Raw genomic sequence first — 56,669 nt, forward strand, 5'->3', positions numbered from 1 at the left:
TGTGTCTGCGCTGGATCGCGCGCCAAGGCAGCCCGGCCGTATTGGGCCGGGTGCTGGACTATGGCTGCGGCTCGGGCATTCTGGCCATTGGTGCGGCCAAGTTCGGCGCCACGGACATCGATGCGGTGGACATCGACCCGGCGGCCGTGGAGTCTGCGGCACTCAATGCGCAGGCCAATGGCGTGCAGTTGCGTACGGGCTTGCCCGAACTCGCCCAGGGCAGCTACCAGACCGTGCTGGCCAATATTCTTGCCACGCCCCTGCGCGTGCTGGCGCCGCTGCTGTGCAGCCATGTGGCCGAAGGCGGGCACCTGGTGCTGGCGGGCATTCTGGAGCGGCAGGCCGACGAATTGATGCAGGCCTACGCCCCCTGGGTTCAGCTCACGGTGGCCGACCAGGAAGACGGCTGGATCCTGATGACGGCCCGGCGCTGACGCGCCACAGTGCCGAAGGCGGTGAGCCGGCCCTACAATCCACAGCCCATGAGCCAGACCACCCGCTGCCCATCCTGTGGAACCCTGTTCAAGGTGGTGGCAGACCAGTTGCGCATCTCGGACGGGTGGGTGCGCTGTGGAAGCTGCCAGCAGGTGTTCGATGCCTCGGCCCATCTGCAGGCGACCGCTCCTGCTCCCTTGCTGCCAGACATGGCGCTCGATCGCCTGCGCCCGCCGCCTGCGCCCGTGCGGCGCGCGGAGCCTGTAGAGCGGCTCTGGGGTGCCCCGGAGTCAGCGCCCGCTCGCGTGGCGGAAGCTGCTTCTCGGCCGGAGCGCCCGGCATCGGCTTCCACCACTGCGCCCAGCGATCTGGCGGCTGCCGTGGTCGCCATCGAGCCTCCGGTGCAGTCGCCACCGCCTCCAGCCGCGCCGCCACCCGTTCCCTCGGTTTTGCATGTGCCCGAGCCGGTGGTGCCTGCTTTTTTGGTGGAAGGGGCGCAGCCTGTTGGTGCAGCAGAGGTGTTGCCTTCGCTGCTCGCCGTCGGCGCGTCCACACGTCCACCCCAGGAAGTGCCTGCCGCGCAGTCCCAGGCGGCCGCGCCTGTCATGCAGCCTCGGGCAGAAGAGGATGGCGGCGTGATCGAGTGGCCCTCCATCGAATTGCCTGCCCCATCCTCGGCGGGGTATGAATTGCCAGTGCCAGACACGGGCTCCGATGGGGCGCAAGCGGCATTTGCGCCGCTGCCGGAGGTGCCGCCACTGGAGTTGTTGCCCAAGGCCTCAGACCGGGCCTTCGCGCCTTTGCGCTCGACGCCGCGCCCCCCCTCTTTGCCCGTGGCTGAGGCCGAAGAAACGGTGGTGCCACCCACCGAGCCCAAGAAGGGCGCCACACAGGAGCCACCACTAACCAAGGTGCCGGACCCCGACGCCCGCGCTGCGGTGCCAACCGAAATCCCTGCGCCGTCCCCGATGGCTGTGGAGCAGGCCACGGCGGAAGATTCCCGGCCAGAGGGCCTCGACCACGACGCCGATGCTGCCGAACCAGGGGTGCAAGAGTTGTCGTTCATGCGCGCGGCCCGGCGCAAGGCCTTCTGGCGCAAACCCTGGGTGAGGGCAGCGTTGTCCGTGGTGCTTCTGGTGTCCGTGGCCTTGCTCGCTGCGCAGGTGGCGGTGCGGGAGCGGGATGATCTGGCAGCGCGTGTGCCTGCGCTGCGGCCGGGCTTGGAGGCCTTGTGCAACCAGTGGGGCTGCGTGTTGGCGCCGCGGCGTGACATTGCTGCGGTCGAAGTGGACAGTTCCTCGTTTCAGAAACTGCGCGGTGACGAATACCAGTTTTCGCTCGTGCTCAAGAACCGTTCGGCCATCGCGGTAGCGATGCCTGCCGTGGAGCTGACCCTGACGGATGCCGCAGACCAGCCGGTGCTGCGCCGTGTGCTCTTGCCAGCGCATTGGAACGCACCGCAGGAATTGGCGGCCCATGGTGAATGGAGTGTTTCGCGCACCCTGGTGCTCAGCGCCACAGGGGTCCGCATCACAGGCTACCGGGTGGTGGCTTTTTATCCCTGATTTCCAGGTCGCCACTGGGGTGGCGCAAACAACGAAAGAGACTATGGCTGTTCTGATTTGTGGCTCGCTGGCCTTTGACACCATCATGGGCTTTGAGGGGCGGTTTGCCGAACAGATCCTGCCCGACCAGTTGCACATCCTCAATGTGTCGTTCCTGGTGCCTGCGCTGCGCCGCGATTTCGGGGGCTGTGCGGGGAACATCGCCTACAGCCTGCGCTTGCTGGGCGGAGAGGCGGTGCCCATGGCCATGCTGGGCAGCGACGGCGAGTCCTACCTGCAGCGCTTGCAGGCGCTGGGCATCACCACCCGTTGCGTGGGGCAGGTGCAGGACACCTACACCGCCCAGGCCATGATCATGACCGACCGTGACAACAACCAGATCACGGCCTTTCATCCTGGCGCCATGATGCAGGCCCACACACAAACCATCGGCGCCGGGAACGCGCAGGGCATTCGCCTCGGGATCATTGCGCCCGACGGGCGTGACGCCATGCTGCAGCACGCGCAGCAGATGCATGCGGCCGGCATTCCATTCGTGTTCGATCCGGGACAGGGGCTGCCCATGTTCTCTGGGGACGAGCTGCTGCGCTTCGTGGAGCAGGCCACTTGGGTCACTGTCAATGATTACGAGGGCAAGATGCTGTGTGAGCGCACCGGCCTGGATCTGGCCGGCTTGTCTCGCAAGGTGCAGGGCTTGGTTGTGACCCTGGGCGGCAAGGGCTGTGAGGTCTGGGAGCGGGGGCAATGCACCCTGGTTGCTCCCGTGGCTCCTGCGGCTGTGGTGGATCCCACGGGTTGTGGCGATGCATGGCGAGGCGCCCTGTTGTTTGGACTGGAGCGTGGCTGGCCCTTGGCGCGCTGCGCCGAGCTGGGCAATCGGATGGGGGCGCTCAAGATTGCCGCCCGCGGGCCGCAAAACTACGTGCTGGACTTTGATCCAGCGATTGTGGCCGCCTGATTTGCCATAAAAAAACCCGGTGCTGGGCACCGGGTTGGAGACAGGGCCAGGGGCCCTGAATCTCAGGGCTTTGCGCCCGTAGGGAAGGGCCAGGCCGCCTGGGGATTGAGCGTGGTCTGTGCGGCAGGGGCTGCAGGCTTTTCTGCAGCGGCCTTCTTGGCGGGTGCGGCTTTCTTCGCAGGGGCTGCGGCCTTCTTTGCAGGAGCTGCGGCCTTCTTTGCAGGAGCAGCGGCCTTCTTGGCGTGTGCAGCCTTCTTCGCAGGAGCAGCGGCTTTCTTCGCAGGAGCAGCGGCCTTCTTGGCGGGTGCAGCGGCCTTCTTTGCAGGAGCAGCAGCCTTCTTCGCAGGAGCGGCAGCCTTCTTCGCAGGAGCAGCGGCCTTCTTCGCAGGAGCGGCAGCCTTCTTCGCAGGAGCAGCGGCCTTCTTCGCAGGAGCAGCGGCCTTCTTCGCAGGAGCAGCAGCCTTCTTCGCAGGAGCGGCAGCTTTCTTGGCGGGAGCAGCGGCCTTCTTCGCAGGAGGGGCAGCCTTCTTGGCGGGTGCAGCGGCCTTCTTCGCAGGAGCAGCGGCCTTCTTGGCGGGTGCAGCGGCCTTCTTCGCTGGGGCAGCAGCCTTCTTGGCCGGTGCAGCTTTCTTCGCAGGGGCGGCGGCCTTCTTGGCGGCCGGTTTCTTCGCAGTTGCCATCATTTTCTCCTTGGGTCATTGGATTGAGAGCACTTCAGGTCTGCGCAAGACCCGAAGCGATCCATGGCGTTGGGGACCCTCCCATCTCCATGAATGCAGTAACGCTCCGCAGTACGGCCTGGGGTGGGCCGTGGTGTGCGGGGCGTGGTGTGTTGTGGCATGGCGCTGTGTCAATCCCAGGAGAGTGCGCCGCCCGATTGGTACTCGATCACGCGGGTTTCGAAGAAGTTGCGTTCCTTCTTCAGGTCGATCATTTCGCTCATCCACGGGAACGGGTTTTCCTCGTGGGGGAAGAGTGCCTCCAGTCCGATCTGCTGGGCACGGCGATTGGCGATGTAACGCAGGTAGCCTTTGAACATCGATGCGTTCATGCCGAGCACGCCCCGGGGCATGGTGTCCTCGGCGTATCGGTATTCCAGATCGACGGCCTGCGCGAACAAGGCCTTGATCTCTTCCTTGAAATGCGCTGTCCACAGGTGTGGGTTCTCCAGCTTGATCTGGTTGATCAGATCGATGCCGAAGTTGCAGTGCATGGACTCGTCGCGCAGGATGTATTGGTACTGCTCGGCGGCCCCGGTCATCTTGTTCTGACGGCCCAGGGCGAGGATCTGGGTGAAGCCGACGTAGAAGAACAGCCCTTCCATCAGGCAGGCAAAGACGATCAGGCTCTTGAGCAGCTTCTGGTCGTTGTCGGGTGTGCCGGTGTGGAAGGCCGGGTCCATGATGGTGTCGATGAACGGCACCAGGAATTCGTCCTTGTCGCGGATGGACGGGACCTCATGGTAGGCATTGAAGATCTCGCCCTCGTCCAGCCCCAGAGACTCGACGATGTACTGATAGGCATGCGTGTGGATGGCTTCTTCGAAGGCCTGGCGCAACAGGAACTGGCGGCACTCCGGAGCTGTGATGTGGCGGTAGGTGCCGAGCACGATGTTGTTGGCCGCCAGCGAGTCTGCTGTGACGAAGAAACCGAGGTTGCGCTTGACGATGCGCCGCTCATCTTCGGTCAGGCCCTGGGGGTTCTTCCACAGCGCGATATCGCGCGACATGTTGACCTCTTGCGGCATCCAGTGATTGGCGCAAGTGGCGAGGTACTTCTCCCAGGCCCACTGGTACTTGAAGGGCACCAACTGGTTGACATCGGTCTTGCCGTTGATGATGCGCTTGTCGGCGGCCTGGATGCGGTGTGTGCCCGATGCTCTGGATTCGGGAGCGGTGCGGGCAGGGGCCACGGTGCTTGCAGCGGTGCGGTCGGTTTGTGCTGCAGTGGCGGATGGAGGCGGTGGCGTGTCCACCACGCGGTGTTGTTGCAGACCAGCGTATGCGGTTTTTGCCAATGCGGAGGTGACTTCTTCGTCCCAGGTCAACATGGTTTTTCCAGTGCGTGAATTATGGAAGCAGCGCTGCAAAAAGAAAAGCACGCTTGCGTTGCGCTGCGCGGATTTGTTGCGTCAAAACACACGCAAGGCGATGCAGAGATCGCGTCTTGCGTGTGTGCGATCACTGACAGGCTTCGCAGGAGGGATCGTCGATGGCGCACATGCGCACATCACTGGCAGGCAGGTCGCCATGGCCCGTGCTCGTGGAAGATGCACTGGCCGTCAGGGCCTGCGCATCCATATCGGTGGAGACGGCGTTGAGCTGTCGCTTGTTCACGGTGCTCATCTCCACATGGCTGGCACTCTGCGTGCGCAGGTAGTAGGTGGTCTTGAGCCCACGCAGCCACGCCAGTCGGTACAGCGCATCGAGCTTCTTGCCGGAGGCGCCGGCCATGTAGATGTTCAGGCTCTGAGCCTGATCGATCCATTTCTGGCGCCGCGCGGCGGCTTCCACCAACCAGCTTGGATCGATCTCGAAGGCCGTTGCATAGAGCCCCTTGATCTCCTGCGGAACGCGGTCGATCGGCAGCAAGGAACCATTGAAATGCTTGAGGTCCATGAGCATCACCTCGTCCCACAAACCCAGTGCCTTGAGCTCGCTCACCAGCGCTTGGTTGACCACGGTGAACTCGCCCGACAGGTTGGATTTCACCGACAGGTTGCCGAAGCAGGGTTCGATGGACGCATCCACGCCCACGATGTTGGAGATGGTGGCGGTCGGTGCAATCGCCACACAGTTGGAGTTGCGCATGCCGTCATGCCTGATCTTTTGGCGCAGTGCATCCCAGTTCAGTGTGGTGCTGCGGTCCACTTCCACATGGCCGCCACGTTCGCGTGCGAGCAGGTCGATGCTGTCGAGCGGGAGGATCCCCTGGTCCCACAGGGAGCCTTGGTAGCTGGAATAGCGCCCGCGCTCTGCTGCCAGGTCGGATGATGCCCAGTAGGCGTAGTAGCACAGCGCCTCCGTGGAATGGTCTGCGAAAACCACCGCCGCCTCGCTGGCGTAGGGGATGCGCAGTGCGTACAGCGCATCCTGAAACCCCATCAGGCCCAGCCCCACCGGGCGGTGGCGCAGGTTGGCATCGCGTGCTTTCTTCACGGCGTAGTAGTTGATGTCGATCACGTTGTCGAGCATGCGCATGGCCGTGCCCACCGTGCGCCGCAGCTTGTCATGGTCTATGCCGCCGTCCTTGATGTGGCGTGCCAGGTTGATGGAGCCCAGGTTGCACACAGCGGTTTCTTGGTCGCTGGTGTTGAGGGTGATTTCCGTGCACAGGTTGGACGAGTGCACCACCCCTGCGTGTTGCTGAGGCGAGCGCACGTTGCAGGCGTCCTTGAATGTGATCCATGGATGGCCTGTTTCGAACAGCATGGTCAGCATCTTGCGCCACAGGTCCGTGGCCTGCACGGTCTTGGTGGGGTGAATGTCGCCGCGCTGCGCCTTGTCTTCGTAGGCCAGATAGGCCGCCTCAAAATCGGTGCCATAGCGCTCGTGCAGGTCGGGCACGTCGGCAGGCGAAAACAGGGTCCAGGGGCCGTTTTCCAGCACACGTTTCATGAACAGATCCGGAATCCAGTGGGCCGTGTTCATGTCGTGCGTGCGGCGCCTGTCATCGCCCGTGTTTTTGCGCAGCTCCAGGAACTCTTCGATGTCCAGGTGCCAGGTCTCCAGGTAGGCGCACACCGCGCCCTTGCGTTTGCCGCCTTGGTTCACGGCCACGGCGGTGTCGTTGACGACCTTGAGGAAAGGCACCACGCCCTGGGACTGGCCGTTGGTTCCCTGGATATGGCTGCCCAGTGCGCGCACGCGCGTCCAGTCGTTGCCCAGACCACCTGCGTACTTGGACAGCAGGGCGTTCTCCTTGAGCGATTCGTAGATGCCGTCGAGCGTGTCGGGTACGGTGGTGAGATAGCAGCTCGACAGTTGCGAGCGCGGCGTACCGCTGTTGAACAGCGTGGGCGTGCTCGACATGAAGTCAAACGACGACAGCAGCTCATAGAACTCGATGGCGCGGGCCTCGCGGTCGATCTCGTTCAGTGCCAGTCCCATGGCCACGCGCATGAAGAAGGCCTGGGGCAGTTCAAAGCGCCGTTGCTGTACGTGCAGAAAGTAGCGGTCGTACAGGGTTTGCAGCCCCAGGTAGTCGAACTGCAGGTCGCGCGAGGGCACCAGTGCGGCCCCCAGGCGCTGCACATCGAACTGCAGCAGCCTTTCGTCCAACAGGCGGTGCTCTACACCCTTGCGCAGACCCTCGACAAACTGCTCGCCATAGTGGGGGGTGAGCTCGGCATGTGTTTGCTCATGTCCCAGAACTTCCCGGACGATGGAGTGCAGCAGCAGGCGTGCTGTCGCATAGGTGTAGCCGGGCTCCTTCTCGATCAGGGTGCGTGCGGCCAGGATGGCGGCCTTGTGCACGTCCTGCACGGCAATGCCGTCGTACAGATTGCGCAGCGTTTCCTGCACGATGGGCGCGGCCTGCACCGTCGCATCCAGGCCGGTACATGCCGACTCCACCAGCGCTCGCAGGCTGTGCACGTCCAGCGCGCGCCTTTGGGAGCCATCGGTCACATGCAGCACCGGCGTGGCGTCCTGAGGGGGCTGTGCCGTTCGCTGCCGCTCCTGTGCCCGTTGCTCGCGGTACAGCACATAGGCACGCGCCACTTCGTGGTGGCCGCCGCGCATCAGTCCCAGTTCCACCTGGTCCTGCACGTCCTCGATGTGGAAGGTGCCGCCATGGGGGCGCGAGCGCAGCAGGGCGCGGACCACGGTGTGGGTCAATGCCTCCACCGCATCACGCACACTGGCCGATACGGCGCCTTGGGTACCGTGCACTGCCAGGAAGGCTTTCATCATGGCCACAGCGATCTTGGGAGGCTCGAAAGGAACCACCGCACCATTGCGGCGAATGATCTGGTAGTGGGCCAGGCTCGACGTCCCGGGAACGGGTGGGGGCAAGGCGTGGGATGGCGGGGTCGCCATGGGCAGCGTGTGGGGTGCTGGTGCGGGGCTGGGCTGGGTGGTGGGCACGGTGTCCTCCAAAGGGTGGTCGAAACACGGACAAAGGGCAGCGCTGCTTGCGCTGCATGGTGTTTTGATAGCAGTCAATCAAACACCATAGGTAATGTTTTATTTGAAACAAAACACTATATGTAGTGTATCGGCGATCCGAAAAACGTGCAGCACCGTGCCTGGCTTGCCGGTGGCAGGCCAGGGGTCAAGGGGTGGGGGAGGTTACGGACTAAGCGTGGTGGCCGGGAAGCGTTCGGGCGCCCAGCCGAGCAGGCCTTGCAGGCGGGGCCAGTCAAAACCAGCGCCCGGGTCGGCCTTGCGGCCTGGGGCGATGTGCTCGTGGCCCGCCACATGGGCAATGGGGTAGCGCAGTGCCAGGTCCTTGCAAAGCTGCGCCAGGGCTGTGTACTGTGCAGGCTCGAAGTGCAGGCCTTCCAGGCCTTCGAGCTCAATGCCGACCGAGTCGTCGTTGCACTCCATACGGCCTCGGTAGCTGGAGCGCCCGGCGTGCCAGGCGCGCTGGTCGCAATCCACAAACTGCCACAGTGCGCCTTTACGGGTGATAAAGAAATGGGCCGATACCTGCAGGCCTCGGATGCCTTGGAAGTAGGGGTGCGCATCCCAGTCCAGGCGGCCCACGAACAGGTCGTGCACGGCGCGCCCGCCATACTCACCGGGCGGCAGGCTGATGGAATGCACCACAATCAGATCGATCAGGGCGCCCTCGGGCCGTGGGCCGCAATGGGGCGAAGACAGGGCCTTGGCGCCAGTGTGCCAGCCACCCTGCCAGGGCTGCGTATTGGGCTCAGTGCTCGCTGTCGGCATGCAGATCGTCCTGCGGGCCCTGGATGTTCAACCGTGCAATGCGGTAGCGGATCTGGCGCAGGCTGATGCCCAACTGGGCCGCAGTGGCCGTGCGGTTGAAATGGTTGGCGTGCAGTGCGCGCACCAGGATGTCCCGTTCCTGCTGGTCCAGCCAGGCCTGCAAGTCCTTGGGTAAGGGAAGGGCATGGGCAGCGTCGCTGCCGTTGGGTGCAGAGACTGCGGCCGCCGTGCTGTGGGGCGTGGATGCAGCAGAGGCCACTGCGTCTGCCGGGGCACTGGTGCAAGTGAAGGGCTCGACATGCAGTTCGTCACCTTCGCTCAGGGCCACCGCACGGTGCAGCAGGTTTTCCAGTTCACGCACGTTGCCTGGCAACGGGTAGCTGGCAATGGCGTCCAAGGCGGTGGATGTCAGCCTGGCCACAGGGCTGTGGGATTCGCGCGCAATGCGCTCCAACAGGGCCTGGCACAGCGCGGGCAGGTCTTCCTTGCGCTCGCGCAGCGGGGGAATGAAGATTTCGATGACGTTGAGCCGATAGTACAAGTCCTGCCGGAAACGCCCGGCCTGCACGGCGGCTGCCAGGTCGTGGTGCGTGGCGCTGAGGATGCGCACGTCCACCGTCTCCTCTTGTGTGGAGCCCAGCGGCCGCACGCTGCGCTCCTGGATGGCGCGCAGCAGCTTGGATTGCATGGACAGCGGCAGGTCGCCAATCTCGTCCAGGAACAGGGTGCCGCCCTGCGCTGCCTGGAAGTAGCCCACACGGTCGGCGGTTGCGCCAGTGTATGAACCCTTGCGGGCGCCAAAGAACTCGGCTTCCAGCAAATTTTCCGGAATGGCGCCGCAATTGACGGCCACCAGTGGCCCTGCAGCGCGTTGGCTGCTGGCGTGCAGGGCGCGCGCCACCAGCTCCTTGCCGGTGCCGGATTCGCCGCGGATGAGCACGGGGGCCATGCCACGGGCCACCTTGGCCACGCGTTGTTTGACGGTGCGCATGGCCTCGGATTCGCCTACCAGGCGGTCCAATGCCGGATTGCTGCCGGCAGCACACGCAAGGGCCTCGCTGCGTGCCACGGTCGCTCGCTGGCTGCGCGGTGCGGGCACGCCCTCGCCCCCCTGCACGGCAGAGGCCACGACGGAGCGGAACTGCTTCAGATCGACCGGCTTGGTGAGGTAGTCGAACGCGCCCGAGCGCAATGCCTCGACAGCGTTCTCTGCCGAGCCATAGGCTGTCATCACCACGCAGCGCTCAGGGCGCTGCTGGTCGCGCAAGGCGTGCAGCAGCTCCATGCCAAAACCGTCGGGCAGGCGCATGTCCGTGATGACCACGTCAAAGCGCTGGGTCTGCAGTTGCTCGTGGGCTTCCTGCAGCGTGGCTGCCGTGCTCACGTGGTAGCCCTCGCGCAGCAGGGTCAGCTCGTAGAGCGTGCGCAGGTCGGGCTCGTCATCGACCACAAGAATGGATGCGGCAGGGGCGTTCATGGGAATCAAACAACAACGGTGTCAAACAGCGACGCAGGCTCCTTCAGCCGCCCGGTCTTGCGGAAGCTTACCGTGAAGGCATTGCCCTGCATATCGCCACGCTGGGTGGTGCGCCCTGTCCGCTGGTAATCGATGGTGGCGCCATGGCGCTCGCACAGCTCTCTGCAGATGTACAGGCCCAGCCCGCTGGAGCGGCTCTCGGACGAGAAGAAGGGTTCGAACAGGTGGCGCTCGATCGACTGGTCCAGTGGCGCGCCATCGCTCCAGACCTGCACGCTGGCGCGGCCAGAGGCCGTCACGCGGGTGGACAATTGCAGGGAGTCTTCCTCGGGGCCCATGTAGCGCAGCGCGTTGTCCAGCAGGTTGAACAGCACGCGCCGCAGGTGCTCGGGATCGAACTCCACATGGATGTCTTGCGCACCCAGATGGAGTTGACCGCGCCGTCGCGCGGGGTCCTGGTCGCGCCAGTCATGCCAGACCTGCGCTACGGTGCCGTCCAGCGCAATGGTGGATGAGTTTGCGTGGCTGATCTGGTGCTTGACGCGTGCGATGTCCAGAATCTCCTCGGCAATGCGCGCCAGTCGGTCGGCGTTTTGCTGCACCATCTGGGTCAGGCGCTGATGCGTCGGATCTTTGAGGTCTTCCTCCAGGAGGGCGGTGGCCTGCACGATGGCGGCCAGCGGGTTGCGGATTTCATGGGCCACGGCAGCCGACATGCGCCCCATGGCGGCCAGCTTCTCGGTGCGCAGGCGGGCCTGCATCTCCCGCAGGTCGTGCAGAAACACCACGCACAGGCGCTCTTCTTCGGCGGTGGGGTGTTCCTGGTCGCTCGATGTCAGCCAGGTCTGCGCGTGCAGGCCCACGGGGCTCTGGCCCTCGGCCAGCAGGTTGACGTCGGCCACTTGCGATTGTCCCTGGCGGAAGCACCTGCGCGCCAGCAGCATCAGGGGGTGCCAGTAGCGGTTCTCCAGGAGGCTGAACGGCGGTTGCATATGGGCGGCACAGCCGAGAAGTGCCAGTGCGGCCGGGTTGGCCATGCGCACCGTGAACGCCTCGTCCACGACGAGCACGCCGTCGTTCAGGTTCTTGATCACCAGGCTGCTGACCTGTCCTTGCACCTGTGCCGCCATGCGGTTGGTGTGGGCCAGGCGCTGCTCGCGCACCAGGCGCGTGGCCAGCTGGTGCGTGAGAAAGGCCACGATGAAGTAGCCTGTTCCAGTGAGTGCCGCCTGGAGATAGTGTGGTGCAGCGTCGCCCCCGGCGGGGGTGGTGCTCATCCAGGTCGCCCAGCCCAGCAGCAGCAGCGTGGCCGCGGCCGTGGTGCCCAGCGCCAGGGTCAGGGTGCCCAGGACTGCCGCCATCAGGATGGGCATTCCGAACAGCGGCGTGAAATTCATGCCGCCGCTGTGCAATGTCTGCAAGGCTGCAACCACCGCCAGATCCACGCCGATGGTGGGCAACCAGTGCAAGCCCGCCTGGGGGCGCGGTGCCTGGCGCCGGGACATGACGCGCACCGCGATCGAGGACACCAGATAAGCCAGGCACAGTGCCACCATCCAGGACTCGGTGTTCTGGTTCAGCACCAGGCCTGTTGCCATGAACAGCAGCAGCGTCAGCGCCACCATCACCCGGCCGGTCAGAAATCCATGCCAGAGCCGCAGAAACGGGGCGTCTTCGGCACCTGGGGCCATGAGAGGCACCATGGCGGGCTGGGGCTCAGCGTGCATCGCGTTGCTGGTGCTCCGCGCAGCAATAGTGGCGCGCATCGATGGTGATCGCCTCGTCGCGGGGCAGGTGCACACCGCAATGGGCGCAGGCCACCATATCCTGCGGGGCGGCTGGAGGCGGGGGACTTGCTCTGTGTGTGGGGGGTGGGCTGCGCCTCTGCTGGCGCCACAAGGCATAGGCCAGCGCCAGCACACCCAGCAGTACCAGGTACTTCATGCGGCGCGCCCCAGGACTACTTCCAGCGCAAAGCGCGATCCCACATATGCCAGCAGCAGCAGCAGCGCACCCGCATACAGCACGCGCACGGCGCTGCGACCGCGCCAGCCAAAGCGTTTTCGACCAATCAGCAGCGCCGCAAAAGTCAGCCAGGACAGCACAGAGAACACGGCCTTGTGATCCCAGCGCCAGGCGCGGCCGTACAGTGCTTCGCTGAACAGCATGCCAGCGGCCAGGGTGGCGGTCAGCAGCACAAAACCCGCAGTGACGAAGCGAAACGTCAGGCGCTCCAGGGTGAGCAGAGGCATGCCGCTGTGGGGGTCTTCGGCCAGCCGGATGCGGCGTTCGGCGCGCGTCATCAAGGCCGCATGCACCACCGCGGCCGCCAGCAGACCATAGGCCGAGATGCCCAGTGCCAGGTGCAACGGCAGCCAGGCCGTGGCTGACAGGGGCAGCGCACTGCCCGGAAACACCAGTGCCAGCAGCACGGCCACGCTGCCCAGTGCCGCCAGCGCCCAGCGCGCCTGCAGCTGGGGAAACAACTGGCGTTCGATGGCATATACCGTGAGCACCAGCCACGCGGTGACGGACAGCGCCGACGCAAAACCGAAACGCGGGGTGGGCTCCAGCATGGCCCAGGCCAATGCGCTGCCGTGCAATACCCACGCCAGCCACAAGGCTGCACGCGCGCTGCCTGCCTGCAGCGATGCCGCCGCAAGCGCTGGCACGGCATAGGCCGCTGCCGCTGCCAGCCCGAGCCACAGACCCACGGGAGAGCTACTCGCTAAAATCATGCTGCACAGTGTACCTTTCGCCCAGGCCGTGCGGCCTGGCGCGACCTCCCCCGCCGCAACCCTTTGCGGACTATCCTGGAACCCCCGACATGGCCTCCGCCCTTACCGAAAAACTCTCGCGCCTCGTCAAGGAGATGCGCGGCCAGGCCCGCATCACCGAATCCAATGTGCAGGACATGCTGCGCGAGGTGCGCATGGCCCTGCTCGAAGCCGACGTGGCCTTGCCCGTGGTGCGCGACTTCATCGTCCGCGTGAAGGAAAAGGCGCTGGGCCAGGAGGTGCTGGGCTCGCTCAAGCCGGGCCAGGCGCTGGTGGGCATCGTCAACAAGGAGCTGGCCGCCACGATGGGCGAAGGTGTGAGCGACATCAACCTCGCCGCCCAGCCGCCCGCCGTGATCCTGATGGCCGGCCTGCAGGGTGCGGGCAAGACCACCACCACGGCAAAACTGGCCAAGCACCTGATCGAGAAGCGCAAGAAGAAGGTGCTCACCGTGTCGGGCGACGTGTACCGCCCGGCGGCCATCGAGCAGCTCAAGACCGTGACCAAGCAAGCCGGCGCCGAGTGGTTCCCGAGCACGCCCGACCAGAAACCCCACGACATCGCCGTGGCGGCGCTGGACTATGCCAAGAAGCACTACTTTGACGTGCTGTTGGTGGACACCGCCGGCCGCCTGGCCATCGACGAGGTGCTGATGCAGGAAATCAAGGACCTGCACGCCACGCTGAACCCGGTCGAGACCCTGTTCGTCGTGGACGCCATGCAGGGCCAGGACGCGGTGAACACCGCCAAGGCCTTCAAGGAGGCGCTGCCGCTCACCGGCATCGTGCTGACCAAGCTGGACGGCGACTCGCGCGGCGGTGCGGCGCTGTCGGTGCGCGCCATCACGGGCGCGCCGATCAAGTTTGCCGGGGTGTCCGAGAAGATCGACGGCCTGGAGGTGTTCGACGCCGAGCGCCACGCCGGCCGCATCCTGGGCATGGGCGACATCGTGGCCCTGGTCGAGCAGGTGGCTGCGGGCGTGGACATGGAGGCCGCGCAGAAGCTCGCTGCCAAGGTCAAGAGCGGCGACGGCTTCGACCTCAACGACTTCCTCGGTCAGCTCCAGCAGATGAAGCAGATGGGCGGCCTCTCCAGCCTCATGGACAAGCTGCCCGCGCAGCTCACGGCCAAGGCCGGGCAGGTGGACCTGGACAAGGCCGAGAAGGACATCAAGCGCAAGGAAGGCATCATCCAAAGCATGACGCCGCTGGAGCGCCGCAAGCCCGAGCTCATCAAGGCCACGCGCAAGAAGCGCATCGCCGCCGGTGCCGGGGTGCAGGTGCACGAGGTCAACCGCCTGCTCAAGGAGTTCGAGCAGATGCAGGAGATGATGAAGAAGATGAAGGGCGGCGGCCTCATGAAGCTCATGAAGAAGATGGGCGGCATGAAGGGCCTGGGCGGCGGCATGCCCAAAATGCCTTTCTAAGGTTTTTGGCCTCCGGCGCTTGCCTGGCAAGCGTTGGCAGCTATCAAAACCAAAGCAAAAACCGGCGTTTAGCCGGTTTTTTAATGGGCGCGGTACATTGAGATTGCTATATAAATGAGAGCTTCTGGCGCTTGATTTGCATGGTTTTCACATGCATTTCTACCGCAGATGACCGTCAATCAAGCGTAAGCAGCTCACTTTTTTGAAGCGTCATGCCGGATCGCGGGTCAGCACCTCGCCGCGCAGCGTGTAGGCCTTGGCTTCGGTGATGGTCACGTCCACCATCTGGCCCACCAGGCGCTGGCCGCCAGCGAAGTTTACCACGCGGTTGCATTCGGTGCGGCCCATCAGCTCGCTGCCATCGCGCTTGGAGGCGCCTTCGACCAGGATGCGCTGCACCTTGCCCACCAGGCTTTCGCTGATCGACTTGATGTTGCCGTTGATGACGGCCTGCAGCTCCTGCAGGCGGCGCAGCTTGACCTCGTGCGGCGTGTCGTCGTGCAGGTTGGCGGCGGGCGTGCCCGGGCGCGGGCTGAAGATGAAGCTGAACGAGTTGTCGAAGTGGATGTCGGCGATGAGCTTCATCATCTTGGCAAAGTCTTCTTCCGTCTCGCCAGGGAAGCCGACGATGAAGTCGCTGCTCATGGCCAGGTCGGGGCGGATGGCGCGCAGCTTGCGCACCGTGCTTTTGTATTCCATGGCCGTGTAGCCGCGCTTCATGGCCATGAGGATGCGGTCTGAGCCATGCTGCACCGGCAGGTGCAGGTGGTTGGCCAGCTTGGGAATGTTGGCGTAGGCCTCGATCAGGCGCGGCGTGAACTCGTTGGGGTGGCTGGTGGTGAAGCGCAGGCGCTCGATGCCGGGGATGTCGGCCACGTATTCGAGCAGCAGCGCCAGGTCGGCCACTTCGCTGGTGCCGCCCATGGCGCCGCGGTAGGCGTTCACGTTCTGGCCCAGCAGGGTGATCTCCTTCACGCCCTGGTCGGCCAGGCCGGCCACTTCCACGAGCACGTCGTCGAAGGGGCGGCTCATCTCGTCGCCGCGCGTGTAGGGCACCACGCAGTAGCTGCAGTACTTGCTGCAGCCTTCCATGATGGAGACGAAGGCGCTGGCGCCTTCGACGCGCGCCGGGGGCAGGTGGTCGAATTTCTCGATCTCGGGGAAGCTGATGTCCACCTGCGGGCGGTCCTGCTGCTGACGTGCATTCAGCAGCTCGGGCAGGCGGTGCAGGGTCTGCGGGCCGAAGACGATGTCCACATAGGGCGCGCGCTTGATGATCTCCTCGCCCTCCTGGCTGGCGACGCAGCCGCCCACGCCGATCTTCACGCCGCGCTCCTTGAGGTGCTTGACGCGGCCCAGGTCGGAGAACACCTTCTCCTGCGCCTTCTCGCGCACCGAGCAGGTGTTGAACAGGATCAGGTCGGCCTCCTCGGGGTCCTGCGTGGTTTCGTAGCCCTCGGCGGCGTGCATCACGTCCACCATCTTGTCCGAGTCGTACTCGTTCATCTGGCAGCCGAAGGTCTTGATGTAGATTTTTTTAGCCATGGCGTGTCTCGCAGGGGCTGGTGCAATGGCGCAGCGGGCGGTGTGCTGGAGCACCGCCTGCGGCACGGGGAACAGGGCTTACTGGCTGGCGCCGCCCGTGGTGTAGTTGACGGTGTTGGCTGCACCACCCGCACGGGCCTGCGCGGCCTCGGACTTGCTCAGAATCCAGGCGGTCAGCAGCATGCCGGTGCTGTTTTCAATGAGGTAGTTGGCCGTGAACTCCTGCCCCACCACGGTGTGCAACATCACCAGGCCGTTTTCAGGGTTGAGCAGGCGCATGCCGGGCGCCATGCGGATGGGGTTGCCATTGATGGTTGCCGTGGTGGCCGAGGTGACCACCAGGGTGCCGCGCAGGGCAGCCTCCGGGAAATTGCGTTGCCCGGTCAGTGCGGTGGGCGGGGTGTTCTGTGCCGTGGCGGGGGCTGCCGCCATCCAGGCGCTGGCGCCCAGGGCCAGGGTGGTTGCCAAGTGGCGCAGCAAAGGAGTACAGCGGAGCATGGTGTCTATCCAGGGGCTGAAAAGTGCGATTCTACGGCGCAAGAAAAAAGCCACCAGCTCTTGCGAGCCAGTGGCTTGGAGTTTGGTGGTGGTACCGGGACTTGAACCTGGGACATCAGCATTATGAATGCTGCGCTCTAACCAACTGAGCTATACCACCGAAGACCGAAATTATAGAACAAAAAATCCGGGCGACAAATCCTGCGGCCAGAGTTTTTTAGAGGTGCTGGAACTGCGCCTTGCGCTTGTTCACAAAGGCGTCCATGCCTTCCTTCTGGTCCTGGGTGGCAAACAGGGCGTGGAACAGGCGGCGCTCGAACATCAGCCCGTCGGACAGCGTGCCTTCGTAGGCGCGGTTCACGGCCTCCTTGGCGGCCATCACGGCGATCTGCGAGAAGTCGCTGATGACCAGGGCGGCGCCCAGGGCCTCGTCCATGAGCTTGTCATAAGACACCACGCGGCTGACCAGCCCGGCGCGTTCGGCCTCCTGGGCGTCCATCATGCGCGCGGTCAGGCACATGTCCATGGCCTTGGACTTGCCCACGGCGCGTGGCAGGCGCTGCGTGCCGCCAGCGCCGGGAATCACGCCCAGCTTGATCTCGGGCTGGCCGAATTTGGCATTGTCGGCGGCGATGATGAAGTCGCACATCATCGCCAGTTCGCAGCCGCCACCCAGGGCGAAGCCGCTGACGGCGGCAATCACGGGCTTGCGGATGGAGCGAATGGTTTCCCAGTTGCGTGTGATGAAGTCGCCCTTGTAGGCGTCGGCAAAGCTGAATTTGGCCATGGCGGTGATGTCGGCACCGGCGGCAAAGGCTTTTTCGCTGCCGGTCACGATGATGCAGCCGATCTTCTCGTCCGCATCAAAGGCCTTGAGCGCCTGGCCCAGCTCGTCCATGAGCTGGTCGTTGAGCGCGTTGAGCTGCTTGGGGCGGTTGAGCTGGATGATGCCGACCTTGTCGGCTTCGGTGCGGACTTCGATGCATTCGTACGTCATGGGGGTCTCCGTTCAGGTTCCTGGACAAGCCTTGGGACTATACCCAAGCACCGCGCCCTAATGCCCTCTGGGGGCTGTGCATTCCTGCGCTGCGGGTCTGCGCAATTGCAGACCCGCGGTGTGTCAGTGGCCGTCCAGCCAGCGCGCGGCACGCGCGGCGTCGGTGATGGCCAGCGTCACCGTGTCGGGCTGTTCGGGCGCGCTGGCCCTGCGCTTGCTGCCGGTGGGGCGCTGCAAGGCCAGCGGCAGGCGCAGCAGGCGGCGGTCTCGTGACACCAGGGCCGTCACCTGGGTGGCTTTGCCTGCGTACAAGGCCAAGTCGTCCAGCTGGGTGATGCGCCAGCCCTGGCCTTGCACCTCAATGCCCAGCCATTCGTCGCCCGGCGCCATGCCCGCCTGCTCGGCCAGGCCGCCGCGCAGCACGGTCTTGACCAGCACGGCGCTGCCCTCCGTCACGCGCAGGCCCAGGCGCTGGGCAGGTTGCGGGGTATCGCTTTGCAGGGCCATGCCGTGGGCCTGCAGCAGCTCGGCCAGCGGCAGCTCGGCGGTGGAATGTACCCAGGCGTCCAGCTCGGCGTCGAAGCTGCGCCCGCCCAGGTCCTGCAGCACCTCGCGCAGCAGGGCTTCGTCCATGGGGCCGCCCGCGCTGCGCTGCCACAGCGTGCGCAGCACGTCGTCCAGGGTGGTGCGGCCTTCGCGGCGCAGGCTCAGGTCCAGGCACAGGGCCACCAACGCGCCTTTGGTGTAGTAGCTCACCGTGCTGTTGGGCGTGTGGGCGTCGGGCCGGTAGTAGCGAATCCAGGCGTCAAAACTTGCTTGCGCCACCGTCTGCAGGGCGCGCCCTGGAGTCTGCAGCACCTGCTGCACCGCCTTGGTCAGCAGCTTGAGGTAGCTGGCGTGGTCGATCAGCCCGGCGCGGCGCAGCAGCAGGTCGTCGTAGTAGCTGGTGAAGCCTTCAAAGAACCACAGCATCTGGGTGTAGTTCTCTTGCGTGTAGTCGTACTGCGTGAATGCGGCCGGGCGCAGGCGCTTGACGTTCCAGGCGTGGAAGTATTCGTGGCTCACCAGGCCCAGCAGCGTGGTGTAGCCCTCGGTCAGCTTGGCTTCCCCCAGGCGCGGCAGGTCGCGCCGACCGCAGATGAGTGCGGTGCTGTTGCGGTGCTCTAGGCCGCCAAAGCCTTCGTTCACCACGTTGAGCAGGAACAGGTAGTTGTCGAAGGGCGCAGGGCCTTCGCCATGCCAGAAGCGGATGGTGGTTTCGCAGATGCGGCGCATGTCCTGCACCAGCCGCTGGCCGTCAAACGAGGCCGGCGCCCCCGCCACCACGATGCGGTGCGGAACGCCGCAGGCCGTGAAGCGCGCGCTCCAGAAGGGGCCCATTTCCACCGGGCAGTCCACCAGGTGGTCGTAGTCCTGGGCACCATAACGGCCAAAGCCACGGGCGTTGACTTTTTGAGGAAAAAGGGCTGTAGCGCAATACCAATCAGCGCTATCAGCTATCAATTCAGGAGCATCAATGTCAATGCTGCACGGCTGGGCGCTCTGGCCTTCGACCCGCAGGCACAGGCTGGTGCCGTTGAAGAAGGCGCGTGTGCTGTCCAGCCATGCGGTGCGCACCGAATCGTCGTGGGCAAGCACGGCGTAGCGCAGTTCCAGCGGCTTGCCCGGCAGGCAGTCCACGCGCCAGCGGTGCTTGTCGATCTGCGTGATCGCACAGGCCTTGCGGCCCTGGCGTGCCTGCAGCCCTTGCAGGTGGCGCGCAAACTCGCGCACCAGGTAGCTGCCCGGAATCCACACCGGCAGCACTAGTTCTTGCGCCGCCGCAGGCTGGGCCACGGTCAGCGTGACCTGGAACAGGTGGTTGCGCGGATCCGGCGCTGCGATGCGGTAGTGCACCCCGGCGGGGGCAGGGGGCTGGGCGCGTGCCATTTACTGCGCGGCCTCGGCCAGGCGCTTTTCCACGTCCTTGGCGCCAATGGCGCCGGGCACGCGCGCGCCGTCGGCGAAGATCAGCGTGGGTGTGCCGGTGATCTTGTGCTTGCGCCCGAAGGCCAGGTTGCGCTGCAGGGCGCCGGTGTCGCAGGTGGCGGCGGCCGGGGCCTTGTCGCGCACCATGTAGTCCTGCCATGCGGCCACGCGGTCGGAGGCGCACCAGATGTTGCGCGACTTTTCGGCCGAGTCGGGGCTCAGGATGGGGTAGAGGAACAGGTAGATGGTGATGTTGTCCACGTTCTGCAGATCGCGTTCAAAGCGCTTGCAGTAGCCGCAGTTGGGGTCTTCGAACACGGCCAGCTTGCGCTTGCCGTCACCGCGCACGATGGTGAAGGCATCGTTCAGGGGCAGTGCCGAAAAATCCACGGCCGTGAGCTTGTTGATGCGGTCTTCGGTCAGGTTGCGCTTGGCGCGGGTGTCAAACAGCTCGCCCTGGATCAGGTAGTTGCCCTTGGCATCGGTATAGAACAGGTCGGTGCCTACGCGCACTTCGTACAGCCCGGGCATGGCGGTGGGCTGGACTTCGTCGATGGACTTGAGCTGCGGCAGGCGCTCGCCCAGGGATTTGCGGATGGTGGCTTCCTGCGCGGCGGCGGGCAGGCCCAGGGTCAGGGCGGCGGCAGCCAGCAGGGGGAACAGTGCGTGCATGGAACAGGTCTTTCCGTGAGAAGTGGGAGGGATGCCCAGGGCGGCATGGGCATTGGAGTGTTTTGGCGTCAGCGCGTTCCCATGGCCTGGCGGGCCATCCATTCCTTGAGTGGTCCGCTGCGGTCAAAGCCCAGCATGCCCCAGTTGCGCAGCAGTTGCCACGGTGGCTGGGGCAGGGAGAACAGGCGCTGCAAGCCGTCGGTGGTCAGGCCCATGGGCAGCAGGGCGGTTTTGCGCTGGCGTTCGTAGCGCCGCAGCAAGCGCAGGTCGCCGGTGCTGCGCCAGGTTTCGCGCTGGGCCAGCACCTGGGCCAGGGCCTGCACATCGCCCAGGCCCAGGTTCAGGCCCTGGCCGGTGAGGGGGTGTACGTTGTGCGCGGCGTCTCCGGACAGGGCCCAACTGGCGCCTTGCTGGCCGGCCAGCGCGCCGCACCAATGCCGCGCCTGGGCGTACTGCAATGGCCAGGTCACACGTGCGCCACGGGTGCGCAGGGCGCCCAGCGTGCCCTGGCTGGCGGCCAGCAGGCGGTGAGCAAAGGATTCGTCGTCCAGGGCCTGCAGTTCCTGCGCCAGGGCGGGCTGCACCGACCAAACGACCGCCACGCCATGGCCCTGGGGGCCATCGAGCGGCAGGAACGCCAGAATGCTGCCGTCTGGCGCAAACCACTGGCGCGCCACCTGCCCGTGGGGGTGCTCGCATTCCAGCCGTGTGGCAATGGCGTGGTGGGGGTAGGGGGTCACGTCGAACTGAGCGCCGAACTCCTCGCGCGTGCGGCTGGCGCGGCCTTCGCAGACCACCGTCAGCGGCGCGGCCACGGGCTCGGTCACCATTTCCACCAGGGGCTGAAAGCGCACGGCGTCCTGCAGGCGCGCTTCCAGTGCGGGCACATCGACAATCCAGGCCAGGGCGTCCGTGCCCTGGGTGGCGGCATCAAACACCACGCGCCCGTCCTGGTCGCCCGCCACTTCCATGCGCGCGACCGGGGTCGCGTGGTGTGCGTCGGGCCAGGTACGCAAGCCCTCCAACAGGCTGCGCGAAGCCGCGTTCAGGGCATAGGCCCGCACATCGGAGCCCGTGGCCGGGCCGGCCGGGTTGGCCACCAGGGCGACCGAGAGTCGCTCGCGGGCCAGCAGCAGCGCCAGTGTGCGGCCCACCACGCCTGCGCCGCGGATACAAATGTCGAAGGATTGCGCCATGCCGGGGATTGTAGGAGCGCCGCCCTGGCCCTGTGGCGCCGGGGTGCTCCTGCGCTGTCGGTATGCGTTGCTATGCTTGTCCCCCTTTGTGGCCGCCGTGCCATTTGCCTTGCAGGGCCCTGTGATGACCTTTGACTCCCAAGCTGATCTGTGCGGTGCCGTGGCGCGCCTGTGTGTGTACCCCGTCAAGTCCTGCGCGGGCGTGGAGGTGCAGGAGGCCGTGCTGACCGAGGCGGGTCTGGAATTCGATCGGGCCTGGATGCTCGTCGATGACCAGCATCGCTTTCTGACCCAGCGCAGCCTTCCGCGCATGGCGCTGGTGCGCCCGCACATCGACCGCGCGCGCGGCCTGCTGGTGCTGCAGGCCCCTGGCCAGGACGATCTGGCCGTGCCGCTGGCGCCTGTGCAGGGCGCGCCAACCCTGGTGGTGGAGGTCTGGCAAGACCAGGTGAACGCGTGGGACATGGGCGACACGGCGGCGTACTGGTTCAGCACCTTCTTGGGCCAGCCCTGCCGCATGGTGCGCTTTGACCCGGCGCAGCGCCGCCTGTCCAGCCTGCGCTGGACGCAGGGTCGTGCAGTGCCCAACCAGTTCAGCGACGGCTTTCCGGTGCTGCTCACCAGCGTGGCGTCGCTGGACGATCTCAATGCCCGGCTCCAGGCGGCAGGCCATGCCGCAGTGGGTATGGAGCGCTTCCGGCCCAATGTGGTGATCGACGGCGTGCAGTCTCACGACGAGGACCGGATCGAGCTGTTGCGCATCGAGGCACAGCCAGGCCCCATCCACCTGCAGCCGGTCAAGCCCTGCGCGCGTTGCCCCATTCCCAACATCGACCCCGCGACGGCGCACAGCGATCCGGCCGTGGGTGACACCTTGCGCAGCTACCGCCAGGACCGGCGCCTGGACGGTGCGGTGACCTTTGGCATGAACGCCATCGTGCTGAAGGGGGCAGGCCAAGTGCTGCGCGTGGGGCAACGTATCGCGGCCGACCTGTCTTTCGATTGAGCAGCAGCGGGCACTGGGGCGCGGGCCGTAAAATGGCCGGTTTTCCCCGATAGACACCAGAAAGCCCTGCCATGAGCCTGAAATGCGGCATTGTGGGCCTGCCCAATGTGGGCAAGTCCACCCTCTTCAACGCGCTGACCAAGGCTGGCATTGCCGCCGAGAACTACCCGTTCTGCACCATCGAGCCCAACACGGGTGTGGTGGAAGTGCCCGACCCGCGCTTGCAACAGCTGGCCGACATCATCCAGCCCGAACGCATCGTGCCCGCCATCGTCGAGTTTGTGGACATTGCGGGCCTGGTGGCCGGTGCCAGCAAGGGTGAGGGCCTGGGCAACCAGTTCCTGGCGCATATCCGCGAGACCGACGCCATCGTCAACGTGGTGCGCTGCTTCGAAGACCCGAACGTGATCCACGTGGCCGGCCGGGTGGACCCGATTGCAGACATCGAGGTCATCCAGACCGAGCTGTGCCTGGCCGACCTGGGCACCGTGGAAAAAAGCCTGCAGCGCTACACCAAGGCGGCCAAGAGCGGCAACGACAAGGAAGCCGCCAAGCTGGTGCAGGTGCTCACGCGCGTGCAGGCTGCGTTGGACCAGGGTACGCCCGTGCGTGCGCTCGAATTCACCGACGAGGAAAGCGCGCTGCTCAAGCCGCTGTGCCTGATCACCGCCAAGCGCGCCATGTTTGTGGGCAACGTGGCGGAGGACGGGTTCAGCAACAATCCGCTGCTCGACCGCCTGAAGGAATACGCAGACAAGCAGAACGCGCCCGTGGTCGCCATCTGCGCCAAGATCGAAGCCGAGCTGGCCGAAATGGACGACGCCGACCGGCTGGAATTCCTCAAGGAGCTGGGCCAGGACGAGCCCGGCCTCAACCGCCTGATCCGTGCGGGATTCAAGTTGCTGGGCCTGCAGACCTACTTCACCGCAGGTGTCAAGGAAGTGCGCGCCTGGACCATCCACATCGGCGATACCGCGCCCAAGGCGGCCGGGGTGATCCACGGTGACTTCGAGCGTGGCTTCATCCGCGCCCAGACCATCGCGTTCGAGGATTTCATCCAGTACAAGGGTGAGCAGGGTGCCAAGGATGCCGGCAAGATGCGCGCCGAAGGCAAGGACTATGTCGTCAAGGATGGCGACGTGATGAACTTCCTGTTCAACGTGTGACCAACGTGGCCGCCATGGCGCCGCCTGGGGGCGGCGCGTGAATCCAGGCCTTGGCTACGCGGCCCTGGCCTACCTGTCCTGGGGGCTGTTCCCACTGTATTTCCACCAGGTGGCCAGCGTGCCCGCGCTGGAGGTGGTGCTGCATCGCACGCTGTGGTCGCTGGTGTTGGTACTGGGGGTGCTGGCGCTGCGGCGCCAGTGGGCCTGGATGCGCGATGTGCTGCGCCAGCCCAAGGTCTTAGGCGCGTTTGCGCTGTCGGCACTGTTGTTGGCGGCCAACTGGCTGACTTACGTGTGGGCCGTGCACCACGGGCATGTGGTGGATGCGAGTTTGGGCTATTTCATCCTGCCCCTGGTCAACGTGGGGCTGGGTTTCGTGTTCTTGCATGAGCGCCCGCGTTCTGGGCAATGGGTGGCGGTGGCTGTGGCCGCCTGCGGGGTGCTGTGGCTCACGGTGCAGGCCGGGCGGGTGCCCTGGATCGCGCTGATCCTGGCAGTGACCTTTGGCTTTTACGGGTTGCTGCGCAAGGTGGCTGCACTTGGTGCGCTCGAGGGCCTGGCGCTGGAGACCATGGTGCTGGCGCCGGTCACTCTGGCTGTGCTGGGCTGGTGGGCCCTGCAGGGGCAGGGCGCGCTGGTGCAGGGCGATGCGGCCACCCTGGGTTGGCTCATGCTGGCAGGCCCGGTGACGGCCATTCCCCTGCTGTGGTTTGCCGCAGGCGCGCGCCGCATACCGCTGGCGACCATGGGCATCCTGCAATACATCTCGCCCAGCATGCAGTTGCTGCTGGGGGTGTGGTGGTTCGGCGAGCCCTTCGATACTGGGCGCATGCTGGGCTTTGGGCTGATCTGGACGGCATTGTTGCTCTACAGCCTCGAAGGCTGGAGCCACATGCGCCGCGCTGCAAAGCCGTGACATGACACGGGGTGTGGACCGTCGCGCTACTGGTAAACACCGAGGCATCGTTCGGTGAGTAAACGTAACATGCCCGGTCCCTTCCCCACTTGGGGTGGTGGCTTCATGGTTTCCCGGGGCCTCTGTCTGCCGGGTTTGTGACCATTGGAGTTGTTTTTGCCGGGCACCGGCGTGATACTGTTCCGCAGTCGATGGAAGGGCCGCCGCCAACGTGGTGACCTTGGTCGGCGGGCTTGTTTTGTTCATTCGCTCCCGGGTACCACCGCCCTTTGATCCATGTTCGCCGCTCGCAGCAAACCGCAGTTTTCGACCACGGACGTCTTTCCACTGACCGACGCGATCATGGATTTCGACGACTCCGCTGCGGAGGTGGTGCGCCTCTCGCGGCGCGAGGTCGATGTGCGCCGCCTGCCCGGTCAGCGCACCCTGTTTCAGAAATGGCTCATCGCCATCAGCCTGGTCAGCCTGTACCTCATGGTGGTGGTGGTGTTCCATGCCCTGGGCATGGTGCAGACGCAGACGGTCATGGTGCTGGGCGCCATGATCGGCGGCGGGCTGCTGCTGTTTTTGGCCGTGTTCAAGTCGGGACTGAACCGCAAGTTTTCTGAAAAGCGCCTCAAATTTCCCATCGTGGCCTGCGCCCTCGGCTGCCTGCTCGTGGTGTTTTATCTCGACCCCGTCACCCAGATTGCGCTGGCGCCGTTTGCCTTTGTGGCGCTGGCCTATGGCATGTACCGCATCCAGCGCGTGCAATCCTATCTGCTGGGTTTCCTTTTTGTGGCCGGATATGCCACGGTGGTGGCCTTGCACTACTGGGAGCAACAGAACGAGGCCTTGCTGCGCCTGGAGCTGATGCACCTGCTGGCGCTGGGGGCGGCCATTCCAGCCTTCCTGTTCTTGATCGCCAAGGTGCAGTTGCTGCACCACATCCTGCACCGCGCCAGCCGCAAGATCAAGAACATCCAGGAAGATGCGCAGCGCGATACCTTGCTGGGCTGCTTCAACCGGCGCTATATCGTGGCCGCATTGGAAGAGCAACGCCAGGTGGCCGACGAGACAGGTATTCCTTTGTGCCTGGCTGTCATCGATTTGGACCATTTCAAGCGCATCAACGACGAACTGGGCCACCTGGGGGGTGATGAGGTGTTGCGCCACTTCGCCCGTGTCGCCCAGGAGAACGTGCGTGCCGGGGACATTTTTGGTCGCTACGGGGGGGAGGAGTTTTTGCTGATCTTTCCCGCCACCTCGCTGCTGCCCGCGCTCAACACCTGCGAGCGCATCCGCGCCCAGGTCGAGGCGCACGCCTGGAAGGGGCTGCTGCGCGGCAAGGTGACGGTGTCGATAGGCGTGACCCAGTATGTGCCGGGTGAATCGGTGCTGGAGTTCTTCTCGCGTGCCGACACGGCCACCTACCTGGCCAAGGAAGGCGGGCGCAACCAGGTGGTGGTGGAGGAGCCCACCCGCAAGGGCGATCCGTCCGTCACGGTCGAACCCATCCCTGACGAAGAAGACAACCTGGAACCCGAGGCCACACTTCCCTCCCCGCTGGAGCCGGAGCGGCGCTTTGCTTCCAGCAGAGGCTGATGTCCCCGTCCCGCAGGCCGAACAGTGCCTGCGCGCCTTGCAGCGCCAGCCGGCCTTGTTCGGCCCCGACGTGGCGGAGGTGGAATGGATCGAAACCCACATCTCCTGGTTGCTGCTGGCGGGAGACCGCGTTTACAAGTTCAAAAAGCCCCTGAAGCTCGATTTCCTTGACTTCAGCACCCGCGCCTTGCGCCGCGCTGCGTGCGAGGAGGAACTGCGCATCAACCGCCGCACCGCGCCATCCCTCTACCTGGGGCTGGTGGGGCTGTCGGGCACGGCCGCACAGGGCCTGCGGCTGCAGCCGTTGGGGCAAGCCCCCCAGGACGCCGAGCCAGCCGTCTGCATGCGCCGCTTTGCGCAGGACGACCTGCTGTTGCAGCGTCTGCAGGACGGGCAATTGGGCGGGGCAGACATGGATGCCTTGGCATGCGAAATCGCCCGCTTCCATGCCACGGCCGCAGTGGCCGGTACCGCGCAGGGATGGGGCACGCCACGGGCGGTACAGGCTCCGGTGCGCGACTGTTTGGCGGCTTTGCAAGCCCAGGCCGATAGCGGTTGGGCGGCGCTGGTGCCAGCATTGCAGTTGCTGGCCCCCTGGTGCCAGCAGCAGGGCGCGGCCCTGGCGCCCGTGTTCGAGGCACGGCGCCTAGCGGGGCGGGTGCGCGAATGCCACGGCGACCTGCACCTGGGCAATCTGGTGCTACTGGAAGGGCAGCCACAGGCCTTCGATGCCATCGAGTTCGATCCCGCACTGCGCTGGATCGATGTGGTGGCCGACATTGCGTTTTTGGTCATGGACCTGCAGGCGCGCGACCGGGCTGATCTGGCCTGGCGTTTTCTGGATGGCTGGCTGGCGCAGGAGGGCGACTTTGCCGGGATGGCTGTGCTGCGTTACTACACCGTGTACCGCGCCCTGGTGCGTGCACGGGTGGCGGGCATGCGCGCTACCCAGGCCTTGCCTGCGCCGGCCCAAGCCGTGGCACGCGCCGAATGCGCGCACTACCTGGCGCTCGCCCGCCAGTGCATGCAGCCCCGCAGCGCCGAGCTGTGGCTCACCCATGGTCTGTCGGGCTCGGGCAAGAGCACACAGGCCCTCGGCCTGGTGCAGGCGCGCGGTGTGGTGCGCCTGCGCGCCGATGTGGAGCGCAAGCGCCTTTTCGGCCTGGCGCCTGGGGCGGGCAGCGCGGCCATCGAGGGCGGCATCTATACCCCGCAGGCGACCGAGCGCACCTACGAACACCTGCGCCAGCAAGCGCGCCTGGTGCTGCAGTCGGGCTACACGGTGTTGGTGGATGCGAGCTTTCTGGACCCGGCCATGCGTGCGCCGTTTCTGGCCTTGGCGCAAGAGCTGGGCGTGGTCTGCCGCATCCTGGCGTTTGAGGCGCCGCTGGCGGTGCTGCGCGAGCGCGTGCGCGCACGCCAGCAGGCGGGTGGCGATCCGTCCGAGGCCGATGAAGCGGTGCTGCTGGCGCAATGGGCTGCGCGCCAGCCGTTTGCTGCCGCTGAGCTAGGCCATGTGCTGCGGGTGGACACCACGCGGGCGGTCGATTGGGACCACCTGCTGCCCGCCGCTCACACCAAGTAGAGCAGCGCCGAGGTCATGACCAGGTAGCGCAGGAACTTGCCCACGGCCATGTAGGCCATGCAAGGCCAGAACGGCAGCTTGAGCCAGCCTGCCACGGCGCACAGCGGATCGCCCACCACAGGCAACCAGCTCAGCAGGCAGGCCTTGGCACCAAACTTTTGCAGCCAGGCCAGGGCACGGGCTTCGCGGTGGTAGCCACGGGCGCGGTCCACGACCTTGTGTGCGCCCAGACCTACCCACCAGCTGATGCCGCCGCCCAGCGTGTTGCCTACCGTGGCCACCAGGATGGCGGGCCAGAACAGTTCGGGGTTCAGCTTGATGAGCCCGAAGACCGCAGGTTCCGAGCCTACGGGCAACAGCGTGGCCGACACCAAAGCCACCACGAACACGGTGCTCAGACCGAACTGCGGCAGGGCCAGCCACTGCATCAAGGCATGCATCCAGGGTTCCATGGGGGGCGAGTGTAGGGGCTGTGGCGATGCGGCCCGCAGAGCAGGAGCAATGCCCCTGCGGCACAGGCATGGTGGATTTCGGTTGCTGAAATTTTCAGCAGCTACAATCCTGCCTCCTTTTTCAGCATCCGCCACTTTCCCCACCATGCGCATCGGCCCCCACCTCCTGGCGAATCGTTTGTTCGTCGCGCCGATGGCCGGGGTCACGGACCGCCCGTTCCGGCGGCTGTGCAAGCAGTGGGGGGCGGGCTACGCGGTCAGCGAAATGGTGACCTCGCGCCCGGACCTGTGGAACAGCCTCAAGACCTCGCGCCGCGCGGACCACACCGGTGAGCCCGGCCCCATTGCCGTGCAGATCGCGGGCACCGAGCCCGGCATGATGGCCGATGCGGCGCGCTACAACGTGGACCGTGGTGCGCAGATCATCGACATCAATATGGGTTGCCCGGCCAAGAAGGTGTGCAACAAATGGGCCGGTTCCGCGCTGATGCAGGACGAGGCCCTGGCCGTGGCCATTGCCCAGGCCGTGGTGCAGGCCTGCGCGCCGCTCAATGTGCCCGTCACGCTCAAGATGCGCACCGGTTGGAGCGCGCAGCACCGCAATGCGGTGGTGCTGGCACGCCGGTTCGAGGACGTGGGCGTGCAGATGCTCACCGTGCACGGGCGCACGCGCGAGCAGGGCTACCAGGGCCAGGCCGAATACGACACCATCGCCGCCGTGAAGGCGCAGGTCGCCATTCCCGTGGTGGCCAATGGCGACATCACCAGCCCGCAAAAGGCGCACGAGGTGCTGGCCTGCACCGGGGCCGACGCCATCATGGTGGGCCGCGCAGCCCAGGGTCGGCCCTGGATCTTTCGCGAGATCGGCCACTTCCTGGCCACGGGCGAGACACTGGCGACACCCCTGGTGGCCGAGGTGCGGCGCCTGCTGCTGGACCACCTGCAGGACCACTACCAGCTCTATGGCGAAGCCAGCGGTGTACGCAGTGCGCGCAAGCACATTGGCTGGTACGTGCGGGGTCTGCCGGGGGGCGAGGATTTTCGACAACACATCAACACCATCACCGACAGCCGTGTGCAATGGGAGGCGGTGGCAGGCTTCTTCGACGCCCTGGGCGAGCGCATGGACCGCCTGCCTGCCCCCGACCACGGTGTGCACGGTGAACCACAAGAACAAGAGGGATTGGCTGCATGAGCAAGAAACACATCGAGGAATGCGTGCGCGAGAGCCTGCAGGGCTACTTTCGCGACCTGGGCGGCGAGACGCCCGACGGCATGTACGACATGCTGGTGCGCGTGGTCGAGAAGCCGTTGCTGGAGGTGGTGATGAGCCACGCCGACCACAACCAGTCGCGCGCGGCGGAATGGCTGGGCCTGAACCGCAACACGCTGCGCAAGAAGCTGGTCGAGCACAAGCTGCTGTGAGCCTTTTGCTATATAAATAATAGCTATTAGCGCTTGTTGGACGGGCGTTAGAGCACGATTTCACTTCAAAACCACCACCATGAACGCACTACTTTCCGTCTCCGACAAGACCGGCATCGTTGAATTCGCCAAGGAATTGCACGCGCTGGGCATCAAGCTGCTCTCCACCGGCGGCACCGCCAAGCTGCTGGCCGACAAAGGCCTGCCCGTGACCGAGGTGGCCGAGGTCACGCAGTTCCCCGAGATGCTTGACGGCCGGGTCAAGACCCTGCACCCCAAGGTGCACGGCGGCCTGCTCGCGCGCCGCGAGCTGCCCGAGCACATGGCGGCGCTCAAGGAGCACGGCATCGACACCATCGACCTGCTGGTGGTCAACCTCTACCCCTTTGAAGCCACCGTGGCCAAGGCCGGTTGCACGCTGGCCGACGCGATCGAGAACATTGACATCGGCGGCCCCGCCATGGTGCGCAGCGCCGCCAAGAACTGGAAGGACGTGGGCGTCATCACCTCGGCCGACCAGTACGCAGCCGTGTTGGCCGAGTTGAAGGTGGGCGGCAAGCTGTCCGACAAGCTGCGCTTCGCGCTGTCGGTGGCCGCGTTCAACCGCATCGCGCAATATGACGGCGCCATCAGCGACTACCTGTCGTCCGTCACGTTCGAGGCAGAGAAGCTGTCTGAGTCCTACGTGCCCCAGCGTGCGCTGTTCCCCGGCCAGAGCAACGGCATCTTCACCAAGGTGCAGGATCTGCGCTACGGCGAGAACAGCCACCAGCAGGCTGCGTTGTACCGCGACCTGTACCCCGCGCCCGGCTCGCTGGTCACCGGCGTGCAGCTGCAGGGCAAGGAGCTCTCCTACAACAACATCGCCGACGCCGACGCCGCCTGGGAATGCGTCAAGAGCTTCGATGCGCCTGCCTGCGTGATCGTCAAGCACGCCAACCCCTGCGGCGTGGCCGTGGGCAAGGATGCGCTGGAGGCCTACAGCAAGGCCTTCCAGACCGACCCGACCAGCGCCTTCGGCGGCATCATTGCCTTCAACCGCACGGTGGACAAGGCAGCGGCCGAGGCCGTGGTCAAGCAGTTCGTCGAGGTGCTGATGGCGCCCGACTTCACGCCCGAGGCGCTGGAGGTTTTCAAGCCCAAGGTCAATGTGCGTCTGATGAAGATCGCCTTGCCCCAGGGCGGCGCGTCCGCCTGGGACCAGGGCCGCAACGCCATGGACGCCAAGCGTGTGGGCTCAGGCCTGCTGCTGCAGACGGCGGACAACCACGAGCTGGCGCTGGCCGACCTGAAGGTGGTGACCGTCAAGCAGCCCACCCCCGAGGAGCTGCAGGACCTGCTGTTCGCCTGGAAGGTGGCCAAGTACGTCAAGTCCAACGCCATCGTGTTCTGCAAGAACGGCATGACCATGGGCGTGGGCGCCGGCCAGATGAGCCGTCTCGATTCAGCGCGCATTGCCAGCATCAAGGCCGAGGCGGCCCAACTGAGCCTGCAGGGCACGGTGGTAGCCAGCGACGCCTTCTTCCCGTTCCGTGATGGGTTAGACGTGGTGGTCGATGCAGGCGCGACCTGCGTGGCCCAGCCCGGCGGCAGCATGCGTGACCAGGAAGTGATTGACGCCGCCAACGAGCGCGGCGTGGCCATGGTGTTCACGGGCGTGCGCCACTTCCGGCATTGAGAGGGGTGCACCCCCCTGAGTCGCTTTCGGCGCCTTTCCCCCTCTCTGCTTCGCTGCGCTCGCGGCAGGGGAACGCCCCCAGCGCGGCGGGGCGGCCCTTGCGCGGGGGCGCTGGTCTGGGTTGCGCCCAGGTCTGAGGGCGGGGAGAACGCAAAGGACTCCGCACGCGGCCCAGCCGCCAAGAGTCCTCTTGTGGCTCAAGGGCCGGGAGGCGCCGCTTTGATCTGAGCGATCAACGCGTCCTTGGATTGCCAGACGCCATCAAGCCAGCTTTGCAGCTGAGCGCGCTGGCGGGCGCCGTTCTTGAACAGGTCGGGTGGGATGGGTTGCTGGCGCACGACCACCACCACATTCCCAAGACGCCCTGACATGGCGTCCACAAAGCTGGGGGTGCCGTTGGGGTACACCAGGGTCACGTCCACCAGGCCGGTGAACAGCTCGCCGATGGTGCTCAGCGCCATGCCCAGGCCGCCGCTCTTGGGCTGCAGCAGGTGCTGGTAGGGCGATTGCTGGTCGGCGTGCTTGGCGGGGGTGAAGCGCGTGCCCTCGGCAAAGCTCATCACCGAGGTGGGCAGCAGGCGGAACTTCTCGCAGGCCTCGCGGGCGGCCTTGAGATCCTTGCGCGCGTTGGCGCCGCCGCCCCGGCGCATGAACGGGAAGTCCAGCGCCCACCATGCCAGGCCCAGCACGGGTACATAGATCAGCTCGTACTTGAGGAAAAATTTGAGCATGGGGATGCGCCGGTTGAGCACGCGCTGCAACACCAGGATATCCACCCAGCTCAGGTGGTTGCTGGTCACCAGGTACCAACCGTCGGGCCGCAGGCCTTCCAGGCCGCTGACCTGCCACTGTGAGCGGTTCACTGCCATCAGCCAGAAGTTGTTGACGCTGATCCACAACTGCGGGATGTAGTTGAGCACCCGGTCGGTGGCGCGCCGAACCGGAGCAAAAGGCAGCAACAGTTTGATGAGTGCAAAGGGCGTCATCGAGGCGCAGAACAGCAAGGTGTTCAGCACCAGAATGACGGCGGAAAAGACAAACTTCAGGGCCGACATCAAGGGCTTTGCTGGAGGGCAGTGAGGCAGTGCGTAGCGAGGGCACTTCAGCGCATGGTCTGGAAGACGGCGCGGGCGGCATCCACCGTGGCCGCGATGTCCTCGGCGGTGTGGGCCGCGCTCACGAAGCCAGCCTCGTAGAGTGCCGGGGCGATGTACACGCCGCGGTCGAGCAGGCCATGGAACAGCTGGTTGAAGCGCGCGCTGTCGGTGCGCATGACCTGTGGGTAGTTCTGTGGCAGCTCGGGCATCAGGAAGAATCCGAACATGCCGCCCTGGCAGTCCACGCTGAAAGGCACGCCCTCGGCGTCGGCAGCGGCCTTGAGGCCATCGACCAGCGAGCGCGTGGAGGCCGAGAGGGCCTCGTAGAAGCCTGGCTTGCGGATCTCGCGCAGCGTCGCCAGGCCGCAGGCCGTGGCCACAGGGTTGCCCGACAGCGTGCCTGCCTGGTACACGCCGCCCAGCGGTGCCAAGTGTTCCATGATGGCGCGCTTGCCGCCGAAGGCCGCCAGCGGCATGCCGCCACCGATGACCTTGCCCATCACCGTGAGGTCGGGCTCGAAGCCGGGGATGGCTTGGGCATAGACGCTTTGCGCGCCGCCCAGCGCCACGCGGAAGCCCGTCATGACTTCGTCGTACACCAGCAGCGCGCCGTATTGCGTGCACAGCTCGCGGCAGCGGCGCGTGAACTCGACGCTGGCGCGCACGAAGTTCATGTTGCCGGCGATGGGCTCGATCATCAGGCAGGCGATGTCCTTGCCGTGCAGGGCGAAGGCTTCTTCGAGCTGCTGCACATTGTTGTATTCGAGCACCAGCGTGTGCTGCACGACCTCGGGCGGCACGCCCGCGCTGGTGGCGTTGCCGAAGGTGGCCAGGCCCGAGCCGGCCTTGACCAGCAGCGCGTCGGCATGGCCGTGGTAGCAGCCCTCGAACTTGATGATCTTGCTGCGGCCCGTGGCGCCGCGCGCCAGGCGGATGGCGCTCATGCCGGCCTCGGTGCCCGAGCTGACCAGGCGCACCATCTCCATGGAGGGCATGATCGAGAGGATTTCCTCGGCCAGTTCGACTTCGCGCTCCGTGGGGGCGCCGAAGGAGAAGCCTTCGAGCACGGCCTTCTGCACGGCTTCGAGCACGGCCGGGTGGCCGTGGCCCAGGATCATCGGGCCCCAGGAGCCGATGTAGTCGATGAAGCGCTGGTCGTTCGCGTCCCAGAAATAGGCGCCCTGGGCGCGCTTGACGAAGCGCGGCGTGCCGCCGACGGCGCGGAAGGCGCGCACTGGAGAGTTGACGCCGCCGGGGATCACGGCCTTGGCGCGTTCGAACAGGGGAATATTGAGGTCAGTGCTTGGTGTCATGGGAGGGAAAGCCATAGCCTTCTAGGCTGGGCTGGTCGTCTTTGTCGTCGGAGGAGGGATTGTCGGCTTCTTCGGGTTCGGCCCAGAACATGCGATCCGGAATCACATGCCCCATGCCAGGGCGAAAGCCCGCGTCCAGGCAGCGGTCCAGGTAGTCCAGCGCCTCGGTGCAGGCCGTGGCCAGATCGCTGCCGCAGGCCAGCAAGGCGGCCAGCGCGGTCGTCAGGGTATCGCCGGCGCCGGTGAAGGTGGCGTCGAACAGCTCGAACCTGGCGTGGCACAACACGGTTTCGGGGCTGGCAAGCACGTTTTCGATTTGCTGGTCCGGCAGAGGGATGCCGGTGACCAGGGTGTAGGGCACGCCCATTTCGGCGGCAGCGGCGGCAAGGTCGCGCGCGGAGGGGCTGCGTTCGCTGCTCCAATCGGGTAGCAGCCAGCGCCACAGGGTACTGTGGTTTCCAACCAACACCGAGGTTTGCGGCAGCAGCAGCTCGCGGAACGCATCAAGGTACTGGTCGATTTGGTCTTCCTGCCACCAGGACAGGTCGGGCATGTAGCTGATCAGGGGCAGTTCGGAATAGTCGTTGGACAACTCCGCAATGGCACTGATGTTCTCGGCGCTGCCGACAAAACCCACCTTGATCACCTGCACCGGAAGGTCTTCCAGTACGGTGCGTGCCTGTTCTGTCACGGCTTCGTCATCGAGACAGAAATGCTCGTAGATCCGCGCCGTATCGCGGGCATAGGCTCCAGTGGCAATGGCCACCGGGTGGCCTCCCACGGAGGCGATGGTGGCGATGTCTGCAGTCAACCCGCCCGCGCCACTGGGGTCGCAGGCATTGAACACCATCACGCAGGCGGGATGGGTCGGCACGTCATCGCTGCGATCGTCATCGGTGGAGGGGGGAGTCGGCTGGAAGGACATGGCCCAGTGCGTTGTGAGGGGGTTGCAAACGATAAAACCAGCGCAAACCCGCGCAGTTGGCTAGATACAATCATTGCATTCTATGTGAAGGCCCCTTAAGCTGTGACCGGCATATGGGGTGGGCCCGCGAAGGCCGCAAGGAGCGGTTTCCAGGGTTAACCCGGGTTCGACACGAAGCAATGAGGGGCAAGGGTTTGGGATACTTGCTGCCATGGGCAGGAGGGATCGCAAAGCACAGGTATCGAGCATGTCCGCACTGACGGATGGCGTGTGCGACGCTCTTGCCAGCGTTGTTTGTTTTTCCCATCGGGAGCAGTAACAATTGACTACAACTGGCGCACCTTTCAAAGTGCTTGTGGTGGATGACAGCAACACCATCCGGCGTAGCGCGGAGATCTTTCTCAAGCAGGGCGGGCATGAGGTCGTACTGGCGGACGATGGGTTTGATGCTCTGGCAAAAATCAACGACTACCATCCTCAGCTGATCTTTTGCGACATCCTGATGCCCAAGCTTGACGGCTACCAGACTGTGGCCATCATCAAGCGCAATGCCCGTTTTGCGAACACCCCGGTGGTCATGCTGTCCTCCAAGGATGGTGTGTTTGACAAGGCGCGGGGGCGCATGGTGGGCTGCCAGGATTACCTGACCAAACCGTTTACCAAAGACCAGTTGCTGCAGGCAGTGCAGCAGTATGGCAACCTCGATCAAGGAGCGATGTAATGCCTATCCAGAAAGTGCTTGTCGTGGACGATTCCAAGACCGAGCTGATGTTCCTCACCGATCTGCTGCAGAAAAAAGGCATGCAGGTACGCACGGCAGAAAACGCAGATGAGGCTTTCCGCCGCCTGGCGGAGGAAAAGCCCGACCTGATTCTCATGGACGTCGTGATGCCCGGCCAGAACGGATTCCAGCTGACGCGCGCCATCAGCCGCGATCCCCAGTATGCCGATGTGCCCATCATCATGTGCACCAGCAAGAACCAGGAAACCGACCGCGTCTGGGGCATGCGTCAGGGTGCGCGCGGCTATATCACCAAGCCGGTGGATCCTGCCGAGCTGCAGGCCAAGATCGACGCGCTGAACTGAAGAAGTCTGCAGTCCTGATATGGCCAATCGCGAAGCACTACGAGAACTTCAGATCCGACTCGCCAGCCGCCTACAGGCGGCGCGTACCGAGGGCTTGTCTGTTTCTTCCTGGCTGGCCGTGGAGGCTGCCGGTAGCAAATACCTTTTGCCCCTGGGGCATGCGGGAGAGATTTTTCCTTGGACCGTGGTGCAACCCGTGCCCTATACCCAGAAGTGGTTCATGGGTGTGGCCAACCTGCGCGGTGGACTCACCGGTGTGGTCGATCTGGCGGGCCTGATGGGGCAATCGCCTGTGCGCACCGAGCAGGCGCTCTCCGAGGCCAACCTGCTGGCGTTCAACCCCATGCTGGAGGTCAATGCCGCACTGTTGGTGGATCGTCTGGCAGGCCTTCGCGGAACCGACGCATTCGTGGCCTCGGAGCCACCAGCCGAAGACGCACCCTCTTTTTTTGGTTCGACCTATATCGACGCCGAAGGTCATCGCTGGCAGGAGCTGAATTTGCAGGCCCTGTCGCAAAACAACGCTTTTCTGAGCATCAGTGCTTGAGTTCTTCTGTAAGGCTGCCCCATGTCTGTTGTCAACAAAATTGGAAATCTGTTCAACCGCAAGCCGGACGCGCCGCAGACGGATGCTGGTCCCGCTTCGGATCAAGACTTGCTCGCGTCCGAAGAGCTCAGGCCCTATCAGGCCGACGCACTCAACAGTGTGCAGGGTGATCCGGACGCTCCGGTCAGTGAACTGCCGTCGGCCGACTCCGACGCCGATCTCATCGCGCTGCCTGTTCTGGGGCAGGCCACCGCAGCGGCGCATCAGCGTCGCTTGCTGATGCTGCTGGCTTTGGGTGTGGTGGTTCTGGCAGTCATTGCGGGCTGGGTGCTGCAGCAGGCAGATCGCACAGCACAGCAGCTCGCGGCCACGGGCCAGTCCTTGATGCAGTCCCAGCGATTGGCCAAATCGGTGTCGCAGGCACTGGTGGGAAGCCCGCAGGCGTTCCCTGACGTGGTGGAGAGCTCCGGCGTGCTGGCGCGCAACGTGCGCGCCCTCAACGGTGGGGATGCCGAGCTGGGGGTTGAATCCCTCGGCGAGCCCTACAAGCCAGAACTGGATGCCATCACGCCGCTGATGGAACGTGCCGAGCGCAATGCTGCCGTGGTCATGGGTCAGCAAAAAATCCTGACGCAGGTGGGTGACGCTCTGCGAACCATCAACCGCCAGTCGTCCGACCTGCTGGAAATTGCCGAAACCATTTCGTCGCTCAAGCTGCAGCAGAACGCTCCTGCGGCCGAGATCTCTGCGGCAGGGCAGTTGGTGATGTTGACGCAGCGTATCGGCAAGTCGGCGAACGAGTTCCAGACTTCTGAAGGCGTGAGTCCCGAGGCGGTGTTCCTGTTGGGTAAGGACTTGAACTCGTTCAAGGAGATCGCTCAGGGTCTGCTGGATGGCAGTCCCGAGTTGCGCTTGGCCGCCACCAAGGATGCCCAGACGCGCGAGCAGCTGGAAGCACTGATCAAGCTGTACGAAGACACACGCAACCAAGCCGGTGCCATTCTGGGCAACCTGCAGGGTCTGGTGTCTGCGCGTGAGGCGCAGACGGCGATCATCGGTGACAGTGAGCCCCTGCGTCGCCAGATGGAAACCCTGCAGAACAAGCTGTCTGCCCAGACGGGCGTGGGTGTGGGCCAGTTGGGTGCGCTGGTGCTTGCAGGTTTGTTCGTGCTGTTGTGCGGTGTGGGAATCTCGCGGGTGCAGCTGCTGGACAGCCGCCACCGCCAGCAGATGGCCGAAATGCAACAGCGTGATGCACGTCGCCAGGAGCAGGAAGCCAAACGTATCAACGACGCCAACCAGGCCGCCATTTTGCGTTTGATGAACGAACTGCAGCAGGTTGCCGAAGGGGACCTGACCCAGGAAGCCACCGTGACCGAAGATATCACGGGTGCCATTGCCGACTCGGTGAACTACACGGTGGAAGAACTGCGCCAACTGGTGGGCAGCGTGCAGAAGACGGCAACCCGGGTGGCGCAGACGACGGCCATGGTGGACAACACCTCCACGGAGCTGCTCGCAGCGTCCACCGAGCAGCTGCGAGAAATTCGTGAAACCGGTCAGTCCGTTCTGGACATGGCAGGTCGCATCAACGATGTGTCCGTGCAAGCCGAAGAGTCTGCCCAGGTGGCGCGCCAATCGCTGCAGGCTGCGGATTCGGGTCTGCAGGCTGTGCAGAACGCCATCGGTGGTATGAACTCCATCCGCGACCAGATCCAGGAAACCTCCAAGCGTATCAAGCGGCTGGGCGAATCCTCGCAGGAGATCGGTGAAATCACGGAACTGATTTCCGACATTACCGAGCAGACGAACGTGTTGGCCCTGAACGCCGCCATCCAGGCCGCGTCCGCCGGTGAAGCCGGCCGAGGCTTCTCGGTGGTGGCCGAGGAAGTGCAGCGACTGGCTGAACGTTCTGCAGACGCCACGCGTCAGATTTCTGCCCTGGTGAAAGCCATTCAGACCGACACGCAAGATGCCGTGGCCGCCATGGAGCGCTCCACGCAGGGTGTGGTTGAGGGGGCGCGACTGTCCGACAGTGCCGGTACGGCACTGACTGAAATCGACCGCGTGTCGCGTCGTCTGGCAGACCTGATCGAGCAGATTTCGTCCTCGACCTCCCGTGAAGCATCGCTCGCCAACGAAGTGGCTGACAACATCCAGCACATCTTCGCAGTGACCGAGCAAACCGGTGAAGGTACGCGGGCCACGGCGCAGCAGGTGCGAGAGCTCTCCACCATGGCCGAGGAACTGCGCCAGTCCGTGTCACGATTCAAGATTGCCTGACGACAAACCAACTTCGGGCTCTGTGCAGCCGGGAAACAATCCATGTCATCTCTCGACGCCGTCAACGCTCCGCAGGCAGAAGGATCTCCGTCCGAGCAGGATCTGGGGCCCTTGGCTTGGGTGCTGGAAGAACTGCGCAAATCCCTGGATGGCGCTGTCAAAGCCCTGCGCCGGTTTGTCCACGAAGCCGAATTGGCCCGCGAATCGGACTTGGCGAGTCTGGACGTTTCCAGCTTGCGCATGGCCCGTCAGTTGCTCCACCAGTCGGGCGGTGCCCTGGAGATGGTGGGCATGGCTTCTCCGGCGCTTTTGTTGCGAGCCATGGAGTCTGCGGTGCAGCGTTTTGTGCAGCGCCCTGAGCTCTGCACCGACGATGCATCAGGCGCCATCGAGCGCGCCAGTTTCGCGCTGAGCGAATTTTTGGAAAGCGTGCTGGCGGGCAAGCCGGTATCGCCGGTGGCTCTGTTTCCTCAATATCGCGATGTCCAGGCCCTTACGGGTGTGGAGCGCGTTCACCCGGCCGATCTCTGGCCCGTGGAGCGTCGGTTTCGGGAGCCTGACATTGCCTTGCCTTCTGCATCCATCGCCTATGGACCTGCGGCGCGTGCGCGTCTGGACCAAGCGGTGCTGCGCATTGTCAAGGATGGAAAAACCGAGGCCGCGCGTGATCTGCGCGAGCTGTCCCTGGGTATTGCAGCCGGTCAGACGGATCGGCAGGTACGCGCTTTCTGGAAGATCTGTGCAGGTTTCTTCGAGGGCTTCAGCCGCGGACTGATCGTCGCCGATGTGTATGCCAAGCGGGTTGCTTCCCGCATCCTGATCCAGTACGCCACCTTGGCGCGCGGGGATGCAGGTGTGGCAGACCGTCTGGTGCAGGACTTGCTGTTCTTCTGCGCGCAGGCCAAGCCGCCGGAAGGAATGGACCTCCCGTGTCTGGCTGCGGTGCGCAAGGCCTTTGGTCTGGATCGCTCCACTCCCGTCGATTACGAAGCACGGCGATTTGGTCGGTTTGATCCGGCTGTGCTGGCGCAGGCCCGCAAGCGTATCTCGGCCGCTGCCGAGACCTGGTCGGCGTTTGCCGGTGGAGACCGCAACAAGCTCAAGCCATCGGCCGACCAGTTCTCGCTGGTATGTGATTCGCTGCGCAAGCTCCACCGCAGCAGCGAGCCTTTGGCACAGGCACTGACCCGTGCGGTGGAACAAACCGCGCGCAGTGGTGAGCCACCCGCGCCGGCGCTGGCCATGGAAGTGGCCACCTCGGTGCTCTACCTTCAGGCCGCCCTGGAGGAGACCGACACCCCTGAAGAGCAGCTGCTGGAGCGCTCCACCCACTTGGCCCAGCGGTTGGACGCAGTGTGTGGTGGGGCGGAGCCCGAGCCGCTTGAGCCTTGGATGGAGGACTTGTACCGTCGGGTCAGCGACAACCAGACCATGGGCAGCGTGGTGGACGAGTTGCGCGCCACACTGGGTGAGGCCGAGCGGTCGATGGATCAGTTCTTCCGCAATCCTGCCGATGCCTCTCCCCTGGCCAGCGTGCCCGGGCGGTTGGCGCAGATGCGCGGGGTGCTATCGGTGCTGGGCCTGGACCAGGCATCCATTGCGGTGCTGCGTATGCGCGAGACGGTCGAGCGCTTGGTGGTCAACGAGCCCGCAGACGAAGCCGAGCGCAAGCAGACCTTCGAGAAACTGGGCAATAGCCTGGGCGCTCTGGGTTTTCTGATTGACATGCTGAGTTACCAGCGCGCCATGGCGCGCAAGCTCTTTGTCTATGACGAAGAGCTGGGAGAGCTTCGCTTGCTGATGGGCCGGGCGCGTCCGCGCGCCACCGATCAGGATGAAAGCCCCGATGAGTTGGCGCACAAGATCGAGGAGCGGGCAGCGGTGCCATTGCCCGACGTGGTGCCACGGGCCAGTCTGTACGTGCCACCTGCGCTGCCCAGCAGCCCCGAGGTGGTCGCCGATTTGGCCGCATCGCCTGCGGCAGCGCTCATGGACGAGTTGCTGCCCTCTGCGCCGGAGGCGGAGGAGACATCTGTCTCTGCGCAGCTGCCTGCTGCAGAGGTGGCTACCGACGTTGCCGCCCCCTCCGAGGCGCCCGCCTTTGACGCGTTGGCCACCATACCTGTATCCGTGCCAGTGGCTGCTCCTGCATCGACCCTGGTCGATGAAGAAGACGACGAGCTGCTGGGTATCTTCCTGGAGGAAGCACGCGAAGTTGTGACCAATGGCCTGGCCGCTATCCAGACACTGCGTTCCGAGCCCGGAGACCTGAGCGAGCAGACCACCTTGCGCCGTGCATTCCACACGCTCAAGGGCAGCTCGCGCATGGTGGGCCTGAACGAGTTTGGCGAAGCCGCATGGTCGATGGAGCAATTGCTCAATGCCTGGTTGGCGGAGCAAAAGCCCATGCAGCCCCCGATCATGGATCTTTCGGACAAAGCGCTTCAAGCCTTTGCACGTTGGGCCGACGACATCGCACAGGGTCAGGCGGGTGCATGGCAGGCATCGGCGTTTTCCGCTGCCGCTGACGCATTGCGACTGCGGGGGGAGCAGATCGAGTTGGTGCTTCCTGGGCAGGTGCAGAGCCCTCCGTTGGATGTCTCCATGGAAGCGACGCAGCCACCGGAGGTGGCACAAGCGCCGGATGTTTCAGCGATGGAGGTCGCTCTCGAAGAAGACTCTGGGCCAACGCCCGATTTTTCGGACACCGCACCCCTGGAGTTTCCCGAGCTTGGGGAGGTGGCTCCCGCCGAGGAGCCTGCGCCTGTGGCTTTGGCAGAGGATATCGATTTCTCGGAATTTTCTGCAGCGCTGGGCGCACAGGCCGATGCAGCGCCCGAGGCGACTGCCTCCGGTCAAGCCATCGATCTCTTGCTCGATGTTCCGGAGTCGATGCCTGAGCCCATAGCGGTTCCTGACCAGCCTGTGGCTGAAGATCTGCCCCCGCTGGAAGGGGCGCCTGCGTCCGCGGCACAGGAGTCCGAAGAGCCCGAGACCCTGCCGCCGGTGCTGGAGCAGGAATCCGAGTTGCACGAAGGCCCGATGTCCACCCCAGTAGAGGCGCAGGATGCCGTCGCGGAGGCGATGCCCTCTGCACCCATGCCCATGGACGAAACCGTCAAGGTCATCGGGGACCTGCGCATCAGCATTCCGCTCTACAACGTCTATCTCAACGAAGCCGACGAATGGTCCCGTCGCCTGGTCACCAGCCTGCAGGAATGGTCGATGGAGCTGCAAGAGCCTCTGCCGGATACGGCCGTGGCACTGGCCCATTCACTGGCAGGCAGTTCAGCGACGGTGGGCTTCAGCGCACTGTCCGAGACGGCCCGTCTGTTGGAGCATGCGTTGGAGCATGTGCAGCTACAGGCGCGCGGCACTGCCGAAGACGCGCAAGCCTTCCTGGATGCGGCAGAAGATATCCGCCGTCTGTTGCACCAATTCGCTGCAGGTTTCCTCAAGGAGGCGCAATCCGAGGTACTCGACGCTCTGCGCCGCATTCTTGAAACCGAAGTGGTCAGCACCCAGTCGCCGCCGGTGGAAGATGCCGAGCAGGCCATGGAAGCCTGGCGCATCGAAAACGCCCAAGCCATGCTGGCGCAAGATGCCGCCATGGCCGAAGAGCCAGTGGCCGAAGCCACAGCCCCCGTGCTGGAGGAAAGCACTCCCGCAGTGCCACCGCAGGTGGCCCATGTGCCCGTGGCACCGCCTTTGTCGGTGGTGGCGCCAGCGCAGGCGTTTGCACCTGCGCCGGAGCTTGCTGGTACAACGCTGGACATCGACGACGACATCGATGCGGTGGACGTGATCGATCCCGATCTGTTCCCCATTTTCGAGGAAGAGGCGGCAGAACTGCTGCCGGTCTTGGGCGGTGCGTTGCGCCAATGGGCGGCACGACCAGACAACATGGGTGCCCGCACCGAGGTCCTGCGTGCCTTGCACACGCTCAAGGGCAGCGCGCGACTGGCAGGAGCCATGCGCCTGGGCGAAATGGCCCACCGACTGGAATCCGCCATCGAGCAGATCGATGTGGAAACCGTGCAGTCGGCCGATGTGGAGCCGTTGCTCGGCAGCTTCGACGGTTTGCAGGCCAACTTTGGCGCGTTGCGGGCCATCAGTGCCCAGGCGCCGACCGAGGCCGTGGTGGTTTCCCCAGCCCGTGGCGACGAAGCGCCTGCTGCGCCCGAACCAGCAGTGTCTGTGGGCGAAACGGCTTCTGTTGCAACGGCCCCGGCAGCCCCTGCGCCGGTTCGTCCGTTGCTGGCACGGCCGCAGGGACTGGACATCGCACCGGCGCGTCCCGCGGCTGCGCATTCGGTCCGGGTGCGCGCCCAGTTGCTGGATCGCTTGGTCAACCAGGCCGGCGAAGTGATGATCACCCGTTCGCGCATGGAGGCACGGTTGGCGCAGCTGCGTGGCTCCATGGCCGACCTGTCGGGCAACCTCGAACGCTTGCGCCAGCAGCTGCGTGATATCGAACTCCAGTCCGAATCGCAGATGCAATCCCGCCTGGCACAGTCCAAGGACACTGCGGCGGGCTTCGATCCGCTCGAATTCGACCGTTTCACACGCGTGCAGGAATTGACCCGCATGATGGCTGAGTCGGTCAACGACGTGGCCACCATTCAGCGCAACTTGCTGCGCGCCATGGAAGGCACCGAAGACGACCTGATTGCACAAGGTCGCCAGGCACGCGAGTTGCAGCGCGATTTGTTGCGCACCCGCATGGTGGAGTTTGAAGGCATTTCCGAGCGCCTGTACGCCGTGGTGCGCCAGTCCGCCAAGGAAACGGGCAAGCAGATCAAGCTGGACATCACCGGTGGCTCCATCGAGATGGACCGGGGGGTGCTGGACCGCATGACCCCGGCGTTCGAGCACCTGCTGCGCAACTGCGTGGCGCACGGCATTGAAATGCCCGACCAGCGCGCGGCCAAAGGCAAGCCCGCTTCGGGAACCATCACCATCGATCTGCAGCACGAAGGCAACGACGTGTCGGTCGCATTCCGCGACGATGGTGCTGGCCTCAACCTCCCGGCCATCCGTGCCAAGGCGGTGGCCCAGGGGCTGGTAGCAGCCGACGCCACCCTCAGTGATGCCGAAGCGGCCAACATGATCTTCACGCCGGGTTTCTCCACGGCATCCGAAGTATCCACCCTGGCTGGGCGCGGTATTGGCATGGATGTGGTGCGGTCCGAAGTGAACGCCCTGGGTGGACGCATCGAGACCCAGACCGAAGCGGACAAGGGCACTTCCTTCCGCATGGTGCTGCCCCTGACCACGGCCGTGACGCAGGTGGTGATGCTGCGCGCAGGCGATCTGGCCATCGGTATCCCTGCCAACCTGGTAGAAATCGTGCGCCGTGTGCCCTCGGTCGAGCTCGAATCGGCCTATCGCAGCGGCGTGTTCGAGATGGCTGGTGAAAGCCTGCCCTTCTTCTGGTGCGGGGCGCTCTTGCAGGCGTCCCAGCACAGCGTCGAGCCCGCGGTGGGCAAGACCCGTCCCGTGGTCATCCTGCGCAGCGCGGCACAGCGCATCGCCATGCATGTGGATGAAGTGCTGGGCAACCGTGAAGTGGTGGTCAAGAACCTGGGTCCTCAGCTCTCGCGTCTGCCGGGCTTGGCGGGCATGTCGGTGCTGGCGTCCGGTGCCGTGGTGCTCATCTACAACCCGGTGGCGCTGGCCACCGTGTACGGCGATCAGATCCGTGCGACGGCCAGCAGCCTGCCTCTGGGGGCCGTGTCGGTCACGGTCATGTCCGATGCAGGCACCGCGGCTCCCACGCCAGCCACTCCCGCTGCAGGGCAGGTACCGCTGGTGTTGGTGGTGGACGACTCCATCACCGTGCGCCGCGTCACGCAGCGCCTGCTGCAGCGCGAAGGCTACCGTGTGGCGCTGGCTGCCGATGGCTTGCAGGCCCTGGAGAAGCTCCAGGAAGAGCGGCCCACGGTGGTGCTGTCGGACATCGAAATGCCGCGCATGGACGGCTTCGATCTGGCCCGCAACATTCGCGCAGATGCCAATCTGCACGACCTGCCCATCATCATGATCACCTCGCGCATTGCCCAAAAGCACCGCGAGCACGCCATGGAGCTGGGTGTGAACCACTACCTGGGCAAGCCCTACTCGGACGACGAGTTGCTGAGCCTGATCCAGCACTACGCCCAACAGGCGCAGGCGGCTGCTCCAGCCTGAGGCGCATCAGCGGGTGCAGGCGACAAATCCCATGGATGCGCCGTCTGCCGCTGCCTGTTCCTGGCTGCAGGCCTGTTTGGCCCGCATGGCGCAGGAAGGTGCCTCCGACCTGTTCCTGACGGCAGGGGCGCCGCCCACGCTCAAGCGCCAAGGCGCCTTCGTGCCGCTGCCGTTCGACCCGCTCACGCCCCAGCAGACGCGTGAGGCGGCGTACTCGGTCATGCGTGCATCGCAGATCGCCGAATTCGAGGCGCGCATGGAGTGCGACCTGGCCTACCAGACCAGCCCCACGGAGCGCTTCCGGGTGAACGTGCACCAGCAGCGCGGACAGGTCGGCATGGTGGTGCGCTATGTATCACCGCAGATTCCGTCGATCGATGACTTGCATCTGCCGTCGGTGCTCAAACAGTTGGCGTTTCTCAAGAACGGGCTGATCCTCGTGGTGGGCGCAGCGGGCTCGGGCAAGACCACCACACTGGCTTCCATGCTGGACTACCGCAACGAGCACACGGCGGGCCATATCCTGACGGTGGAAGACCCCATCGAATACCTGCATGCGCACAAGAAATCGTTGGTGACGCAGCGCGAAGTGGGGCTGGACACCCTGTCCTACGACGAAGCCCTGCGCCATGCCATGCGCGAGGCGCCCAATGTGATCATGATCGGCGAGCTCCGCGACCGCACGTCCATGCAGCACGCACTGCACTATGCCGAAGCAGGCCACCTGTGTGTGTCCACACTGCACGCCAACAATGCCAGCCAGGCCGTGCAGCGGGTGCTGAACTTCTTTCCCGAAGAGGCGCACCGGCAACTGCTCATGGACCTGTCGCTCAACCTCAAGGCGGTGGTGGGGCAGCGCCTGGTGCCTGGCGCGCACGGCGGCTGGGTGCCAGCGGTGGAGGTCATGCTGCTGTCGCACTATGTCTCCGACCTGATCCAAAAGGGTCAAATTGAGGGCTTGCGCACCGCCATGGAGCGCAGCGGCGAAGTGGGCATGTGCACCTTCGACCAGGCGCTCTACGCGCTGTTTGAACGCGGCGCCATCACCCAGGCCGAAGCCGTGGCCCATGCCGACAACCGCACCGACATGGGCCTGCGCATGCGCCTGGCCTCGGGCGCCTCGCTCGGGGTGGAAGGCATGCAGATGGCGCCAGAAGCGCAGGACGGTGTGGAGCCAGTGCCGGGCACCACTCCTAACGCTCCACCGCCTTGACCACCGCATAGCGCTGCAGCGTGCGCTCGCGCGCGGTGGCATGGACCACGATAGGCAGGGGGTAGTCGCGCCCCAGCACCACGCCCGCAGCCTGCAGTTCCAGGGGGGATGCTTCCCAGGGGGCATGCAGTGCGGCATCAGGCAGCGCGGCCAACCCAGGCAGATAGCGGCGGATGAAGCGTCCCTGCGGATCGAAGCGGCGGCTTTGCGTGACTGGGTGGAAGATGCGGAAATAGGGCTGTGCATCGCAGCCACTGGAGCTGGCCCACTGCCAGCCACCATTGTTCGCCGCAAGGTCGTAGTCGTTGAGGTGCTGCGCAAAAAAGCGCTCGCCCCAGCGCCAGTCGATGCCCAGGTCCTTGGTCAGAAAACTCGCCACCACCATGCGCAGGCGGTTGTGCATGTAGCCCGTGCGCAGAATTTGGGCCATGGCCGCGTCCACCAAGGGGAAGCCGGTGCGCCCCTCGCACCAGGCGGCAAAATGCGCTTGGGCTTGCGTGCCGGTTTCCCAGGCGATGGCGTCGTAGGCGGGCTTGAAACTGCGCTCCACCACATGCGGATGGTGGTGCAGGATCTGGAAGTAGAAATCGCGCCAGACAAGCTCGCTGAGCCATACATCGGCCCCGGCACTGCCCTGGCGGGAGCGTTCCAGCGCCATGCGCGCCAGGCTGCGCACCGACAATGTGCCAAAGCGCAGGTGGGTGCTGAGGTAGCTGGGGCCCTTGACGGCGGGGAAATCGCGCGCCTGGTCATAGCGGTCGATGCGGCCTGCAAAGTCCTGCAACAGCTGCTGCGCGCCCTGGCTGCCTGCGGGCAGCACGCGCAGGTCCAGGTCGCTGGGTTCAAAACCCAGGTCTTGCAGCGTGGGCACGGGGCGGCAGTGTTCGGCAGGCCGTGGCGCCAGCCTTGCGGCGTGTGGTTCCACTGGCCACGGGGCCAGCCTGGCATCGTCGATGCGTGCCAGCCAGGCCTTTTTGTAGGGGGTGAACACCGTGTAGGGGCTGCCGGTGCGGGTGAGCAGCTCGCTGCGCTCGAACACCGTGTGGTCCTGATAGGTGTGAAGGGCCTGCCGTTGCCGTGCCAACTGCGTGCGCACCCTTGCGTCGCGTGCGAGGGCAGCCGGTTCGTCGTCATGGTGGGTGAATACGGCGTCTGCACCCAGCGCCTGGGCCAGGTTCGGAATGAGGCTGTCGGCCGGCCCTTGCAGCACGATCAGGCCCGCCTGGGGGTGCTCCGCCAGGGCGCGCAGGCGGCCGTCCAGTTCCACCAGCGACTCGCGGATGAATTCCACGCGCCGGTCCTTGCGTGGCAGGGGGGCGAGGATGGCGCTGTCAAAGACGAATACGCAGTGCACCTGCTGGCATTGCAGCAGGGCGTGGTGCAGGGCGGCGTGGTCCTCGGCGCGCAGGTCGCGGCGGAACCAGACCAGCCCCGTGCGGTAGGGTGCAGACATGTTGACCGTAAAATTCAATGATGCCCGCCCATTCTGCGCCCATGAATCTGACACACCATTTCCTCATTGCCATGCCCGGACTGGAGGATGTGTCTTTTGCAGGCAGCGTGGTGTACCTGTGCGAACACAGCGAACGCGGCGCGTTGGGGCTGATCATCAACAAACCCACCGACATCAAGCTCCAGGGCTTGTTCGAGAAAGTCGATCTTCCGCTGGGGCGGCCAGACCTGAGCGATGCGCCGGTGTTTCTGGGCGGGCCGGTGCAGACCGAGCGCGGCTTTGTGCTGCACGAACCCATGCAGGCCCAGGGCGAACAGGGCGAGGAATCCGCCTATGCCTCGACCATGGTCATACCGGGCGGCGGGCTGGAGATGACCACCTCCAAGGACGTATTGGAAGCCCTGGCCACGGGCGCAGGCCCCCGGCGTGTACTGGTCACGCTGGGCTATTCGGCCTGGGGCGAGGGTCAGCTGGAATCCGAACTGGCCGAGAACACCTGGTTGACCGTGGGCGCCGACCTGGGGGTGATTTTTGACACCCCCATCGACAAGCGCTACGACAGCGCACTCGGCTTGCTGGGCCTGCAGGCGTGGCAACTTTCTCCAGGGGCGGGACACGCATGAGCGCGCGCCGGGCCGCTCCCAAGCAAGCTCGCACCGCAGTGCGCAGCACGGAGGTTTTCCAATGAGCGCGCGCCGGGCCGCTCCCAAGCAAGCTCGCACCGCAGTGCGCAGCACGGAGGTTCCACAGTGAGCGCACCGGCCCCGTCCGCCTCCGCCGCCGTTCCTGCGCATTTCCAGACCTTTCTCGCTTTCGATTTTGGGCTGCGCCGCACCGGCGTTGCCTTTGGTACGCGCATGCTGGGCACGGCCTCGCCCCGGCCCACCATCCAGGCCGAGGGCGACGCGCGCTTTGCCCCGGTGGCGCGGGCCATTGCCGAGTGGCAACCCGATGCCCTGGTGGTGGGCGTGCCCTACCACCCCGACGGCGCGAACCACGACAACACCCGCCGCGCGCAGCGCTTTGCGCGCCAGTTGCGCGGGCGTTTTGGTTTGCCGGTGTATGAGGTGGACGAGCGCTACAGCACCACCGAGGCACTGGCCGCCAACGCGCGCGATGCCGATGCTGCATCGGCCTGCATCATTCTCGAACAATTTTTGAGGAGTCTTTCATGACCACAGCTTCTTCGGGAGCGCAGGGTAGCCTGGTGCTCGACGCCGAGGCCCTGTACCGCGAACTGCTGCGCGGCGTGCGCAGCCTGCGCGAGCCGCACACGCGCCTGGCGGGTATTGCCTCCGGCGGTGCCTGGCTGGCGCAGCGCCTGCAGCAGGACCTGGGTCTGGAGGGTGCGCCGGGCGTGCTCTCTTCGGCCATGCACCGCGACGATTTTGCCCAGCGCGGCCTGGCGTCGAGTGCACACACCGCGCTGCCCTTCGATGTGAACGGCGCCGACATCCTGGTGCTGGACGATGTGCTCTACACCGGCCGCACCGTGCGCGCCGTGCTCAACGAGCTGTACGACTACGGTCGCCCCGCGCGCGTGCGCCTGGCCGTGTTGGTGGACCGCGGCGGGCGTGAGCTGCCCGTGCAACCCGACTTTGCCGCCGCGCGCGTCACGCTGCCCGCGAGCCAGTCGCTGGCGCTGGCGCGCAACGACGGCGGCAGCTTTGTGTTCCAGGTCAAGGAGGCGTGAATCCCGTGCGACACCACCGCAACCCCCAACTCAACCGCAACGGCGAACTGATCCACCTGCTGTCCGTCGAGGGCCTGCCGCGCGACATCGTCACGCACATCCTCGACACGGCAGCCAACTTCGTCAGCGTGCACGAGCGCGAAGTCAAGAAGGTGCCGCTGCTGCGCGGCAAGAGCGTGTTCAACCTGTTCTTCGAGAACAGTACGCGCACGCGCACCACATTCGAGATCGCGGCCAAGCGCCTGTCGGCCGACGTGTTCAACCTCGACATCGCGCGCAGCTCGGCGAGCAAGGGCGAGTCGCTGCTGGACACCATTGCCAACCTCTCGGCCATGGCGGCCGACCTGTTCGTGGTGCGGCACAGCGAATCGGGTGCGCCCTACCTCATCGCCCAGCATGTGGCGCCGCATGTGCACGTGATCAATGCCGGCGACGGGCGCCACGCCCACCCCACGCAGGGCCTGCTGGACATGTACACCATCCGGCACTACAAGAAGGACTTTTCCAACCTCACCGTGGCCATCGTGGGCGACGTGCTGCACTCGCGCGTGGCGCGCTCGGACATCCACGGCCTGACCACCCTGGGCTGCGCCGAAGTGCGCGTGGTGGGGCCGCGCACGCTGGTGCCATCCAACCTGGCCGACATGGGTGTGCGCGTATTCCATACGCTCGAAGAAGGCATCAAGGACGCCGACGTGGTCATCGCGCTGCGCCTGCAGAATGAGCGCATGAGCGGCGCGTTGTTGCCATCGAGCCAGGAGTATTTCAAGAGCTTCGGTCTCACGCCCGAGCGGCTGCGCTGGGCCAAACCGGACGCCATCGTCATGCACCCCGGCCCCATCAACCGGGGGGTGGAGATCGACTCCGCCGTGGTCGATGGGCCGCAAAGCGTGATCCTGCCGCAGGTGACCTTCGGCATCGCCGTGCGCATGGCCGTCATGTCCATCGTCGCCGGGAATGAGGCATGACCCCCCTGTGGCGCTGCGCGCCTGCCCCCCGCTCTCGCAGCGCTGCGCGCTGCGGGCAGGGGGACGCCGCCCGTTCGGCGGGGCGGCCCTTGCACGGCGGCCCTGGCGTGGGTTGTGCCGGGTTCATGCGGCATGCCCATGCAGCCAGTTTGTATGCTATAAATTTAATAGCTACTAGCGCTTATTCTATAAGCGATAGCGGCCAATTTGGCTTGAAATCATGAAAATTCTGATCCAGAACGGCCGGGTGATCGACCCCGCCTCGGGCCTTGACCAGATCTGCGACATTGCCCTGGCGGCGGGGCGCATTGTGGGCGTCAACCGTGTGCCGCCCGACTTTGCGCCCCACCGCAGCATCGACGCATCGGGTTGTCTCGTGCTGCCGGGCCTGGTGGACCTGGCAGCGCGCCTGCGCGAGCCAGGGCATGAGCACGAAGGCATGCTCGAATCCGAAATGGCCGCTGCTGTGGCCGGTGGCGTCACCAGCCTGGTCTGCCCGCCGGACACCGACCCGGTGCTTGACGAGCCCGGTCTGGTGGAGATGCTCAAGTTCCGCGCGGAAAAACTCCACCAGGCGCGCCTGTTCCCCCTGGGCGCCCTCACGCGCGGCCTGGCGGGCGAGGTTCTCACCGAAATGGCCGAGCTCACCGAATCGGGCTGCGTGGGCTTCAGCCAGGCCGATGTGGCGCTGACCAGCACCCAGGTGTTGCAACGTGCGCTGCAGTACGCCGCCACCTACGGCTACACCGTGTGGCTGCGCCCGCAGGAGCTGTACCTGGGCAAGGGCGTGGCCGCCAGCGGCCCGCTGGCCACGCGCCTGGGCCTGAGCGGCGTGCCCGTGGCGGCCGAGACCATTGCCTTGCACACCATTTTTGAGCTGCTCAAGGCCACCGACGCGCGCGTGCACCTGTGCCGCCTCTCCAGTGCTGCCGGGGTCGAGCTGGTGCGTCAGGCCAAGGCCGAAGGGCTCAAGGTGAGCTGCGATGTGAGCATCAACTCGCTGCACCTCACGGACCTCGACATCGGCTTCTTCGACAGCCGTGCTCGCCTCACTCCGCCGCTGCGCCAGCAGCGCGACCGCGATGCCCTGCGTGCCGCATTGCGCGACGGCACCATCGACGCGCTGGTGTCCGACCACACGCCGGTGGAGCAGGACGCCAAGACCCTGCCTTTTGCCGAGGCCGAACCCGGAGCCACCGGGCTGGAGCTGCTGCTGAGCCTGGCGCTCAAGTGGGCGCAGGACGACAGCGTGCCGCTGCAGCGCGCGCTGGCCGTGGTCACCAGTGCACCCGCTGCGGTGCTGGGCACCGCGCTCGGCACCTTGCAGGCCAGCGTGGGTCGCCTGGTCGAGGGCGGGGTGGGCGATGTGTGCATCGTCGATCCCGGTGCGCACTGGCTGGCCGAGCCCGCCGCGCTGCGCAGCCAGGGCAAGCACACGCCGTTCTCGGGCTACGAACTGCCAGCGCGGGTGCGTTGCACGCTGGTGGGCGGACAGGTGGCTTTTGAGCGGGAATGAAGTGAAGCACCCCCCTGAGGTGCTGCGCACCTTCCCCCCGCTCTCGCTGCGCTGCGCGCTGCGGGCAGGGGGACGCCACCAGCGCGGCGGGGCGGCCCTTGCGCGGTGGCCCTGGCCTGGATCGCGCCAGTTTCATAGGTCGCGGGTGTCGCGTTCGCGGAATGGATAACTGATAGCTCATATGCAGCCTCGCGCCCACCAGCGCCAGACGCCTTACCCTTTCTCACCATGCGAGGCCTAGTCGCCTGTTGGCGCGTTGTGCGCCTGATGGTTCATCTGCTCCACGGCCTCATGGTCGTGGCGCTGCGCTTTCCCACACTCGCGCCCACGCAGCAGCAGGCGCGTGTGCAGGCCTGGTCGCTGGCGCTGCTGCGCCATGCGGGCATTCGGCTGGTGGTGCAGGGCCAGCCTGCGGTGCAGGGGCCGGTGATGCTGGTGGCCAACCACATCTCCTGGCTCGACATACCGGTGCTGCACGCGGCGCGCTACTGCCGCTTCATCTCCAAGTCCGACGTGCAGGGCTGGCCCCTCATTGGCGCCCTGGCCACGGCGGCGGGCACGCTGTACATCGAGCGCAGCTCGCGGCGCGACGCCATGCGCATGGTGCGCGCCATGCAAAAGTCCCTGGAGGACGGCGAGGTGCTGGCCGTGTTTCCCGAGGGCACCACGGGCGACGGCCGCGCGCTGCTGCCCTTTCACGCCAACCTGTTGCAGGCGGCGCTGGAGGCCCAGGCCCCGGTGCAGCCCGTGGGCCTGCGCTTTGTGGAGCGTGCCACCGGGGAAGTCTGCTTCTACCCCAGTTACCAGGGCGATGAGACGCTGGTCGGTTCAGTTTGGCGCACCCTCTCGTGCCCGGCCATCGATGCGGTGGTGCACTTTGGCTGCCCCGAGCTGGCGGGTGAGCGTGACCGCCGCGCATGGGCGCAGCACCTGCACCAGGTGGTGGATGCGCTGCGCAAAGGCTAGAGCATCAGGCCAGGCTCAGCGGCTGGCGCTCCAGTTGAACGTGGTGGTAGTCCTCCACCAGGTCCATGCCCAGTTCTTCGATGGCGTCGTCCTCGGCGTCGTAGGCCCAGACCACGCGAATGTCCGTGCCCTGGTGGCCTGCGCGGTCGAGCAGCGCAAACAGTGCCCGCAGGCCCATGGTCGAGGCGCTGTTGATGTACTGCAACTGCATGTGGGCTTCAAAGCGGGTGGGGCGCTGCTGCTCGAAATACTGCTGCAGCGTGTGCAGCAGCGGCTGGAAGAAGGGCAGGGGGTTCTCGGGGTAGCACTCGCCCGCGATTTCCATGCGCTGCGATGCGGGGATGAACAGGATTTCGGGGGTGACGTTGCTGCGTTCGATGTGCAGGTTGTGCATGGAGTGCTCCTCTCAAAAGGGGACGTTCGACAAGGGGTTCAGATGCGCGCCTTCACATGGAAGAGCGCGGTGCGTGCCTGCGGATCGGGCGTGGAGGCGAAGCTGTATTCGAGCGGTGCGCTGGCGTCGCGCGCGATGGTCAGCAGCCCCAGGCCTGCGCCTTTGCTGAGGGCGTCGTTGTCCGCGTGCTCGCTGTTGCGCAACTGCGTGCGGTAGCTTTCCTTGATCTCGGCCAGGCTCATGGCGCGCAGGGCGCTGAGCTTCTCGGTCAGGCGGGCGATGTGTTCCACATGCACTGGGTTGCTGCACACCAGCCAGTAATGGCCGGCATCGCCCTCGCTGGCGTCGCGTCCCACCGCAATGGCGCCGCTGGCCGGTGGCTGCGGCTGGCCGGGCTCAGCGTGGGCAGCGGCGTAGTGCAGCACGTTCTGCGCCATTTCAATGAAGGTGGAAAACACCTTGCGCTTGGCGGCGGAGCCCGCCTCCTCGCTGGCCAGGCGGCCTTTGAGTGTGTCGGCCGCGGCGGCGATCATGGTGGGCGTGAATTCACCGGCGTAATAGAACAGCACGCCGCAGTCCTGGGTGCTGGTCTGAAAGCGTTCGAAGTCCTGTGGTGTCATGGCTTCACGGGGGTGCCGCAGCGAAAGGCCAGCAGCGACACGTCGTCGCGGCGCCGCTCCTGGCCCTGCCACTGGCTGAAATGCTCGGCAAACTCGGCGCACAGCGCGCGGGCGCTCACGCCGCGGCGCTGTTCCATGAACTGCACCAGGCGCCGTCTGCCGTGGGCGATCTGGCGCGGCCCGCCGATCTGGTCGATCACACCGTCGGTGGGAATCACCAGCAGGCTGGGGCCGCAAAGCGCCACCTGCTGCGTGGTCCATGTCTGGTCGTCGGCCGTGTCGGCGTAGCCAATGCCGTTGCGGTCGCCGTCGATGGTGCGCAGTGCGCCGCCATCGTCGGGGGCAATCAGCAGGTGCAGCCGGGCCGAGGCGAAGTGCAGCGACGCACCATCGGGCGCCAGCAGGAACAGCGCCGCGTCCAAGCCGTCGTTGGACGGGCGGCTGCCGCTGCCGTAGCTGCTGTCGCCCTCGCGCTGGCGTTGCTGCAGCACGCGCTTGATGTAGCGGTTCATGGCGCCCAGTGTGGCGCCGGGGTCGATGGTGCTGCATTCCGGCGCGATGGTCTGCTCCAGAAAGGACAGTGCGATCAGCGTCATGAACGCCCCGGGCACGCCATGGCCGGTGCAGTCGAACACGCAGCCCACCAGGCCCGCCGCCGTGTGGCGGAAGAAGTAGGCATCGCCGCCCACCACATCGCGCGGCTGCCACAGCAGGGCGTGGTCGGGCAGCCCGTCGCGCAGGGCCAGGTCGGATTCGGCCAGGTGCGAGCGCTGGATCAGGCTGGCATAGCCAATGCTGGAGAGCAGTTGGCGTGTCTTCTCGGCCTCGATGTCGGACATGGCCTTCATCAGCGCATAGCCCGTGCCCAGGCCCAGGTACTGGCCCTCGGCGGTGGTGATGAAGCCGTCCTTGAGCACGCGCGTGCCCGCTTCGACGGCGGTCCTGACCAGCGTTTCAATCGGCAGGCCCCGATCCACGATCACCGGGCTCTTGTCCATGAAGGCAATGCAGCTCTTGCGCCCGAACACATCGCGCGCAAACGGGCGTGCGTACTGCTCCATGAAGATGTGGCGGTTGATGAGCCCGATGGGCTGGCCGTTCTCCACCACGGCCAGGGTCTCCTGCACTTCGTTCAGGGCAAAGCGCTGGCGCACGTCGTCGTTGGTGTGCTCGGGAGTGACGGGTTCGGCCGGCGCGGTCAGATGCTCGGCACGCGTGGCCAGGGCCGTGTGGGCATGGCGCTTGTCGGCAGCACCGGCGGCCAGTGACTCATAAAGGCGATCCAGGGAATTCATGGGGCAAGCTGTAACCAGATGCAATGCATTCTGGTCGGGCGCCGTGACGGTGCGATGACGCTGCCTTCGGGGCGCCTCACGCGTCGCTGCGCCTGTGCCCCCTGGCGGTCGTGGTATCTTGCGGGCCTTCTTCTTCCATCACTCAAGAGCCAGCGCATGCTTGCCAAACGCATCATTCCCTGCCTGGACGTGACCGGTGGCCGGGTCGTCAAAGGGGTCAATTTCGTGGAATTGCGCGACGCGGGCGATCCCGTGGAGATTGCCGCGCGCTACAACGCACAGGGGGCCGACGAGCTCACCTTCTTGGACATCACCGCCACCAGCGACGACCGGGATCTGATCCTGCACATCATCGAGGCCGTGGCCAGCCAGGTGTTCATCCCCCTGACCGTGGGGGGCGGCGTGCGCACCGTGGACGACGTGCGCCGCCTGCTCAATGCCGGGGCCGACAAGACCAGTTTCAATTCCGCCGCCATTGCCAACCCCGATGTCATCAGCCAGGCATCGGCCAAGTACGGTGCGCAGTGCATTGTGGTGGCCATCGACGCCAAGCGCCGCAGCGCCGAGGAGCAGACGCGCATCGGCGCCGACGGCCAGCCTGTGGGTGCCGGCTGGGACGTGTTCAGCCATGGCGGCCGCAAGAACACCGGTCTGGATGCCGTGCAATGGGCCACTGAGATGGCACGCCGTGGCGCCGGCGAAATCCTGCTCACCAGCATGGACCGCGACGGCACCAAGGCTGGTTTTGATCTCGCGCTCACCCGTGCGGTGAGCGACGCGGTGGATGTGCCCGTGATCGCCTCGGGCGGCGTGGGCGACCTGGACCACCTCGCCGACGGTATCCAGATTGGCGGTGCCGATGCGGTGCTGGCGGCAAGCATCTTCCACTACGGCGAATACACCGTGGAGCAGGCCAAGCGCCACATGCGGGAGCGGGGCATTCCGGTGCGCCTGTGAGGGTGGGTTGCCGGGGCGCTGCCTTGGAGGTTGGAGTTCCCCTGCATGAAAGGCTGTGGAATCATCGCGCCCATGCCCCACTGGATCGACACCCACTGCCACCTGGATGCCCCTGAATTTGCTGCCGATGCGGATGGGGTGCGCGCCCAGGCCCGTGCCGCCGGTGTGCAGCACATTGTCATCCCTGCGGTGCAGGTGGCCCATGCCGACGCCGTGCGCAGCCTGGCCCACCGACATGGCGACAGCTACGCCCTGGGCATTCACCCGCTTTACACCCCGCAGGCCGCGGACGATGACCTGGAGTGCCTGGCAGACCTGCTGGCGCAGTACCGCTGCGACCCGCACCTCGTTGCCGTGGGCGAGATCGGGCTGGACTTCTTCGTGCCAGGGCTCGACGCCGAGCGGCAGACGCGCTTCTACCGCCAGCAACTGCAACTGGCACGGCGCTTCGACCTGCCCGTGATCCTGCACGTGCGCCGCTCGGCCGACGCACTGCTCAAGGGCCTGCGCGAGCTGCCGGTGCAGGGGGGCATCGCCCACGCCTTCAATGGCAGCCTGCAGCAGGCGCGTGCCTTCATCGCGCTGGGCTTCAAGCTGGGTTTGGGTGGGGCGCTGAGCTACGAGCGTGCGTTGCAGTTGCGCCGCCTGGCCACGGAGCTGCCCATTGAAGCCCTGGTGCTGGAGACCGACGCGCCCGATATGCCGCCGCATTGGATTTACCGCACCGCCGCCGAGCGTTCGGCAGGCCTGCCGCAGGGGCGCAATGCCCCGGCCGAGCTGCCGCGCATCGCGCAGGTGCTGGCCGATCTGTGGGGCATGCCGCTGGAGGCGTTGGCGCAACAGACGGAGGCCAATGCCGTGCAGGCACTGCCGCGCTTGCGGGGGCGTGTCGGATAATGGGCCAAAATGGCCGTTTGCGCTTGTTGGTCAAGC

General features: G+C 65.5%; 48 protein-coding genes and 1 tRNA gene (1 of these 49 running past the window's edge). 26 read left to right on the top strand and 23 right to left on the bottom strand.

What is annotated here, in order from left to right:
• The 3 genes in view from prmA to MJ602_RS03560 are tightly spaced (at most 48 nt apart) and all read left to right on the top strand, a layout consistent with a single transcriptional unit that may run on beyond the window.
• Positions 1-434, top strand: partial view of a 50S ribosomal protein L11 methyltransferase gene (gene prmA / locus MJ602_RS03550; protein WP_243019423.1) — the end only. Its footprint begins 454 nt before the window's first position; only the last 434 of its 888 coding nucleotides appear in the window; its start codon lies beyond the left edge, outside the window; it ends in the stop codon at positions 432-434.
• A 48-nt stretch (positions 435-482) separates the two neighbouring features.
• On the top strand, positions 483-2,000 hold the full coding sequence (locus tag MJ602_RS03555) for a zinc-ribbon and DUF3426 domain-containing protein (RefSeq protein WP_243019424.1): 1,518 nt from the start codon (positions 483-485) through the stop codon (positions 1,998-2,000).
• A gap of 43 nt (positions 2,001-2,043) precedes the next feature.
• Positions 2,044-2,958 (top strand): carbohydrate kinase family protein, encoded by a 915-nt coding sequence (locus MJ602_RS03560; protein WP_162017180.1) that lies wholly within the window; start codon positions 2,044-2,046, stop codon positions 2,956-2,958.
• Positions 2,959-3,020: 62 nt separating this feature from the next.
• On the opposite strand, the gene MJ602_RS03565 is transcribed toward MJ602_RS03560, so the two are convergent.
• The 8 genes from MJ602_RS03565 to MJ602_RS03600 form a co-directional block, all read right to left on the bottom strand.
• The gene (locus MJ602_RS03565) at positions 3,021-3,638 is read right to left on the bottom strand and encodes a histone (RefSeq protein WP_243019425.1); all 618 of its coding nucleotides are present in this window, start codon (positions 3,636-3,638) and stop codon (positions 3,021-3,023) included.
• A gap of 170 nt (positions 3,639-3,808) precedes the next feature.
• Entirely contained in the window at positions 3,809-5,008 is a 1,200-nt protein-coding gene (locus tag MJ602_RS03570) for a ribonucleotide-diphosphate reductase subunit beta (protein WP_162017178.1), read from the bottom strand.
• 130 nt (positions 5,009-5,138) lie between these two features.
• Entirely contained in the window at positions 5,139-7,997 is a 2,859-nt protein-coding gene (locus MJ602_RS03575) for a ribonucleoside-diphosphate reductase subunit alpha (RefSeq protein WP_243019544.1), read from the bottom strand.
• Between the two features lie 252 nt (positions 7,998-8,249).
• The gene (gene ampD, locus MJ602_RS03580) at positions 8,250-8,852 is read right to left on the bottom strand and encodes a 1,6-anhydro-N-acetylmuramyl-L-alanine amidase AmpD (protein WP_243019426.1); all 603 of its coding nucleotides are present in this window, start codon (positions 8,850-8,852) and stop codon (positions 8,250-8,252) included.
• Entirely contained in the window at positions 8,833-10,329 is a 1,497-nt protein-coding gene (locus tag MJ602_RS03585) for a sigma-54-dependent transcriptional regulator (RefSeq protein ID WP_243019427.1), read from the bottom strand. Before MJ602_RS03585 ends, ampD begins: the two co-directional genes overlap by 20 nt.
• 5 nt (positions 10,330-10,334) lie before the next feature.
• On the bottom strand, positions 10,335-12,020 hold the full coding sequence (locus tag MJ602_RS03590; protein WP_243019428.1) for a sensor histidine kinase: 1,686 nt from the start codon (positions 12,018-12,020) through the stop codon (positions 10,335-10,337).
• 25 nt (positions 12,021-12,045) lie between these two features.
• Entirely contained in the window at positions 12,046-12,273 is a 228-nt protein-coding gene (locus tag MJ602_RS03595) for a PP0621 family protein (protein ID WP_243019429.1), read from the bottom strand.
• Positions 12,270-13,067 carry a cytochrome C assembly family protein gene (locus MJ602_RS03600; protein ID WP_243019430.1) on the bottom strand — a complete coding sequence of 266 codons (798 nt, stop codon included), beginning with the start codon at positions 13,065-13,067 and terminating at the stop codon, positions 12,270-12,272. Before MJ602_RS03600 ends, MJ602_RS03595 begins: the two co-directional genes overlap by 4 nt.
• A gap of 89 nt (positions 13,068-13,156) precedes the next feature.
• Here MJ602_RS03600 and ffh point away from each other — a divergent pair, with 89 nt between their 5' ends.
• Positions 13,157-14,533: a signal recognition particle protein gene (gene ffh / locus MJ602_RS03605; protein ID WP_243019431.1), complete on the top strand. Its 1,377-nt coding sequence runs from the start codon at positions 13,157-13,159 to the stop codon at positions 14,531-14,533.
• 210 nt (positions 14,534-14,743) lie between these two features.
• Here the strand turns inward: ffh and miaB are convergent, their stop codons facing one another.
• The 7 genes from miaB to MJ602_RS03640 all read right to left on the bottom strand — a co-directional run bounded on the left by miaB (position 14,744) and on the right by MJ602_RS03640 (position 21,409).
• On the bottom strand, positions 14,744-16,078 hold the full coding sequence (miaB, locus tag MJ602_RS03610) for a tRNA (N6-isopentenyl adenosine(37)-C2)-methylthiotransferase MiaB (RefSeq protein WP_243019432.1): 1,335 nt from the start codon (positions 16,076-16,078) through the stop codon (positions 14,744-14,746).
• Positions 16,079-16,156: 78 nt separating this feature from the next.
• Positions 16,157-16,576 carry a hypothetical protein gene (locus MJ602_RS03615; protein ID WP_162017170.1) on the bottom strand — a complete coding sequence of 140 codons (420 nt, stop codon included), beginning with the start codon at positions 16,574-16,576 and terminating at the stop codon, positions 16,157-16,159.
• A gap of 83 nt (positions 16,577-16,659) precedes the next feature.
• Positions 16,660-16,736, bottom strand: a tRNA-Met gene (locus tag MJ602_RS03620).
• A 57-nt stretch (positions 16,737-16,793) separates the two neighbouring features.
• Positions 16,794-17,573, bottom strand: coding sequence for an enoyl-CoA hydratase (locus tag MJ602_RS03625; RefSeq protein ID WP_243019433.1), 780 nt, complete (start codon positions 17,571-17,573; stop codon positions 16,794-16,796).
• Between the two features lie 123 nt (positions 17,574-17,696).
• Positions 17,697-19,502, bottom strand: coding sequence for a M61 family metallopeptidase (locus tag MJ602_RS03630; RefSeq protein ID WP_243019434.1), 1,806 nt, complete (start codon positions 19,500-19,502; stop codon positions 17,697-17,699).
• On the bottom strand, positions 19,503-20,213 hold the full coding sequence (locus MJ602_RS03635; protein WP_243019435.1) for a DsbC family protein: 711 nt from the start codon (positions 20,211-20,213) through the stop codon (positions 19,503-19,505). It lies immediately after the preceding gene.
• A 68-nt stretch (positions 20,214-20,281) separates the two neighbouring features.
• Entirely contained in the window at positions 20,282-21,409 is a 1,128-nt protein-coding gene (locus MJ602_RS03640; RefSeq protein WP_243019436.1) for an FAD-dependent monooxygenase, read from the bottom strand.
• A 124-nt stretch (positions 21,410-21,533) separates the two neighbouring features.
• On the opposite strand from MJ602_RS03640, the gene MJ602_RS03645 reads away from it, so the two are divergent.
• The 5 genes from MJ602_RS03645 to MJ602_RS03665 all read left to right on the top strand — a co-directional run bounded on the left by MJ602_RS03645 (position 21,534) and on the right by MJ602_RS03665 (position 27,666).
• Positions 21,534-22,415 carry an MOSC domain-containing protein gene (locus MJ602_RS03645; protein WP_243019437.1) on the top strand — a complete coding sequence of 294 codons (882 nt, stop codon included), beginning with the start codon at positions 21,534-21,536 and terminating at the stop codon, positions 22,413-22,415.
• Positions 22,416-22,486: 71 nt separating this feature from the next.
• On the top strand, positions 22,487-23,581 hold the full coding sequence (gene ychF, locus MJ602_RS03650) for a redox-regulated ATPase YchF (RefSeq protein WP_162017164.1): 1,095 nt from the start codon (positions 22,487-22,489) through the stop codon (positions 23,579-23,581).
• A gap of 37 nt (positions 23,582-23,618) precedes the next feature.
• The gene (rarD, locus tag MJ602_RS03655) at positions 23,619-24,497 is read left to right on the top strand and encodes an EamA family transporter RarD (protein ID WP_243019438.1); all 879 of its coding nucleotides are present in this window, start codon (positions 23,619-23,621) and stop codon (positions 24,495-24,497) included.
• Positions 24,498-24,773: 276 nt separating this feature from the next.
• Positions 24,774-26,081 (top strand): GGDEF domain-containing protein, encoded by a 1,308-nt coding sequence (locus MJ602_RS03660; RefSeq protein ID WP_243019439.1) that lies wholly within the window; start codon positions 24,774-24,776, stop codon positions 26,079-26,081.
• On the top strand, positions 26,062-27,666 hold the full coding sequence (locus MJ602_RS03665) for a bifunctional aminoglycoside phosphotransferase/ATP-binding protein (RefSeq protein WP_243019440.1): 1,605 nt from the start codon (positions 26,062-26,064) through the stop codon (positions 27,664-27,666). Before MJ602_RS03660 ends, MJ602_RS03665 begins: the two co-directional genes overlap by 20 nt.
• Here MJ602_RS03665 and MJ602_RS03670 read toward each other — a convergent pair.
• The gene (locus tag MJ602_RS03670; RefSeq protein WP_162017160.1) at positions 27,654-28,118 is read right to left on the bottom strand and encodes a YqaA family protein; all 465 of its coding nucleotides are present in this window, start codon (positions 28,116-28,118) and stop codon (positions 27,654-27,656) included. The two genes, MJ602_RS03665 and MJ602_RS03670, sit on opposite strands and share 13 nt — an antisense overlap.
• 145 nt (positions 28,119-28,263) lie before the next feature.
• On the opposite strand from MJ602_RS03670, the gene dusB reads away from it, so the two are divergent.
• From dusB to purH, 3 genes are all read left to right on the top strand, one after another.
• Positions 28,264-29,313 carry a tRNA dihydrouridine synthase DusB gene (gene dusB, locus MJ602_RS03675; protein WP_243019441.1) on the top strand — a complete coding sequence of 350 codons (1,050 nt, stop codon included), beginning with the start codon at positions 28,264-28,266 and terminating at the stop codon, positions 29,311-29,313.
• Positions 29,310-29,543: a Fis family transcriptional regulator gene (locus MJ602_RS03680; protein ID WP_162017158.1), complete on the top strand. Its 234-nt coding sequence runs from the start codon at positions 29,310-29,312 to the stop codon at positions 29,541-29,543. The genes dusB and MJ602_RS03680 overlap by 4 nt, the downstream gene beginning before the upstream one ends.
• A gap of 79 nt (positions 29,544-29,622) precedes the next feature.
• Positions 29,623-31,221, top strand: coding sequence for a bifunctional phosphoribosylaminoimidazolecarboxamide formyltransferase/IMP cyclohydrolase (gene purH / locus MJ602_RS03685; protein WP_243019442.1), 1,599 nt, complete (start codon positions 29,623-29,625; stop codon positions 31,219-31,221).
• 197 nt (positions 31,222-31,418) lie between these two features.
• Here the strand turns inward: purH and MJ602_RS03690 are convergent, their stop codons facing one another.
• Genes MJ602_RS03690 through thiD form a run of 3 tightly spaced genes read right to left on the bottom strand, consistent with a single transcriptional unit; the run spans position 31,419 to position 34,556 of the window.
• On the bottom strand, positions 31,419-32,276 hold the full coding sequence (locus tag MJ602_RS03690; RefSeq protein ID WP_243019443.1) for an acyltransferase: 858 nt from the start codon (positions 32,274-32,276) through the stop codon (positions 31,419-31,421).
• Positions 32,277-32,323: 47 nt separating this feature from the next.
• Entirely contained in the window at positions 32,324-33,631 is a 1,308-nt protein-coding gene (hemL, locus tag MJ602_RS03695) for a glutamate-1-semialdehyde 2,1-aminomutase (protein ID WP_243019444.1), read from the bottom strand.
• Entirely contained in the window at positions 33,615-34,556 is a 942-nt protein-coding gene (thiD, locus tag MJ602_RS03700; protein WP_243019445.1) for a bifunctional hydroxymethylpyrimidine kinase/phosphomethylpyrimidine kinase, read from the bottom strand. Before thiD ends, hemL begins: the two co-directional genes overlap by 17 nt.
• A gap of 322 nt (positions 34,557-34,878) precedes the next feature.
• Here thiD and MJ602_RS03705 point away from each other — a divergent pair, with 322 nt between their 5' ends.
• Genes MJ602_RS03705 through MJ602_RS03730 form a run of 6 tightly spaced genes read left to right on the top strand, consistent with a single transcriptional unit; the run spans position 34,879 to position 45,874 of the window.
• The gene (locus tag MJ602_RS03705; protein ID WP_162017153.1) at positions 34,879-35,277 is read left to right on the top strand and encodes a response regulator; all 399 of its coding nucleotides are present in this window, start codon (positions 34,879-34,881) and stop codon (positions 35,275-35,277) included.
• The gene (locus MJ602_RS03710) at positions 35,277-35,642 is read left to right on the top strand and encodes a response regulator (RefSeq protein ID WP_011794058.1); all 366 of its coding nucleotides are present in this window, start codon (positions 35,277-35,279) and stop codon (positions 35,640-35,642) included. The genes MJ602_RS03705 and MJ602_RS03710 overlap by 1 nt, the downstream gene beginning before the upstream one ends.
• Before the next feature lie 19 nt (positions 35,643-35,661).
• The gene (locus MJ602_RS03715; protein WP_162017152.1) at positions 35,662-36,189 is read left to right on the top strand and encodes a chemotaxis protein CheW; all 528 of its coding nucleotides are present in this window, start codon (positions 35,662-35,664) and stop codon (positions 36,187-36,189) included.
• A gap of 21 nt (positions 36,190-36,210) precedes the next feature.
• Positions 36,211-38,472, top strand: coding sequence for a methyl-accepting chemotaxis protein (locus MJ602_RS03720; protein ID WP_243019446.1), 2,262 nt, complete (start codon positions 36,211-36,213; stop codon positions 38,470-38,472).
• 42 nt (positions 38,473-38,514) lie between these two features.
• Positions 38,515-44,661, top strand: a complete 6,147-nt coding sequence (locus tag MJ602_RS03725; RefSeq protein WP_243019447.1) for an Hpt domain-containing protein — start codon at positions 38,515-38,517, stop codon at positions 44,659-44,661.
• Positions 44,662-44,692: 31 nt separating this feature from the next.
• A complete protein-coding gene (locus MJ602_RS03730; RefSeq protein ID WP_243019448.1) occupies positions 44,693-45,874 on the top strand; it encodes a PilT/PilU family type 4a pilus ATPase in 1,182 nt (393 codons plus the stop codon).
• Here MJ602_RS03730 and MJ602_RS03735 read toward each other — a convergent pair.
• Positions 45,855-47,327: a cryptochrome/photolyase family protein gene (locus MJ602_RS03735; protein ID WP_243019449.1), complete on the bottom strand. Its 1,473-nt coding sequence runs from the start codon at positions 47,325-47,327 to the stop codon at positions 45,855-45,857. The two genes, MJ602_RS03730 and MJ602_RS03735, sit on opposite strands and share 20 nt — an antisense overlap.
• Before the next feature lie 20 nt (positions 47,328-47,347).
• Here MJ602_RS03735 and MJ602_RS03740 point away from each other — a divergent pair, with 20 nt between their 5' ends.
• The 6 genes from MJ602_RS03740 (at position 47,348) to MJ602_RS03765 (ending at position 52,470) form a co-directional block, all read left to right on the top strand.
• Positions 47,348-47,950, top strand: a complete 603-nt coding sequence (locus tag MJ602_RS03740) for a YqgE/AlgH family protein (protein WP_162017147.1) — start codon at positions 47,348-47,350, stop codon at positions 47,948-47,950.
• 126 nt (positions 47,951-48,076) lie between these two features.
• Complete coding sequence (gene ruvX, locus MJ602_RS03745; RefSeq protein WP_243019450.1) at positions 48,077-48,502, top strand: Holliday junction resolvase RuvX; 426 nt, start codon at positions 48,077-48,079, stop codon at positions 48,500-48,502.
• A complete protein-coding gene (gene pyrR, locus MJ602_RS03750; protein WP_243019451.1) occupies positions 48,499-49,020 on the top strand; it encodes a bifunctional pyr operon transcriptional regulator/uracil phosphoribosyltransferase PyrR in 522 nt (173 codons plus the stop codon). The genes ruvX and pyrR overlap by 4 nt, the downstream gene beginning before the upstream one ends.
• Positions 49,017-49,988: an aspartate carbamoyltransferase catalytic subunit gene (locus tag MJ602_RS03755; RefSeq protein ID WP_423246683.1), complete on the top strand. Its 972-nt coding sequence runs from the start codon at positions 49,017-49,019 to the stop codon at positions 49,986-49,988. Before pyrR ends, MJ602_RS03755 begins: the two co-directional genes overlap by 4 nt.
• A gap of 220 nt (positions 49,989-50,208) precedes the next feature.
• Positions 50,209-51,504 (top strand): dihydroorotase, encoded by a 1,296-nt coding sequence (locus MJ602_RS03760; RefSeq protein WP_162017143.1) that lies wholly within the window; start codon positions 50,209-50,211, stop codon positions 51,502-51,504.
• 228 nt (positions 51,505-51,732) lie between these two features.
• Positions 51,733-52,470: a lysophospholipid acyltransferase family protein gene (locus MJ602_RS03765; protein WP_243019452.1), complete on the top strand. Its 738-nt coding sequence runs from the start codon at positions 51,733-51,735 to the stop codon at positions 52,468-52,470.
• A gap of 4 nt (positions 52,471-52,474) precedes the next feature.
• Here the strand turns inward: MJ602_RS03765 and MJ602_RS03770 are convergent, their stop codons facing one another.
• The 3 genes from MJ602_RS03770 to MJ602_RS03780 are packed head-to-tail and all read right to left on the bottom strand — an operon-like array spanning position 52,475 to position 54,779.
• A complete protein-coding gene (locus MJ602_RS03770; RefSeq protein WP_243019453.1) occupies positions 52,475-52,864 on the bottom strand; it encodes a DUF1987 domain-containing protein in 390 nt (129 codons plus the stop codon).
• Positions 52,865-52,902: 38 nt separating this feature from the next.
• The gene (locus tag MJ602_RS03775) at positions 52,903-53,484 is read right to left on the bottom strand and encodes a SiaB family protein kinase (protein ID WP_162017140.1); all 582 of its coding nucleotides are present in this window, start codon (positions 53,482-53,484) and stop codon (positions 52,903-52,905) included.
• Positions 53,481-54,779: a SpoIIE family protein phosphatase gene (locus MJ602_RS03780; RefSeq protein WP_162017139.1), complete on the bottom strand. Its 1,299-nt coding sequence runs from the start codon at positions 54,777-54,779 to the stop codon at positions 53,481-53,483. Before MJ602_RS03780 ends, MJ602_RS03775 begins: the two co-directional genes overlap by 4 nt.
• A gap of 156 nt (positions 54,780-54,935) precedes the next feature.
• Between MJ602_RS03780 and hisF the strand changes: the two genes are divergently transcribed.
• Entirely contained in the window at positions 54,936-55,736 is an 801-nt protein-coding gene (gene hisF / locus MJ602_RS03785; protein ID WP_162017138.1) for an imidazole glycerol phosphate synthase subunit HisF, read from the top strand.
• A gap of 72 nt (positions 55,737-55,808) precedes the next feature.
• Positions 55,809-56,633, top strand: coding sequence for a TatD family hydrolase (locus tag MJ602_RS03790; RefSeq protein ID WP_243019454.1), 825 nt, complete (start codon positions 55,809-55,811; stop codon positions 56,631-56,633).
• Positions 56,634-56,669 lie beyond the last annotated feature (36 nt).

This window comes from Simplicispira sedimenti, from assembly GCF_022760965.1.
Lineage (GTDB): Bacteria > Pseudomonadota > Gammaproteobacteria > Burkholderiales > Burkholderiaceae_C > Simplicispira > Simplicispira sedimenti.

Excerpts from the sequence above, each read along its gene's own strand:
- MJ602_RS03555 (WP_243019424.1), top strand. The coding sequence starts at position 483 with ATGAGCCAGACCACCCGCTGCCCATCCTGTGGAACCCTGTTCAAGGTG.
- MJ602_RS03560 (WP_162017180.1), top strand. The coding sequence starts at position 2,044 with ATGGCTGTTCTGATTTGTGGCTCGCTGGCCTTTGACACCATCATGGGC.
- MJ602_RS03565 (WP_243019425.1), bottom strand. The coding sequence starts at position 3,638 with ATGGCAACTGCGAAGAAACCGGCCGCCAAGAAGGCCGCCGCCCCTGCG.
- MJ602_RS03570 (WP_162017178.1), bottom strand. The coding sequence starts at position 5,008 with ATGTTGACCTGGGACGAAGAAGTCACCTCCGCATTGGCAAAAACCGCA.
- MJ602_RS03575 (WP_243019544.1), bottom strand. The coding sequence starts at position 7,997 with ATGGCGACCCCGCCATCCCACGCCTTGCCCCCACCCGTTCCCGGGACG.
- ampD (WP_243019426.1), bottom strand. The coding sequence starts at position 8,852 with ATGCCGACAGCGAGCACTGAGCCCAATACGCAGCCCTGGCAGGGTGGC.
- MJ602_RS03585 (WP_243019427.1), bottom strand. The coding sequence starts at position 10,329 with ATGAACGCCCCTGCCGCATCCATTCTTGTGGTCGATGACGAGCCCGAC.
- MJ602_RS03590 (WP_243019428.1), bottom strand. The coding sequence starts at position 12,020 with ATGGCCCCAGGTGCCGAAGACGCCCCGTTTCTGCGGCTCTGGCATGGA.
- MJ602_RS03595 (WP_243019429.1), bottom strand. The coding sequence starts at position 12,273 with ATGAAGTACCTGGTACTGCTGGGTGTGCTGGCGCTGGCCTATGCCTTG.
- MJ602_RS03600 (WP_243019430.1), bottom strand. The coding sequence starts at position 13,067 with ATGATTTTAGCGAGTAGCTCTCCCGTGGGTCTGTGGCTCGGGCTGGCA.
- ffh (WP_243019431.1), top strand. The coding sequence starts at position 13,157 with ATGGCCTCCGCCCTTACCGAAAAACTCTCGCGCCTCGTCAAGGAGATG.
- miaB (WP_243019432.1), bottom strand. The coding sequence starts at position 16,078 with ATGGCTAAAAAAATCTACATCAAGACCTTCGGCTGCCAGATGAACGAG.
- MJ602_RS03615 (WP_162017170.1), bottom strand. The coding sequence starts at position 16,576 with ATGCTCCGCTGTACTCCTTTGCTGCGCCACTTGGCAACCACCCTGGCC.
- MJ602_RS03625 (WP_243019433.1), bottom strand. The coding sequence starts at position 17,573 with ATGACGTACGAATGCATCGAAGTCCGCACCGAAGCCGACAAGGTCGGC.
- MJ602_RS03630 (WP_243019434.1), bottom strand. The coding sequence starts at position 19,502 with ATGGCACGCGCCCAGCCCCCTGCCCCCGCCGGGGTGCACTACCGCATC.
- MJ602_RS03635 (WP_243019435.1), bottom strand. The coding sequence starts at position 20,213 with ATGCACGCACTGTTCCCCCTGCTGGCTGCCGCCGCCCTGACCCTGGGC.
- MJ602_RS03640 (WP_243019436.1), bottom strand. The coding sequence starts at position 21,409 with ATGGCGCAATCCTTCGACATTTGTATCCGCGGCGCAGGCGTGGTGGGC.
- MJ602_RS03645 (WP_243019437.1), top strand. The coding sequence starts at position 21,534 with ATGACCTTTGACTCCCAAGCTGATCTGTGCGGTGCCGTGGCGCGCCTG.
- ychF (WP_162017164.1), top strand. The coding sequence starts at position 22,487 with ATGAGCCTGAAATGCGGCATTGTGGGCCTGCCCAATGTGGGCAAGTCC.
- MJ602_RS03660 (WP_243019439.1), top strand. The coding sequence starts at position 24,774 with ATGTTCGCCGCTCGCAGCAAACCGCAGTTTTCGACCACGGACGTCTTT.
- MJ602_RS03670 (WP_162017160.1), bottom strand. The coding sequence starts at position 28,118 with ATGGAACCCTGGATGCATGCCTTGATGCAGTGGCTGGCCCTGCCGCAG.
- dusB (WP_243019441.1), top strand. The coding sequence starts at position 28,264 with ATGCGCATCGGCCCCCACCTCCTGGCGAATCGTTTGTTCGTCGCGCCG.
- MJ602_RS03680 (WP_162017158.1), top strand. The coding sequence starts at position 29,310 with ATGAGCAAGAAACACATCGAGGAATGCGTGCGCGAGAGCCTGCAGGGC.
- purH (WP_243019442.1), top strand. The coding sequence starts at position 29,623 with ATGAACGCACTACTTTCCGTCTCCGACAAGACCGGCATCGTTGAATTC.
- MJ602_RS03690 (WP_243019443.1), bottom strand. The coding sequence starts at position 32,276 with ATGTCGGCCCTGAAGTTTGTCTTTTCCGCCGTCATTCTGGTGCTGAAC.
- hemL (WP_243019444.1), bottom strand. The coding sequence starts at position 33,631 with ATGACACCAAGCACTGACCTCAATATTCCCCTGTTCGAACGCGCCAAG.
- thiD (WP_243019445.1), bottom strand. The coding sequence starts at position 34,556 with ATGTCCTTCCAGCCGACTCCCCCCTCCACCGATGACGATCGCAGCGAT.
- MJ602_RS03710 (WP_011794058.1), top strand. The coding sequence starts at position 35,277 with ATGCCTATCCAGAAAGTGCTTGTCGTGGACGATTCCAAGACCGAGCTG.
- MJ602_RS03715 (WP_162017152.1), top strand. The coding sequence starts at position 35,662 with ATGGCCAATCGCGAAGCACTACGAGAACTTCAGATCCGACTCGCCAGC.
- MJ602_RS03720 (WP_243019446.1), top strand. The coding sequence starts at position 36,211 with ATGTCTGTTGTCAACAAAATTGGAAATCTGTTCAACCGCAAGCCGGAC.
- MJ602_RS03725 (WP_243019447.1), top strand. The coding sequence starts at position 38,515 with ATGTCATCTCTCGACGCCGTCAACGCTCCGCAGGCAGAAGGATCTCCG.
- MJ602_RS03730 (WP_243019448.1), top strand. The coding sequence starts at position 44,693 with ATGGATGCGCCGTCTGCCGCTGCCTGTTCCTGGCTGCAGGCCTGTTTG.
- MJ602_RS03735 (WP_243019449.1), bottom strand. The coding sequence starts at position 47,327 with ATGTCTGCACCCTACCGCACGGGGCTGGTCTGGTTCCGCCGCGACCTG.
- MJ602_RS03740 (WP_162017147.1), top strand. The coding sequence starts at position 47,348 with ATGCCCGCCCATTCTGCGCCCATGAATCTGACACACCATTTCCTCATT.
- pyrR (WP_243019451.1), top strand. The coding sequence starts at position 48,499 with ATGACCACAGCTTCTTCGGGAGCGCAGGGTAGCCTGGTGCTCGACGCC.
- MJ602_RS03760 (WP_162017143.1), top strand. The coding sequence starts at position 50,209 with ATGAAAATTCTGATCCAGAACGGCCGGGTGATCGACCCCGCCTCGGGC.
- MJ602_RS03765 (WP_243019452.1), top strand. The coding sequence starts at position 51,733 with ATGCGAGGCCTAGTCGCCTGTTGGCGCGTTGTGCGCCTGATGGTTCAT.
- MJ602_RS03770 (WP_243019453.1), bottom strand. The coding sequence starts at position 52,864 with ATGCACAACCTGCACATCGAACGCAGCAACGTCACCCCCGAAATCCTG.
- MJ602_RS03775 (WP_162017140.1), bottom strand. The coding sequence starts at position 53,484 with ATGACACCACAGGACTTCGAACGCTTTCAGACCAGCACCCAGGACTGC.
- MJ602_RS03780 (WP_162017139.1), bottom strand. The coding sequence starts at position 54,779 with ATGAATTCCCTGGATCGCCTTTATGAGTCACTGGCCGCCGGTGCTGCC.
- hisF (WP_162017138.1), top strand. The coding sequence starts at position 54,936 with ATGCTTGCCAAACGCATCATTCCCTGCCTGGACGTGACCGGTGGCCGG.
- MJ602_RS03790 (WP_243019454.1), top strand. The coding sequence starts at position 55,809 with ATGCCCCACTGGATCGACACCCACTGCCACCTGGATGCCCCTGAATTT.